At 41.2% G+C, this 57,671-nt stretch carries 50 protein-coding genes and 3 pseudogenes (1 of these 53 running past the window's edge); 24 read left to right on the top strand and 29 right to left on the bottom strand.

Going from position 1 to position 57,671, the window contains the following annotated elements; translation table 11 throughout:
* Positions 1 to 676: 676 nt before the first annotated feature.
* Positions 677 to 1,126: a carboxymuconolactone decarboxylase family protein gene (locus tag PROVALCAL_RS09250; RefSeq protein WP_006658953.1), complete on the top strand. Its 450-nt coding sequence runs from the start codon at positions 677 to 679 to the stop codon at positions 1,124 to 1,126.
* Positions 1,127 to 1,602: 476 nt separating this feature from the next.
* Positions 1,603 to 2,361: a YnfC family lipoprotein gene (locus tag PROVALCAL_RS09245; protein WP_006658951.1), complete on the top strand. Its 759-nt coding sequence runs from the start codon at positions 1,603 to 1,605 to the stop codon at positions 2,359 to 2,361.
* An 86-nt stretch (positions 2,362 to 2,447) separates the two neighbouring features.
* On the opposite strand, the gene PROVALCAL_RS09240 is transcribed toward PROVALCAL_RS09245, so the two are convergent.
* Entirely contained in the window at positions 2,448 to 2,828 is a 381-nt protein-coding gene (locus tag PROVALCAL_RS09240; protein WP_006658950.1) for a DUF805 domain-containing protein, read from the bottom strand.
* A 724-nt stretch (positions 2,829 to 3,552) separates the two neighbouring features.
* On the opposite strand from PROVALCAL_RS09240, the gene PROVALCAL_RS09235 reads away from it, so the two are divergent.
* The gene (locus PROVALCAL_RS09235; RefSeq protein ID WP_006658948.1) at positions 3,553 to 3,942 is read left to right on the top strand and encodes a nuclear transport factor 2 family protein; all 390 of its coding nucleotides are present in this window, start codon (positions 3,553 to 3,555) and stop codon (positions 3,940 to 3,942) included.
* A 64-nt stretch (positions 3,943 to 4,006) separates the two neighbouring features.
* Here PROVALCAL_RS09235 and PROVALCAL_RS09230 read toward each other — a convergent pair whose 3' ends face one another.
* Positions 4,007 to 4,849 carry an MBL fold metallo-hydrolase gene (locus tag PROVALCAL_RS09230; RefSeq protein WP_006658947.1) on the bottom strand — a complete coding sequence of 281 codons (843 nt, stop codon included), beginning with the start codon at positions 4,847 to 4,849 and terminating at the stop codon, positions 4,007 to 4,009.
* Between the two features lie 207 nt (positions 4,850 to 5,056).
* Between PROVALCAL_RS09230 and PROVALCAL_RS09225 the strand changes: the two genes are divergently transcribed.
* The gene (locus PROVALCAL_RS09225; RefSeq protein WP_036961450.1) at positions 5,057 to 5,395 is read left to right on the top strand and encodes a GlpM family protein; all 339 of its coding nucleotides are present in this window, start codon (positions 5,057 to 5,059) and stop codon (positions 5,393 to 5,395) included.
* A 224-nt stretch (positions 5,396 to 5,619) separates the two neighbouring features.
* Positions 5,620 to 5,955 carry a hypothetical protein gene (locus tag PROVALCAL_RS09220; protein WP_226890314.1) on the top strand — a complete coding sequence of 112 codons (336 nt, stop codon included), beginning with the start codon at positions 5,620 to 5,622 and terminating at the stop codon, positions 5,953 to 5,955.
* A gap of 51 nt (positions 5,956 to 6,006) precedes the next feature.
* On the opposite strand, the gene PROVALCAL_RS09215 is transcribed toward PROVALCAL_RS09220, so the two are convergent.
* Positions 6,007 to 6,786, bottom strand: a complete 780-nt coding sequence (locus PROVALCAL_RS09215; RefSeq protein WP_039861818.1) for a class I SAM-dependent methyltransferase — start codon at positions 6,784 to 6,786, stop codon at positions 6,007 to 6,009.
* 230 nt (positions 6,787 to 7,016) lie between these two features.
* Here PROVALCAL_RS09215 and PROVALCAL_RS09210 point away from each other — a divergent pair, with 230 nt between their 5' ends.
* Positions 7,017 to 7,361 (top strand): DMT family protein, encoded by a 345-nt coding sequence (locus tag PROVALCAL_RS09210; RefSeq protein WP_006658943.1) that lies wholly within the window; start codon positions 7,017 to 7,019, stop codon positions 7,359 to 7,361.
* A 53-nt stretch (positions 7,362 to 7,414) separates the two neighbouring features.
* Here the strand turns inward: PROVALCAL_RS09210 and PROVALCAL_RS09205 are convergent, their stop codons facing one another.
* Entirely contained in the window at positions 7,415 to 8,566 is a 1,152-nt protein-coding gene (locus PROVALCAL_RS09205) for a pyridoxal phosphate-dependent aminotransferase (protein WP_006658942.1), read from the bottom strand.
* A 278-nt stretch (positions 8,567 to 8,844) separates the two neighbouring features.
* On the opposite strand from PROVALCAL_RS09205, the gene PROVALCAL_RS09200 reads away from it, so the two are divergent.
* Entirely contained in the window at positions 8,845 to 9,354 is a 510-nt protein-coding gene (locus PROVALCAL_RS09200; protein ID WP_039861817.1) for a DUF1543 domain-containing protein, read from the top strand.
* 58 nt (positions 9,355 to 9,412) lie between these two features.
* Here PROVALCAL_RS09200 and PROVALCAL_RS09195 read toward each other — a convergent pair whose 3' ends face one another.
* Positions 9,413 to 9,766 carry a hypothetical protein gene (locus tag PROVALCAL_RS09195; protein ID WP_006658940.1) on the bottom strand — a complete coding sequence of 118 codons (354 nt, stop codon included), beginning with the start codon at positions 9,764 to 9,766 and terminating at the stop codon, positions 9,413 to 9,415.
* Between the two features lie 346 nt (positions 9,767 to 10,112).
* On the opposite strand from PROVALCAL_RS09195, the gene PROVALCAL_RS09190 reads away from it, so the two are divergent.
* A complete protein-coding gene (locus PROVALCAL_RS09190) occupies positions 10,113 to 10,484 on the top strand; it encodes a hypothetical protein (protein WP_006658939.1) in 372 nt (123 codons plus the stop codon).
* 287 nt (positions 10,485 to 10,771) lie between these two features.
* On the opposite strand, the gene PROVALCAL_RS09185 is transcribed toward PROVALCAL_RS09190, so the two are convergent.
* On the bottom strand, positions 10,772 to 11,020 hold the full coding sequence (locus tag PROVALCAL_RS09185; protein WP_006658938.1) for a DinI-like family protein: 249 nt from the start codon (positions 11,018 to 11,020) through the stop codon (positions 10,772 to 10,774).
* 657 nt (positions 11,021 to 11,677) lie between these two features.
* On the opposite strand from PROVALCAL_RS09185, the gene PROVALCAL_RS09180 reads away from it, so the two are divergent.
* Both PROVALCAL_RS09180 and yddG read left to right on the top strand, forming a co-directional pair.
* Positions 11,678 to 13,135, top strand: a complete 1,458-nt coding sequence (locus PROVALCAL_RS09180) for an alanine/glycine:cation symporter family protein (protein WP_036961359.1) — start codon at positions 11,678 to 11,680, stop codon at positions 13,133 to 13,135.
* A gap of 175 nt (positions 13,136 to 13,310) precedes the next feature.
* Positions 13,311 to 14,195, top strand: coding sequence for an aromatic amino acid DMT transporter YddG (gene yddG / locus PROVALCAL_RS09175; RefSeq protein ID WP_006661580.1), 885 nt, complete (start codon positions 13,311 to 13,313; stop codon positions 14,193 to 14,195).
* A gap of 1 nt (position 14,196) precedes the next feature.
* Here yddG and PROVALCAL_RS09170 read toward each other — a convergent pair whose 3' ends face one another.
* Both PROVALCAL_RS09170 and PROVALCAL_RS09165 read right to left on the bottom strand, forming a co-directional pair.
* Positions 14,197 to 14,658 carry a DMT family transporter gene (locus PROVALCAL_RS09170; RefSeq protein WP_006658935.1) on the bottom strand — a complete coding sequence of 154 codons (462 nt, stop codon included), beginning with the start codon at positions 14,656 to 14,658 and terminating at the stop codon, positions 14,197 to 14,199.
* A gap of 4 nt (positions 14,659 to 14,662) precedes the next feature.
* Complete coding sequence (locus tag PROVALCAL_RS09165) at positions 14,663 to 15,115, bottom strand: DMT family transporter (protein WP_039861816.1); 453 nt, start codon at positions 15,113 to 15,115, stop codon at positions 14,663 to 14,665.
* 98 nt (positions 15,116 to 15,213) lie between these two features.
* Here PROVALCAL_RS09165 and PROVALCAL_RS09160 point away from each other — a divergent pair, with 98 nt between their 5' ends.
* Positions 15,214 to 16,170, top strand: coding sequence for a LysR family transcriptional regulator (locus tag PROVALCAL_RS09160; RefSeq protein WP_006658933.1), 957 nt, complete (start codon positions 15,214 to 15,216; stop codon positions 16,168 to 16,170).
* Between the two features lie 40 nt (positions 16,171 to 16,210).
* Here the strand turns inward: PROVALCAL_RS09160 and brnQ are convergent, their stop codons facing one another.
* The 3 genes from brnQ to PROVALCAL_RS09145 all read right to left on the bottom strand — a co-directional run bounded on the left by brnQ (position 16,211) and on the right by PROVALCAL_RS09145 (position 19,117).
* The gene (gene brnQ / locus PROVALCAL_RS09155) at positions 16,211 to 17,542 is read right to left on the bottom strand and encodes a branched-chain amino acid transport system II carrier protein (RefSeq protein ID WP_006658932.1); all 1,332 of its coding nucleotides are present in this window, start codon (positions 17,540 to 17,542) and stop codon (positions 16,211 to 16,213) included.
* A 221-nt stretch (positions 17,543 to 17,763) separates the two neighbouring features.
* Positions 17,764 to 18,573: a sugar-phosphatase gene (yidA, locus tag PROVALCAL_RS09150; protein ID WP_006658931.1), complete on the bottom strand. Its 810-nt coding sequence runs from the start codon at positions 18,571 to 18,573 to the stop codon at positions 17,764 to 17,766.
* Between the two features lie 160 nt (positions 18,574 to 18,733).
* The gene (locus PROVALCAL_RS09145) at positions 18,734 to 19,117 is read right to left on the bottom strand and encodes a helix-turn-helix domain-containing protein (RefSeq protein ID WP_006658930.1); all 384 of its coding nucleotides are present in this window, start codon (positions 19,115 to 19,117) and stop codon (positions 18,734 to 18,736) included.
* Between the two features lie 249 nt (positions 19,118 to 19,366).
* On the opposite strand from PROVALCAL_RS09145, the gene mgrB reads away from it, so the two are divergent.
* Together mgrB and PROVALCAL_RS09135 are read left to right on the top strand one after the other, a co-directional pair.
* Positions 19,367 to 19,507: a PhoP/PhoQ regulatory lipoprotein MgrB gene (gene mgrB, locus PROVALCAL_RS20160; protein WP_006661584.1), complete on the top strand. Its 141-nt coding sequence runs from the start codon at positions 19,367 to 19,369 to the stop codon at positions 19,505 to 19,507.
* Between the two features lie 186 nt (positions 19,508 to 19,693).
* The gene (locus tag PROVALCAL_RS09135; RefSeq protein ID WP_006658927.1) at positions 19,694 to 21,058 is read left to right on the top strand and encodes an amino acid permease; all 1,365 of its coding nucleotides are present in this window, start codon (positions 19,694 to 19,696) and stop codon (positions 21,056 to 21,058) included.
* Between the two features lie 103 nt (positions 21,059 to 21,161).
* On the opposite strand, the gene pagP is transcribed toward PROVALCAL_RS09135, so the two are convergent.
* The gene (gene pagP, locus PROVALCAL_RS09130; protein WP_006658925.1) at positions 21,162 to 21,737 is read right to left on the bottom strand and encodes a lipid IV(A) palmitoyltransferase PagP; all 576 of its coding nucleotides are present in this window, start codon (positions 21,735 to 21,737) and stop codon (positions 21,162 to 21,164) included.
* 453 nt (positions 21,738 to 22,190) lie between these two features.
* Here pagP and thiD point away from each other — a divergent pair, with 453 nt between their 5' ends.
* On the top strand, positions 22,191 to 22,988 hold the full coding sequence (thiD, locus tag PROVALCAL_RS09125) for a bifunctional hydroxymethylpyrimidine kinase/phosphomethylpyrimidine kinase (RefSeq protein ID WP_006658924.1): 798 nt from the start codon (positions 22,191 to 22,193) through the stop codon (positions 22,986 to 22,988).
* Positions 22,989 to 23,324: 336 nt separating this feature from the next.
* Here thiD and trhP read toward each other — a convergent pair whose 3' ends face one another.
* The 6 genes from trhP to PROVALCAL_RS09095 form a co-directional block, all read right to left on the bottom strand.
* Positions 23,325 to 24,701, bottom strand: a complete 1,377-nt coding sequence (trhP, locus tag PROVALCAL_RS09120) for a prephenate-dependent tRNA uridine(34) hydroxylase TrhP (RefSeq protein WP_006661587.1) — start codon at positions 24,699 to 24,701, stop codon at positions 23,325 to 23,327.
* 150 nt (positions 24,702 to 24,851) lie between these two features.
* Positions 24,852 to 25,565 carry an envelope stress response regulator BaeR gene (baeR, locus tag PROVALCAL_RS09115; RefSeq protein WP_006658921.1) on the bottom strand — a complete coding sequence of 238 codons (714 nt, stop codon included), beginning with the start codon at positions 25,563 to 25,565 and terminating at the stop codon, positions 24,852 to 24,854.
* Positions 25,565 to 26,962, bottom strand: a complete 1,398-nt coding sequence (gene baeS / locus PROVALCAL_RS09110) for an envelope stress sensor histidine kinase BaeS (protein WP_006658920.1) — start codon at positions 26,960 to 26,962, stop codon at positions 25,565 to 25,567. The genes baeR and baeS overlap by 1 nt, the downstream gene beginning before the upstream one ends.
* Positions 26,952 to 30,044 carry a multidrug efflux RND transporter permease subunit MdtC gene (gene mdtC / locus PROVALCAL_RS09105; RefSeq protein WP_006658919.1) on the bottom strand — a complete coding sequence of 1,031 codons (3,093 nt, stop codon included), beginning with the start codon at positions 30,042 to 30,044 and terminating at the stop codon, positions 26,952 to 26,954. Before mdtC ends, baeS begins: the two co-directional genes overlap by 11 nt.
* Entirely contained in the window at positions 30,044 to 33,160 is a 3,117-nt protein-coding gene (locus PROVALCAL_RS09100; RefSeq protein ID WP_006658918.1) for an MdtB/MuxB family multidrug efflux RND transporter permease subunit, read from the bottom strand. The genes mdtC and PROVALCAL_RS09100 overlap by 1 nt, the downstream gene beginning before the upstream one ends.
* Positions 33,160 to 34,410 carry an MdtA/MuxA family multidrug efflux RND transporter periplasmic adaptor subunit gene (locus tag PROVALCAL_RS09095; protein WP_006658917.1) on the bottom strand — a complete coding sequence of 417 codons (1,251 nt, stop codon included), beginning with the start codon at positions 34,408 to 34,410 and terminating at the stop codon, positions 33,160 to 33,162. Before PROVALCAL_RS09095 ends, PROVALCAL_RS09100 begins: the two co-directional genes overlap by 1 nt.
* Positions 34,411 to 34,844: 434 nt before the next feature.
* Between PROVALCAL_RS09095 and PROVALCAL_RS09090 the strand changes: the two genes are divergently transcribed.
* Positions 34,845 to 35,294: a hypothetical protein gene (locus PROVALCAL_RS09090; protein WP_006658916.1), complete on the top strand. Its 450-nt coding sequence runs from the start codon at positions 34,845 to 34,847 to the stop codon at positions 35,292 to 35,294.
* Between the two features lie 87 nt (positions 35,295 to 35,381).
* Here the strand turns inward: PROVALCAL_RS09090 and PROVALCAL_RS09085 are convergent, their stop codons facing one another.
* The 7 genes and pseudogenes from PROVALCAL_RS09085 to PROVALCAL_RS09055 form a co-directional block, all read right to left on the bottom strand.
* Positions 35,382 to 36,737, bottom strand: a complete 1,356-nt coding sequence (locus PROVALCAL_RS09085) for an MFS transporter (RefSeq protein WP_006658915.1) — start codon at positions 36,735 to 36,737, stop codon at positions 35,382 to 35,384.
* 585 nt (positions 36,738 to 37,322) lie between these two features.
* Positions 37,323 to 38,603, bottom strand: a pseudogene (mgtE, locus tag PROVALCAL_RS09080) (magnesium transporter); the annotation flags it as partial.
* Between the two features lie 370 nt (positions 38,604 to 38,973).
* Positions 38,974 to 40,506 carry an exopolyphosphatase gene (ppx, locus tag PROVALCAL_RS09075; RefSeq protein WP_006658913.1) on the bottom strand — a complete coding sequence of 511 codons (1,533 nt, stop codon included), beginning with the start codon at positions 40,504 to 40,506 and terminating at the stop codon, positions 38,974 to 38,976.
* Between the two features lie 4 nt (positions 40,507 to 40,510).
* The gene (gene ppk1 / locus PROVALCAL_RS09070) at positions 40,511 to 42,580 is read right to left on the bottom strand and encodes a polyphosphate kinase 1 (RefSeq protein ID WP_006658912.1); all 2,070 of its coding nucleotides are present in this window, start codon (positions 42,578 to 42,580) and stop codon (positions 40,511 to 40,513) included.
* Positions 42,581 to 42,661: 81 nt separating this feature from the next.
* Positions 42,662 to 43,207, bottom strand: coding sequence for a spermidine N1-acetyltransferase (gene speG, locus PROVALCAL_RS09065; RefSeq protein WP_006658911.1), 546 nt, complete (start codon positions 43,205 to 43,207; stop codon positions 42,662 to 42,664).
* A 720-nt stretch (positions 43,208 to 43,927) separates the two neighbouring features.
* A complete protein-coding gene (locus tag PROVALCAL_RS09060; RefSeq protein WP_039861815.1) occupies positions 43,928 to 44,647 on the bottom strand; it encodes an HNH endonuclease in 720 nt (239 codons plus the stop codon).
* Complete coding sequence (locus tag PROVALCAL_RS09055) at positions 44,640 to 45,830, bottom strand: AAA family ATPase (RefSeq protein WP_006658909.1); 1,191 nt, start codon at positions 45,828 to 45,830, stop codon at positions 44,640 to 44,642. Before PROVALCAL_RS09055 ends, PROVALCAL_RS09060 begins: the two co-directional genes overlap by 8 nt.
* Positions 45,831 to 46,467: 637 nt before the next feature.
* On the opposite strand from PROVALCAL_RS09055, the gene PROVALCAL_RS09050 reads away from it, so the two are divergent.
* From PROVALCAL_RS09050 to PROVALCAL_RS19275, 6 genes and pseudogenes are all read left to right on the top strand, one after another.
* Entirely contained in the window at positions 46,468 to 48,081 is a 1,614-nt protein-coding gene (locus PROVALCAL_RS09050; RefSeq protein ID WP_006658907.1) for a restriction endonuclease, read from the top strand.
* A gap of 477 nt (positions 48,082 to 48,558) precedes the next feature.
* Positions 48,559 to 48,837, top strand: a complete 279-nt coding sequence (locus tag PROVALCAL_RS20030) for a hypothetical protein (RefSeq protein WP_006658906.1) — start codon at positions 48,559 to 48,561, stop codon at positions 48,835 to 48,837.
* Between the two features lie 72 nt (positions 48,838 to 48,909).
* A complete protein-coding gene (locus tag PROVALCAL_RS20025; RefSeq protein WP_006658905.1) occupies positions 48,910 to 49,314 on the top strand; it encodes a hypothetical protein in 405 nt (134 codons plus the stop codon).
* 20 nt (positions 49,315 to 49,334) lie between these two features.
* Positions 49,335 to 49,625 carry an HNH endonuclease signature motif containing protein gene (locus PROVALCAL_RS20020; protein WP_006658904.1) on the top strand — a complete coding sequence of 97 codons (291 nt, stop codon included), beginning with the start codon at positions 49,335 to 49,337 and terminating at the stop codon, positions 49,623 to 49,625.
* A 291-nt stretch (positions 49,626 to 49,916) separates the two neighbouring features.
* Positions 49,917 to 50,882, top strand: coding sequence for a 23S rRNA (adenine(1618)-N(6))-methyltransferase RlmF (gene rlmF / locus PROVALCAL_RS09030; protein WP_192941391.1), 966 nt, complete (start codon positions 49,917 to 49,919; stop codon positions 50,880 to 50,882).
* Positions 50,883 to 50,942: 60 nt separating this feature from the next.
* A pseudogene (locus tag PROVALCAL_RS19275) lies at positions 50,943 to 51,110 on the top strand (SDR family oxidoreductase); the annotation flags it as partial.
* Positions 51,111 to 51,201: 91 nt separating this feature from the next.
* On the opposite strand, the gene purN reads toward PROVALCAL_RS19275, so the two are convergent.
* Complete coding sequence (gene purN, locus PROVALCAL_RS09025) at positions 51,202 to 51,840, bottom strand: phosphoribosylglycinamide formyltransferase (protein WP_006658902.1); 639 nt, start codon at positions 51,838 to 51,840, stop codon at positions 51,202 to 51,204.
* Positions 51,840 to 52,881 (bottom strand): annotated as a pseudogene (purM, locus tag PROVALCAL_RS09020) (phosphoribosylformylglycinamidine cyclo-ligase). The gene purN and the pseudogene purM overlap by 1 nt, the downstream one beginning before the upstream one ends.
* A 317-nt stretch (positions 52,882 to 53,198) precedes the next feature.
* Between purM and upp the strand changes: the two are divergent.
* The 3 genes from upp (at position 53,199) to hda (ending at position 56,028) form a co-directional block, all read left to right on the top strand.
* On the top strand, positions 53,199 to 53,825 hold the full coding sequence (gene upp / locus PROVALCAL_RS09015; protein WP_006658899.1) for a uracil phosphoribosyltransferase: 627 nt from the start codon (positions 53,199 to 53,201) through the stop codon (positions 53,823 to 53,825).
* A 75-nt stretch (positions 53,826 to 53,900) separates the two neighbouring features.
* Positions 53,901 to 55,196, top strand: coding sequence for a uracil permease (gene uraA / locus PROVALCAL_RS09010; RefSeq protein WP_036975617.1), 1,296 nt, complete (start codon positions 53,901 to 53,903; stop codon positions 55,194 to 55,196).
* Positions 55,197 to 55,305: 109 nt separating this feature from the next.
* On the top strand, positions 55,306 to 56,028 hold the full coding sequence (gene hda, locus PROVALCAL_RS09005) for a DnaA inactivator Hda (protein WP_036961411.1): 723 nt from the start codon (positions 55,306 to 55,308) through the stop codon (positions 56,026 to 56,028).
* Between the two features lie 50 nt (positions 56,029 to 56,078).
* On the opposite strand, the gene arsC is transcribed toward hda, so the two are convergent.
* Both arsC and bepA read right to left on the bottom strand, forming a co-directional pair.
* On the bottom strand, positions 56,079 to 56,435 hold the full coding sequence (gene arsC, locus PROVALCAL_RS09000) for an arsenate reductase (glutaredoxin) (protein ID WP_006658896.1): 357 nt from the start codon (positions 56,433 to 56,435) through the stop codon (positions 56,079 to 56,081).
* A gap of 12 nt (positions 56,436 to 56,447) precedes the next feature.
* On the bottom strand, positions 56,448 to 57,671 hold the 3' portion of the coding sequence (gene bepA / locus PROVALCAL_RS08995; protein ID WP_006661604.1) for a beta-barrel assembly-enhancing protease. It continues 243 nt past the right edge of the window; only the last 1,224 of its 1,467 coding nucleotides appear in the window; its start codon lies beyond the right edge, outside the window — the gene reads right to left on this strand; it ends in the stop codon at positions 56,448 to 56,450.

Genomic DNA, 57,671 nt, shown 5'->3' with positions numbered 1-57,671 from the left:
TCTTAATTAGCCCTGATTGATATTTATACATACTAGCGGAAGAAATTTAGAATAATAGCGAATAAAGACAATCAAAGGATCCAAATAAATTGAATGACTTTTCCCTACAGACTAAATAATTAGCCTGAGCTCAATCGAACATCTACCTCAATAAGTTGCTTAGTGTGGCTTTTTAATGGATTAAAATATTCCAAAAAAATAAAAAAAGCCTTAACAGCAACAGTGGTTAAGGCAAAAAGGTTACAAAACCTCACATTTCCATTTGTACACAGCAGTTTCCATCTACACACTGAGTAATCAGTGCGGGATAAATATATTCAAGATTAATTTAGTTGTAAAACTGTTATTAATGGTAATTTAAATCACCAAAACAGGTAAGTGGTGAAAGTTTTCATTCAGACTCAACGTAACTGATTGGATTTATTATATATGCTACCTCATATTCCTCGCGCGTGCTGTAAGTACGGTTGAGGTAAGATAACCACTGGTCGTAGTGACCACTGGCTCTCTCATATGAACACAGGGAAGGAGTCTTACACGCTAGGTAAAAGCCGTCATGGCGTGAGTTTTATCCGTGTTCATATTGTTCCAAATGTATGTACCACACAATGATGATAGATGGGTTTTATAGAAACTGGTTATATGTATTTAATTACAATATAACTCGGAGTGTATAATGACTAGAGTTTCATTATCTAAGAATTCACCTAATGCCTATAATAAGTTGATTGAGATTAGTAATAATATTGATGAGCAAGCAATATCATTAGGATTAGATGTCGGTTTTATTCATTTGCTTAAATTGAGAATATCTCAAATTAACGGATGCGCATTTTGCGTGAGACTTCATACTCAAGATGCGCAAAAGTGTGATGTTAGTATTGATAAAATCGCACTGGTTACAGTGTGGGAAGAAGCTGGTTATTTCTCACAAAAAGAAAAAGCGGCGTTCTTATTGGCTGAATCAGTCAATATGATCCATGCTGGGCATATACCTACCGAAATTTATGAAAAAGCCGCAGAATATTGGAGTGAGGAGCAGCTAGCATTAATCGAATGGTTATCTATTATCATTGGTTCTTTTAATCGTATTGCCATTGCTAGCCGCTATAGTGTGAAGCCATAATAATGTTTAGTTTTTAAACTCGGATGGCTGCCAGTGTGCAGCCTTTTTTAATAATAAAAATACTTAATCTATACACTCTAGCCCTTATTATTTCATTTATTAGGTAGATTTATAAAGGCTAGTCAATTTCCGATGGTTTTGACTTTTTATGTCAAGAATATTAGGAATAAAACTTGTAGCTAAATTATCGCATAGGCTTTCATTTCGGTAGGGCATTCTGCATGGGTGAAATTATTAAGACGTAATTTTCATATTATCTAAAGATTATCCTAATGCGAAATTTTTAAGGAAAAGATATACGTATAAGTACGTATTTTGATTTAGTGTCAGATTGAAAATGACGCTGGAAGTTAGTTTGATAAATGTTAAGATGATAAAGAATATTTATAGTAAAAATAATAATGTAAACAAAAATCAGAAAAACAGCTTTAAACTTCAGAACACAGCAAATGAGCATATTGAGGTATAAGAATTATATGAATAACAAATGCATAGTTTCAATTATTCAATTCGCGCTATTTTCTGCCTCTTTCCAGTCACTGGCATTTCAAAAAGATGAGTATAATCCAATTGTATTTAATTTTGCTCAACTCTATGATTTTAATCCAGTTAAAGGTAATGTTAAAGAGTTAAATACGATGGTTTACAATGATGATGAAACCATTAATTATCAGTCAACTTTAAATATTGGTCGTGATGGTTGTGTTGATAGTTTTTCTTTCAGTCAAAAGAAAGATGAACATTTAAATAGCCTAGATAACTGGCTTTTAGTCAAACGCGAAAAAAACAAATTAGTGGGCTCAGATGCTAATGGTCCAGTCGAAATGGAAGTTGCAGCAAATTGTTTGATTGTTTCAAGAGCTGATAGTAATGGTAAGTTAATATACCAGTATAACAATGATGGAATCATCATAGGTTCGATGAATGCTGAGCCGAGAGTTCAATACAGTAAAAATACATACAATAAGAATAAACTGCCTGAGACTATAAAATATTATAAAGATAATGTTGTATTCTCTGAAACTATTCTTAGCTATGGAAACGATATTACAAAGCCATTTGACCTTCAAATGGAAATAAAAGCATTAGGTTTACCTATTCTATTTGTTGACTCCAAGTGTGATTATGACAAGCAAAACATTGCCCATAGGTGCAATTTTATACTTACGGTAGTATCTAATGGAAAAATGATTAAGTTACCGAAAAGAAGCACAACGGAAGCAGTATTTTACTAGTTGGAATCGACGAGAAAAATGGATAGAACAAAGAAAATCTTAATGTGTGGGGAAATCGCCCCTTAAATTTATAAGGGGCGGTGATATTATGCTTTTGGATCTGGACCAAAACGGTTATCGCCTTTAGTACCGTCTAAGCACATAAAAACGAGTAATACAATTCCACCAAAAGGAATGAAAGCTATCAGATACCACCAGCCTGATTTTTCAGTGTCATGCAAACGGCGTACAGAAACAGCAATAGATGGAACGATAGTGGCTAGCGCATAAATTCCCAGTAAAATTCCTACAATAATTCCTAAACCACCTACTTCACCCGTCGTGTAATCAATAGATGAAAACATTAATGAGTATAACACCATAATAATAATGGTATTGATTAAAGTGAACATCCAATATTCTTGACGTCTAGCGCGTCCTTCGAAATTAGCATAGTTATTTTTGATGACTTCTAAATACCAATTCATGTTTATTCCTTAACGAAGATTTGAGTTGTGAGTATAGGTAGAGTTTAAATTTATGTAAATCAGCATTATCTGTATATTTCAACCTAACAGTAAGAAAACTCTCAATAAATCATTTTTTTATTAACTAGAACTACCTATTGAAAAATGCATATTTTCAAAACTTTACATTAATTTTAGCAGCTAATTCTGTTTTATTAAAAGATTATGCTGATTTTTATTGTGAAAAATTCCCCTGTAAGAAGGAATAAAAATAGTGTAATCCTCGATTTGAGAAACAAACATAAATTAGGATGGTTGCGAGAAATAATAGGCTAAAACCCACAGCAATATGTAACCAAGTAAAATAGAACTCAATTCCTTCCGTTGGGATAACACCATTTTTGCTAACGGACATCCAATTACTAATGATGATCTGTGTAATAACCAGAAACAGGATCAGGCAGTGTGTTAATTGAACAACAGAGGTTAATAAAGACCAAAGAACTGCCAAATAAATTTAAGTAATTTCATATAATTCAATAAAATAATTAAGTTTTCTATGTTCTATCCCTTCTGTTTATGAGCTTCAACAGATTTATTGTAGTAATAGAAATTAGCTGAGTTAGCTTGTGAAAGGTAAGTGAGAAGAATTATTAGTTAATAGTGTTTAGATGGTTGAAAACGGGAGGAACGACCCGAATATAGTGTCAATAAATGAAGAAAAATATCTTACCAAAGGCTAATCATGGACAAAATAGCATTTGTAGAACGAGCATTAAACTCAGTTTTGGGTGAAAAGCTGGGGGATTTAGAGGTCATAAAACAATATTTTTCATCGGATTATGTACAAGTCGTTGATGGGAAGCAAATTGACTTTACTCTGTTTTATGCCCATATGAGAGCGTTAAAGGAAGCGACAGAAAATATCTCTATTGAAATAAAATCTATTGCGGAAGGTAAAAATTGCGTTCATACACAGCATATTGCTAGAGCGGTGAAAAAAGATGGCTCTACGAGTGAATTTGAAGTATTTGCTTGCTTTCAATTAATGAATGGAAAGATTATTCGTTGTGAGGAACTGACAAGAATGCTTGCAGGTTCAAAACATGATAATGATCTAGGCTCAAGAACATAAAAGAATACAGGTTCAATCAAAATAAAAAAATGCCGCTAATTAGCGGCATAGTGTAGAAATTCAATCATGCAGGATAGGTCAATTGCATGCCTGTTCCAACTTCTTGGACAGGTGCATGTCTGGACAAATGAATTTTAGCCGCCAAATCAGTACAATGACATGGGTGAATATGTAATAAATTCTGTTTTTTAAAATATTCGCTAGTCTGGTTTAGCAATTCATCAGAGGCTTTTTGTAAATGAAAACCGCCGATAACAGTCACTATTTTATCTATTTTAGTCACTCGCTTTGCATGTTCGACAATATTACAGATCCCTGAGTGTGAACACCCTGTAATAACGATTAACCCTTCAGAGGTTTTTATCGCTAGGGCGCTGTCATCGAGAACATAATCGTCAACACTATTGTTGTTATCATCAATTGTTTTTCCTACAGGCTCTTTTCCTTCAAAAGTGTTATCTCTCGGAATTTCACCTAAAAAAATGACATTCTCAGAGAGATAATAAGCTTCTTTAGTTTCAATTGTGTCAAAGTAGGCGGTTAGAACATTCTTGGGGGTATTCGCACCAATGACTTTGGAGTGATAACTTTTTGGTTGTAATGCATCTGGATGATAAATTAATTTTTTGGTTTGCTGTGATTCAACATTTCGACGATCTAAATACTGAATAAGGTGGTTAATGCCCCAAGTATGATCATTGTGGCCATGGGAAAGAACAAGATCAGTAATTTGAGCAAGGTCGATATTTAAGATATTGGCATTATCGATGAAGACATCTGAATAGCCAGTATCAAATAGGATTTTCTTACCATCAACTTCAATGTGATAACAAACGGCGGGCTCGCCACAGAAATAGCTATCAATTAATGTGTTGTTATCAACCAGTACAGAAATTTTTATTGTCATTTTTATCTCTTAAGTTAGTTCTTAATCGAGGTAGTTATATCAGAATAAAAGCAAAAAATATTCAATGATGGATAAACATTGGGAACGTGAAAGATTAGGCGTTTAAATATGTGATCGAAGAAGGTATGTTTGCGAAAGTGATCTAGCTAGTGTGAAGGATTTAGAGTGATAATAGGTAAAAATACAATTGATAATGTAGAGTTTGCCATGTTTGCTTTATTAATAAAATGCTTGTTTGGTGCATTAGCCGTGTTAATTATTGCGGTATTATCACGCAGCAAAGTTTACTATATTGCTGGATTAGTGCCATTATTTCCCACTTTTGCTTTGATTGCTCATGTCATTGTGGTCCAAGAACAGGGCGTTGAAGCATTAAGAAAAACTGCACTATTTGGCTTGTGGTCGTTAATTCCATATGCCATGTACTTAGTCACCGTTTATGTATTTGCAACAAAATTAACCCCTTGGATTTGCTTAAGTTTAGCCACTTTAGTTTGGGTGATTACAGCAGCTGTTTTAGTTTATTTTTGGCAGATGACTCAGTAAATAGGGTAAGACTGACGCTTTTCAGGTGTTAATTAAATAAAAAGTGCGATTCTTGACATTTAAATCTAAATACAATGATTATGTGTTTAATTTACACTCGAATTATTTTTTAGACGATTTATAATAATAGTCAGTGTTTCCCAATCAGTCATTTATAGAGAAAAATGTTACTAAGAGTCCTAGTATTATTACTAGTTGCTGGTTGTTCCTACATAGCGGGTGTGATGACAGAAGTTTCTTCAAGTACTGAGATGGACGCCGAGAGTAAAGTTAAAAGCGCCGTTGAAGATTTTCTTATCTATCCTTCTACAGCAACATACAAAAATGTTAAGTATCATGTCCTGAATCAAAATGAGGAGGGGGATGAGACGGGATATTATTGTGGCGAGGTTTTTGGTTTTGAAGATGGTTTACCTTATGGATATAAACGATTTATTGTTCGCTTACATAAAAATGCAGAAGGTAAAACAATAGTATCCATCCCATTAGTTGAAAAAGTTGATGATATTGTACCTGTTGAGCAATTTGATCCTATTTGGGAGCGATATTGTAATCGGTAACAAATCAAAGAGGGCGGGTTAATTTTTTAGTATTTAACCTGCCTCTTCATTTTATGGTTTCATGGCTAGCGTCGCTAGGAATGTAGGCAAAAAATTGTCGATAACAAAGCGAGGATTTGGCTGCCAGTCCTCTTGAAAACCGGTAATAGTAAAGCCTGCTTGTATTTGCCCACCAATTAAATCAGTGAGTGAATGACCAAAAACAAATGCCTCTTGCTTTTCTTGTTTTGACGCTATCTGTTCTGAGGATAGATTATCTAATTCAGAAAATGGCATGGTGTAGCGAGGTTTAATAATGGTGCTTTCTTCTGGACTCTTTTCTCTATCATCAATAAAAACCACTGGATTGAAAAAGCTTGAAAGTAAACGACCTTGCGGTTTAAGCACGCGAAAACATTCCTGCCAGACAGTATTTACATCAGGAATATATAAGTTTGAAATAGGATGAAAAATAATATCAAACATATTATCTGCAAACACAGTGAGATTGCGCATATCTCCTTGTACAACATCCAATTCCAAATTATCCCGTTCAGCAACCATCTTATCTTGTTCTAATTGTTTCACGGATAAATCAAAAACAGTCACAATCGCACCTGCAGCAGCTAGAACTGGCGCTTGCTGACCACCAGCCGAGGCTAAACAAAGAATGTGTTTTCCTTTTACGTCACCAAGCCAAGTTTTATTCAGAGGGGAGGGTGTTAGATGGATTTGCCAGTTTCCCTTTTTTGCTTTTTCAATTGTTTTTGAATCAACAGGAATAGACCATGCTTGTTGCGATATTGCTTGTTTATCCCATGCTTGTTGATTAGCGGTAATATAATCCGTCATAAATTGTACCTTTAAATACATTAATTGGTGTTATTGTAATCATGAAAAGATTAAAGTAAATTAAAATGTACTAATAAATACACTTTCATGTGTGGGAATAAATGCAATCTATGCGTGGCAGTGCTAGAAAATAGGGCGTAAATTTAATTAGATTGATTTAGGAAGGTGATTGAAATCATAGTGGGTTATTCGCATAATATAGGTCTATTCGAACTTTCAATTGGTTCATCATGTTAGCAAAATTTTATCCTGTCATATTATTGGTTATATCCAATGTATTTATGATGTTCGCTTGGTATGGGCATCTAAAATTTACTAATAAGCCTTTGTATATCGTTATTTTTGTCAGTTGGCTAATTGCATTTGTAGAATACTGTTTTGCAGTGCCAGCGAATCGCTTAGGTCATCAGTATTACAGTGCTGCTGAGTTAAAAACGATGCAGGAAGTGATTACATTATGTGTGTTTGTTGGATTCTCTGTGCTTTATTTGGGGGAAAGCCTGACAATTAATCATATTATTGGCTTCATCCTCATTTTTGCAGGGGCATTCTTTATTTTTAAAGGACCTTTTTAATTCAAAGCATCTTCTCAGAGTAGAAGATGCTTTGTCGATAAGTTAAGTGCTCTCTACACCCAGCCTTTTTGGCGAAATTCTTTCAGCACGGCTACGAATTGTTCCATTTCTTGTGGCGTTCCTAGTGTTAAGCGATTCCAGCCAACAACAGGTGGAAATTCTCTACCGACCATGATATTGGCATCTTGCATGTGTTGCTTATAAGCTTTTACATCACCTTTTACTTTATGGAAAATAAAGTTAGCTTGTGATGGTGCATATTCCAAGCCTAATTCATTCAACGCCGTTTCTACGATTTTTCGTGAAAGATTGTTGGATTGCAGGCTGTATTCGAGGAATTTATGATCTTTTAATGAGGCAATTGCAGCTGCTGCCCCTGCTGTATTGGTATTATCAATGGAGATAAATTCATCCACAGAAGCGATAACGTCAGGAGCTGCAATACCATAGCCTACACGCAGACCAGCTAATGCATAAATTTTTGAGAAAGTGCGCGTCACAATCAGATTTTTTTGTCCTGCCTTTACCAACTCAATCGCACTGATAAATTGAGGGTCTTGAACAAACTCTGCATAGGCTTCATCGACAATAAAGAATTGTTTATCTGACTCTTTTTTCATCCAACTATCAAGATGGCTATGAGGTGTGATCATTGCCGTTGGGTTATTTGGGTTACAAATATAGATAATGGAGAGACCATCGAAGCTATTTGCCAGCTGTTCCATTTTTACCAGGTCAAAACTGAGATCCGATTTTAGTGGAACTTTCGTGATTTCAACACCCAATGGTAGCGCATAGAGCTCAGCATAGTTAAAGGTTGGATCCGGCGTGACGAGCTGAATTTTTATGTTCTGTTTTCTTGCTTTATTCGCCAGCATAGCAACCGCCGCTTGAATGGTTTCTGATGAACCATTTCCTAAGGTGACGTTTTTACCTTCTAAACCATGTAGCGTACCGACGTTATTAATAAGTTCGGAACGTGCTGCATCAGGGTAACGGAATGCGCCAGGTAAAGCGTCAATGACAGCTTTTTGAGCGCTCGGTGACATTCCTAACGAATTTTCATTAAAGTTTAATAATAAAGGATGTTGAATACTCGGCGCTGCTAATGTCGCCGTTTTTGCACTTGCTTGATTTAAAACGGAATTTAGTGCTAGTCCACCTGCGATAAGTGAACTTGATCTTAAAAATGAACGACGATCCATAGTGTGTCCCTGAAATATATTTTTAAAGTCTAATTAGATTACTCGAAATAATTCAATTGTAAATAAATATATAGTTGAAGTGATTTTTTATTCACCGTGTTATGGGGGTGTAAAGTTCAATTATGTTGGGTGGATTAATGATATGCATATAATATATTGATATTTATAGTAAATTTAATTTATTGCTAAATTGGCCGTAAAAAAGCAATGATTGCATATTGAATTGATATGGTTGTATATTGATATATATAACGATGGTCAATCATAGAGAGATAATAATGAAATTATTTATGTTTTATGTTGGTGGGAATGCTGGAAAATCAAACATTGAAGTACATGATGTACAGTTTGCCGCAGTCGATAAACCGGAAGAGGCTTGGCAACTATTACGAGATGCTTGGTTTGGTGATAAAGATAAAATTCATGTGGATGGGTATGCAGATGTAAATTGGGTTGATGGATTCGACATCAGTTTGAGCAAAGAGTCATCAGGTAGTGAGTATAAACTCTATTTTATCAATGTCGGAGGGTACACTTTATCAACACTTGCAGAATTGCATGAATTTGATTTGTTTGTGGCGAAAACGGCACAAGAGGCAAAACAAAAAGCCATTAGCCAATTATTAGTGGGGAGTCAGCAGCAACATAAAGACAATTTAAAAGATGTTGATGACTGTCTATTATTACAAAAAGTCGGTGAGTATTATATTCATTTAACTAAGAATGAAAATGGAAAAAAACCTTCGCCATTATGGCAAGGGTATTTACCGATAGGGACAAATAGCTGATTGATATTTAATAGCCAGTATATCGTAGATTTACTGGCTATATTTATTCAATGCCTTTTTATTGATTTTCTTGGGTGTTTACATTAGGCGTAATTTCAATTACCGCGACTTTTACCATATAGGTTTTATTATTTTCTCCTTTAGGGATCTCGGCTGTAATTTTCTTTAAAGCCTCTTCTGGCTGTGCTGTTTGAACGGATGTCGAAAACTGCACCATACCTTGATTACGACCCATATACTGACCCCGATAGTGAGTGTCACAAGGACGGTCATACTGTGTTTGGTTCTGTCCATTACACCATGGTCCGTTAGCGTTGCCGCTACGATGAAATCCATTACCATGATAGGCAAATGTTGAGAAACTAATGGCTAATAAACTTCCAACTAGAATAAGTGATTTTAAATTTTTCATTGTGCTTCTCCTCTATATTTAATTCTAGTTTGTCATCAAGGGTTTTTATTTCAATTCAATTTACTTAAATATAGGGATATTTCATATTTAGGACACAGTTATTCATTATTTCTTCACGGTGATAAAAATTTGTTAAATAGGCAATGAAATATGAATTTATTTTTGCTTTTTAAAGGCTGCTTTTTATAAAATATAAATTTAAAAATGTAAAATCAATTAATTTCAATGACAAAAAACGTATAGAGCTTTTTGTGCGACATTGATCTCAGAGTGCTTATTATCAATAAAACAAAAGTGTTAACATAATGGTGTGTGCTAATCGCTGTAAGATAAGAAGGATTTAAGCGTGAAACGTATAAAAAGTAAGCTACTGATCGTTATTCTACTCGCCCTTGGGGCATTTGCTTATCAATTTTACACAACGATCGGTGATAGCGATGTCACTAAACAAGCTGAAAAGTTGATTGAAAGTAAGCTTGGTTCTACTGAACCATTGGTTTTTGAGAATGTAAACATCGTTCTAAAAAGTGAATTTAAAGAAGGCGAAAGTTATCGTGTTTGTGGTTCTTATCAAATCGCGCATCAAAGTGATAAATTGCCGTTTGTTGCCAGTGTTAATGTTCAGAATGGTAAATTTACAGAACATAACCAATTGATTACGAGTGATACACCAGAATTACGTGCAGCGATTGTAACATTGTGTGAAAAATCACAGTGATGCCTTATTTCACGCATTTCATGATTAAGGCGGCTATGTGTTTACCTGATTTTTCCCATAAAAAAAGCCAGTATAAATACTGGCTGCTATAAATTAGCAAAAGCAATGTAAATGAAAATTCGTTATATACAGTATCATATAACGGTAAAAAGAAAAGGGCTTTTGGGCAAAGTTGGTTAGCATAATCGCTAACTATGATCTTGATCAGTATTTGAAATTAACCAGAAAGGTTTTTGGGGAGTACCAGCCTGATGAAAATGGCAGGCTGGTAAATAATACGACGGAAATTAAGCCTTTAACCAATGACCGTGATGGAAGACATCTTCAACCAATTCATGCAAAACAATGTGTGCTTCTTTATCATCATGGAAACCTTTAGTGTCAAAGGTTGTTGCACCACTGTCATGTGTGATAACAAGGTTGCTACCAGGGTAGACTTCTAAAACCCTAGCGTGCAATTCAGCGGCAAATGCGTCATAGGATTTTTCGGCGAGTGTTGAAACGAGATCGTCAGAAACTTTAATGTGGATTTCCATATATTACCCTTTGATGTAAAAAGCAAATTAGCGATAAGTGTATTGTCATCATAAAATATTAGCAATAATCTTATTATGATGATACCAAAAAGATTATTTTGTGTGGGAATCTATCTAAAATGGCAAATCTAAATAAGTGATTAAGCTAAAATAAAAGTGAATTTATACTTAATTTTTATCTCCCAAGTCTATTCACTAAAATAATAAATATCCGAACTTAATTAACGATTTAATTTAAAAAACGCTTAATTTTATTTTCTTAAATATATTTTCATGTAATTAACATTTATTTTTTTGATTAAAAAAAGATAAAGTTGGTTAAAAAATACCTTAATTTTAATCATATGATTAAAATTAAGTCTGAAATCGTTGTGTTATCATTAATTCATTGATTTTAAATATTAAATTAATCATGCGTTTTGTGTTGGTTAGCTTTTTTTACATCAGTATTAAGTCTTTCATAGAATCTGAACTAGAAAAAAATTTACAGAGAAAGCAAAAAAAATATAATCCATGGGTCTTGTTTAATAACATGGATTATACATGCTGAACCATTCATGGTTTGCGTTTTTATGTGTTTAATTACTTAAATGATATGGAGCTAAATAACTAACCGACTAATTACGTAATTAGTGGATACAATAAAAGGAGCATAATTTGATAGAATATATAAACTCAATCAGTAATTTTATTTGGACCTCAATATTAATTTATTTATTACTTGGCGCTGGATTATATTTTACAATACGATCTAAATTTATTCAGTTTAGACATTTTGGTCACATGTTTGGAGTGCTTAAAAATAGTACCCGTTCAGACAGCTCAGGTATTTCTTCATTTCAAGCATTGTGTACAAGTTTAGCCGCTCGAGTCGGTACTGGAAACTTAACGGGTGTTGCTATCGCTATTACAGCAGGTGGTCCAGGCGCCATATTTTGGATGTGGGTTGTTGCACTCTTAGGTATGGCAACGTCATTCATTGAATGTACATTAGCACAGCTCTATAAAACGAAAGATGATCAAGGCAATTATCGTGGCGGACCCTCTTATTATATGCAGAAGGGCTTAAAACAACGCTGGATGGGGGTCTTATTCTCTATTTTCTTAATCATTGCATTTGGTTTGGTTTTTAATGCAGTACAAGCGAACTCAATCGCACAAGCAACTGCTGTGGCATTTGATTTTAACCCACTCTATGTTGGAATTGCTTTAGTGATTCTCAGTGGCACCATTATTTTTGGTGGATTAAGATCAATTGCCAAAGTCGCTGAATTTGTTGTACCCATTATGGCGATTGCTTACTTACTGCTCGCATTTTGGGTGGTCGGGCAAAATATTGAGCGCTTACCCGATGTCTTTATGTTAATTTTCCGCAGTGCATTTGGCTTGCAAGAGGCCGCTGGTGGTGCACTCGGTTATGGGATTGCCCAAGCCATGACTCAAGGGATCCAACGTGGATTATTTTCGAATGAAGCCGGTATGGGATCTGCACCGAATGCAGCCGCATCTGCCTCACCTTATCCTCCGCATCCAGCTTCACAAGGCTATGTTCAAATGCTAGGCGTATTCCTTGATACCATTGTAATTTGCAGTGCAACCGCGATTATTATTTTAGCGTCGGGGGTATTAGATGGGCCTGTAGATAAAATCAATGGCATTGAGTTGACTCAGATGGCGTTATCTTCCGCGGTCGGCAGTTGGGGAAGCATCTTTATTGCTATCGCAATATTCTTCTTCGCCTTTACCTCAATTATTGCCAATTATGCGTATGCAGAAAGCAATATGATTTTCTTGGAAAATAACCACACCGCAGGACTGTTTCTTTTCCGTTTAGCGACATTAGGAATGGTGATGTTTGGCGCATTAGGTGAGATGCCCCTTATTTGGAAACTTGCCGATGTTTCAATGGGCTTAATGGCGATCACTAACCTGATTGCAATTTTGTTGTTGTCAGGTGTCGCGTTCAAATTGGCAAAAGACTATAACCAACAATTGAGCGCAGGGAAGGTTCCAACATTTGATATTAATGATCATCCTGAACTGAAGAAACAGCTTAACGATGGTATTTGGGAAAAAGAGTCAGTGAAGCAATGGGTTAAGCATCAAGCTCATTAATTGATGATTAAACATAGGTATAAACGTAAAAGTGCCTGGGTGTATTCCTAGGCGCTTTTTTATTGAAATAAAGGGTGGATAAATATAAAAAACTTGCTTTATTGCTCTCAAAGCGTAAGGTTTTGAAGGAAAATTGTCATCGATATAAATGCGAAATAAGGTGTTGATTAGGAAGATGAAACTCGGGCGACATGCAGCAACCTTTTATGGGGTAGTCTCTATTTTATTGTGGAGTACCATGGTAGGGCTTGTGCGTAGTACAAGCGAAAACTTTGGTCCCATTGGCGGTGCCGCATTGATTTATTCCATTGGTAGCCTTGTTTTAGTGGCTGTGATGGGGTTACCGAAAATTCACCTTTTTCCTAAACGCTATTTGTTCTGGGGTGCATTTTTATTTGTGAGTTATGAAATCTGCTTTATTTTAGCATTAGGGCTTGCAAATAACCGTCAACAAGCGATTGAACTCGGGATGGTCAATTATTTGTGGCCGAGCTTTACGATAGCCTTAGCCGTCTTATTTAACCGGCAACGTTTTAGCGTATTGTTGATTATTGGCTTAATTTTGGCATTCGTGGGACTGCTGTGGGTAATCTCTGGGGACCAACCATTATCGTTGAACGCGATTTTATCGAATATTCAAAGTAACCCTCTTAGCTATGCCTTAGCGTTTATTGGCGCTTTGTTATGGGCGTTTTATAGTAACATCACGAAACGCATGTCGAATGGCTGCAATGGAATGGTATTGTTTTTTATTATGACATCCATTGGGCTATGGATGCTGTTTATATTCTCGACGCCTGCGCCATTTAATATCAGTGTGAACAGTGTCAGCTTACTGCTCGTTACGGCGATTGCAACTGGTGGTGCAAATGCGCTTTGGACCGTTGCAATTATCAAAGGTAACGTGGCTTTTCTTGGTACGCTTTCTTACTTTACGCCGGTGATCTCTACAGCTTTTTCGTCGATGTTATTGAGTACGGCGTTAACATTAGGTTTCTGGCAAGGGGTTTTGATGGTGACGATAGGATCAATAACCTGTTTTATCGCCACAAGACGATGATTTAATTTTGGGCACTAACCTTTTTGCAAGCTAGCTTATTGGGTGCATAGCGCACGCCAATAGCGGCAAAAATGAAAATAATACCCAGTAGCTGCACGCTTATTTGTTCTGGCAAGCCATGTTGCACAATGTCAATCACCACACTGGAAAGCACCTGACCACTTATCGCAAAAATAGTGGTGAGTGTTGCGCCCAGTAATGGCAGTATATAGCTGTTAATCATCACAAAACATGCCCCAATGACACCGCCAGCAAATGCCATAAGCGGAATATTCTCGTAACCAATTTTAAATGGTATTTTTGCGAACCACATGATAATACTCAGAAATAAAAAGCCCACAACATGATTAATAAGGGAAGCATAAAAGGCATTACTGACTTGAGATAGGCATCCATTAAGGCTGCGGCTCAGGATAATACACATGCCATTAGACAGTGCAATCATAATAAAAAACAGTAACATATATTTATCTTCCCATAATGATCAATGTTGAGCCAACCAGTAGAAATAACACCGTGAGATAATCCTTCTTGGCTATTTTTCGCTGGGCTAATCCTAAAAGTCCCATATGATCAATCAGTAATCCTGTCACGATTTGCCCTGTTAGCATCAATACAATTGAGCCTGAAAGTGAAAGTGGGCTATTGACAGTGATAGCCGCGAGTAACACCGTAAAGGCACCGGGGATCCCGCCGAGATAACTCCAGTGAGGTATTTTTTTAGCTGGCTTTCCTTTACCAAATCGTTTTTTCACGACCAACCAAATCAATACAGCAACCATACTGCCGATTCCATGGGTTAGCCAAGAGGCTTGTAACGGCGAGGTAAACGTAGACAAATAACTGTTGCTCATGATCATCAATGTCAGTAATACACCTGAAAATACAGCAACTAGAGAAAGCACAATATCTTTTTTCATTTTCATTAATACAGGACGAGTGATTGGCAAAGTATAGGGATTGTCAGCATGAAGAAAAACCGCTATAAAAGAAAAACTCTGTTTCCTAAGGATTGACAATGACTGGCGTGGATTATGCATTACTGCCCATTTTTATCGCGATTGTAGAGCAAGGCAGTTTAACTAAAGCTGCAGATTCCCTGCATATGACAAAGTCGGCAATCAGTAAAAAATTAATGGCGTTAGAGGCAAGTACAGGGATCCGCCTGATTACTCGCTCGACTCGACATTTACAACTGACAGAAGCTGGAGAGCTTTATTATGCTTACTTAAAAAAGGCTCATCGGGCTATTGATGACGGTAACGCAGCACTTTCCCGTTACAGTGGTGCGGTAGATGGAACCTTAAAAATCAGTGCGCCAACCGTTTTTGGTCATCTTCATCTGACGGCTCTGCTACCTGAATTTCTGAAATGTTGGCCGCAATTGAATGCTGAGCTCGTATTTGACGATAAGCTGGTGGATTTAGTCGGAGAGGGGTTTGATATGGCAATCCGAATAGGCGAATTAAAGGATTCCTCATTAGTCTCGCGAACCTTATCCCCCTGTCACAGTGTCTTGTGTGCTTCCCCCATATGGTTAGAAGAACATGGCAGCCCCCAGAACCTTGACGAATTAGCAGGACATAATTGCCTTTTATACAGTTATTATCAGGCGGGGCAAACATGGTTATTTACGCATCAGGGGAAAATGGTTCGATTTACACCCACAGGAAATTTCCGCGCAAATAATAGCTTAGCGTTGCACCAAGCTGCTTTACAAGGATTAGGTGTTTGCCAACTACCTCAATTTATCGCCGCGCCCGACATCTTGGCTGGGCGATTAATAACGGTACTACCGGAATACCATTTACCGCAGCATCATATTTATGCAGTTTATCCAAACCGAGAGTTTTTGCCTAAAAAGGTGTCAGCCTTTCTTGATTTCCTACAAGAAAAGTTGGGAAAAACAAGTGGCTATCAGAGACGGTATGAGCTGAATTTATCGCAAGATAAGAAAGGTGATGAAAACGCCTAATGTCAGCAGCATCCTAACATTAGGCGATTAACAATAAGCGTTAAGCTAAGTTTTGTTCAGCAATAGGCTCATCTTTAGCCATAAATTTACCGATAAACATCGAGAGAATAAACGCAATAATACCTGGAATTAACCAGCCCATACCTTGTTCAAATAGCGGTAAATAGGCAATGAGATGCGCTTTTACCGCACCACTGAGCAGTTCCATATTATTGAGCGTATCAAGCAAACTCATTAGGACCACGACTGCAACAGTGATGCCGTATGTAACGCGTGGTGAAGCCATAAATTTACGCGCAAATTGCAAAAATACGATGGTAATGGATGATGGGTAGATCATCAATAATGCAGGGATAGTGACACGTAATAAGGTATCGAGACCAAACGTCGACACAATGGTGGTTAGCATGGTGAAAAAGACCACCCAAAAACGGTATCCTAAACGGTGATGGAATGTGGCGAAATAATCCGCACATGCGCTGGTTACACCCACTAAAGTGGTCATACTGGCCAGCAAGACAATCCCACACATAATCCAAGTACCAACGGCACCAAATAATACATCAACATAACGAGAGAAAATTTGTCCACCGTTGGTTGCGGTATTGGCGACTTGCTCACTGGTTGCCCCTAAATAGAATAGGCAGATGTATAGAGCGGCGAGTAAGCTTACTGAAATCAATCCCGCTTTAATCGTAATTGTGGCAACTTGACGAGGTTCGGTGATTTGCTTAGAGGCTAGAGCGCGAGCGACAATTCCCCCAAATGCCATCGCAGAAAGCACGTCCATGGTTTGGTAACCATCGATCACACCGCCAAAGAATGCAAATTCTGCATATTGCTTAACTGGTGCATTCATTTCAGAAAGTGGGTCAAGGACGACAGCGATACCCACAACGACTAATAAAACCAGTAGAGCAGGAGTCATAAACTTACCAATCGCGCTGATCATTGTGCCTTGTTTTAGCATAAAGAACATCGAGGTAAAGTTAAAAACCAATGCGAAGGTGAGATGTGAAAACGTATTTTTTTCAGCAAAACCTAATGGTAGGAAGCCCATTTCAAATGCGGTATTGGTGACCCTCGGCATGGCGAAGGTGGAACCCACAATTAAATAAAGTGCAACCCAGAAGATCACGGCGACCCATTTGGGTAAGTCAACGGAGAGTTTTTCCCCTCGACCTTTTACGGCAACGGTAACGAGGGTTAAGAATGGTAACAAAACGCCCGTGATCAGAAACCCTAATGAAGTATTAAACCAGTCTGTCCCCGATTGATACCCTGCCATAGGCGGAAAGATGATGTTTCCCGCGCCTAAAAATAAGGCGAATACCATCATGCCCAGAATTAACATATCTTTAGTTGAAAACATTTAACTACCTGTTAGTGATGTCAGTTTTATTGTATTTGTCTATAGGTGACAATTTTTTTGAAAGACGCAGATAGTATCAAATTTGGAAGAGTAAGTAAGGCAAAGGATAAAATAGTTCTGAAGGGGGGATAGAGAATGGATATGCCAAAAAGCTAATGCAGAGGCATATCCAGCAGAATTGTATTTTTGTTTAGGGATTTGAGCTTTAAATGAGTGATTATCTAGACAATAAATTTATTTAATGCCACAGCAACACCATCACAATCGTTGGTTGATGTGACAAATTTCACTATTTCACGAATATGTGGTGCTGCATTCCCCATTGCTACCGAAACACTCGAATATTGTAGCATCGTGACATCATTATTCTGGTCACCGATGCTCATCACTTTATCTGGGGTTAAGGCGAGTTTGTCACACAGCACCTTCAGCGCAGAACCTTTACTGGCATCTTTATTCGAAATTTCGAGGAAATAGGGACTGGTTTTGATTAACGAATAATTTTCAAAGGTATTCTCAGGAATGTAACTGATACCCACATCGAGTTTTTCTGGGTGATCAATCATCATGATTTTGGTGAAACTGAGTGAGCTTTCCATTTCATTCACGGGACAATACACCAGTGGAGTATTGGTAATGTAAGCGTCATGAATGGTGTAACGACTAATGTGGCGATTGGCGGTAAACATCGTGTTATCTGCAAGTGCATGCATATGGACACCAACGTTACTCGCTAGCTCTGCAAAATATTGATAATCTGCGAAATCCAGCAGGTTTTCATATAAATGGCTGCCATCATTGGCTTGGTGGATCACGCTACCATTGTTACTGATACAGTAGTTATTGGCGGTGTCTAAACCAAGTTCTTGAAGGTAAGGCTGAATACCAGAATAGGGGCGACCCGAGGCGAGGACAATTCGAACACCTTGTTCATGGGCACGCGTAATGGCTTCTTTGACTACAGGGGAAATTTGGTGCTGCGAATTGAGTAATGTGCCATCTAAATCAATGGCGACCAGTTTGATTGACATCAACGCCTCCTAAAATAGAACTTTTACACGTACCTTACTCTGATTATCGAGAATGTAAATTATCGAAGAGGGCAATAAATAGATTGCTCAGTAAATAGGATGAGAATGCTCATGTTTTATCGCATTAAAGCTAAGGGCGGTTAATGCGCGTAAAACAAATTCACTCGTCATCCGTCGTAAGATGCAGCGGCTCTTTGATGTCCAATTGAATTTGGTCATTCTGCCGAAAATCAAACGGAGTAATGCCATACTCTTTGCGGAACATGTAGGTAAAGTGAGATTGGGAACCAAATCCAAAATCTAACGCGATATCAAAAATACTTTGGCTGCTATTTCGTAATAAATTTACTGCGCCAGCGAGTCGGCGTTGGCGAATATATTTACCTAAGGAGATCCCAGTGACTTCCTTAAAGATTTTTTGCATGTGCCAAAGGGAATACCCTGAATAGGCCGCGAGCTCTTCCAAATGGATGACTCTGCCTAAATGCTCTTCGATCCATTTACTTAGAGCATTAACAAGTGCTACGTGGTTATCTTGTGCCATCTCAAATTCATTCTTATTTTACGGTAACCGAAGTATACACAACTTCATTTCACCATGACAAAGGTTGGTTGTGCGGTATAACAGATTTGTGTATGAAAAACAGGCAATCCTAGCAAGTTATTTATCAATAGCTGCAAAAATGAACAATTGTTTTCTTGAAAACGATGAATTGCCCATTTTACACAAACTAATCATCGTAATATTGATTAATATTGGCAGATTAAGTGACTACTAAGAACCCCTATATTTATGCGAAATATGCTATTAATCATTATCATTGTGACCATTTGTGCTTTTTTATACCTACTGGCAATGAATAATCTCTGCGATCAAGGTGGTGATGACTTTCAGCTTGGGATCTGCCGAGTGACAGCTTTGTTACCATTTTGAGTTTGCATTTTAGAACGTCTTACTAGATATTAGTTTGTTATTATTTGGAAACATCGTAAGACAGGCAGAAAGCCAGCTTCACAGTGGTGTAATTGCGGGTGGAGTTCATGCAAAAATTCAAATAAACTTGCGTGATTATCACAACTGTGGACGATAACAAAAGCTAGAGGACGAAAAGGTAAAGATATGGCGCAACAGACGCTCAAGCGCGGATTGAAAAACAGGCATATTCAGTTAATTGCCTTAGGGGGCGCTGTCGGTACAGGGCTATTTTTAGGGATAGCAACCACGATTCAAATGGCAGGGCCGTCAGTTTTACTCGGGTATGCACTGTGTGGTTTTATCGCATTTCTGATCATGCGCCAGTTAGGTGAAATGATTGTTCAAGAGCCTGTTGCAGGGTCGTTTAGCCATTTTGCATTTAAATATTGGGGTGGTTTTGCTGGGTTCCTTTCGGGGTGGAACTACTGGGTCATGTTTATTCTCGTCGGAATGACTGAACTGACCGCCGCAGGTAAATATATGCAGCACTGGTGGCCTGAGTTACCTATTTGGGTTTCAGCGCTGGTATTTTTCATTGCTGTGAATGCCATTAACCTCATTAACGTTCGTTCTTACGGTGAAACTGAATTCTGGTTTGCACTGATAAAAGTGGTTGCCGTCATTGCGATGATTCTATTTGGTTGCTACCTACTCTTTAGTGGTCACGGTGGTCCCCAAGCTAAAGTTAGCAACTTGTGGGAATACGGTGGCTTTTTTGCAAAAGGGTATAATGGACTATTAGTTGCTCTAGCAATTATTATGTTCTCATTTGGTGGATTAGAATTAGTGGGCATCACTGCGGCAGAAGCGGAAGACCCAGACAAGAGTATTCCAAAAGCTATCAACCAAGTGGTTTATCGTATTTTAATTTTCTATATTGGTTCATTGGCGGTGTTGTTGGCACTTTACCCATGGGTACAATTGGATGGTAAAACCAGCCCGTTTGTTTTGATTTTCCATGAGTTGGGCGATTTGCTAGTCGCAAATGCGTTGAACGTGGTTATTTTGATTGCCGCACTGTCTGTGTATAACAGTGGCGCATATTGTACAAGCCGTATGCTGTACGGTTTAGCTCAACAAGGCAATGCCCCTCGATTTATGGCACAAGTGAACAAAGGCGGCGTACCTGTGATGGCGTTGATTGTTTCGGGGATTGCGACGTCTGGTGGTATTCTGATTAACTTTGTGATGGAAGGCAAAGCATTTGAATTGCTAATGTCCTTAGTGGTCACAACGTTAGTGCTCAACTGGATTATGATTTGTGTGTCTAACCTGAAGTTTAGAGCCGCAATGAATAAACAGGGCATTGAAACCAAGTTTAAGAGTATTTGGTACCCATTTGGTAATTACCTGTGCTTAGCATTCTTGTCTCTGATCTTAATTATTATTCTGACAATGGATGGGCTGCGTGTGTCGGTGCTGATTATGCCACTATGGATTGCAGTCCTGTGGGTAGGCTACCAATTCTCCGGCGCTAAAAAGCAAGGCATCGAAAGTAAAGTGTCATAACCTATTTGGTTAATCAAAGAGAATAAAAAAGCCGGTGATATTGAATCTACCGGTTTTTTTTGCGCTGCTTTTGGTGGTTAAATGAATCGTAGAAGCGAGTGGTTTACCACTGCCAGCGTAACCATGCAAATAGCACGTTACCATTATTGTAAGTCCCAGGAATGTAGGTAGCTTGAACAGACAGTTTGTCATATTCAATTGAGACTAACGGCAGCGGTGCAGGAAGCGGAATATAGCTGTACTCTTCACGAGCGGTAATCCCTAACGTGAAACCAGCCCCCATACGGAAGCCATCCATATCACCGGGGATCCACATTTTTTGGAAACCATATCCGACAATCGGTTCGACTTTATTATGAGAATCCATAAATGCCATTGCGTACAGTGCATGCCAATCATTATCTTCATCATAACGATATTTACCAATACCAAAACCCCATGGCTCTTCATTATAGGTATTGGTTTTTTCTTTATCGTACATAAAACGGTTATGCCAAGTGAAGAACGGGATATACAGCTCATACTTGTCAGAATCCCATGTGGTACTGACATTATTGGTGAATTTATCCCATAGACCAACTGACTGTTCTTCAGCCAATGCAGGTGATGACATGCAGATTGAAGCACCCAAAATTGCTGACGCGCTTACAACCAACTGTATGTTTTTATTAACTCTCATTGTAGATCCAATCTAGTTATATCTGATAAATAAGTAATGGTAGCCATTGACAATGATCACATCATTATCGCAATTGTAATAATTCTATTATCAATTATTTTAATAAAGATAAGCTAAATAAGACAGCAATAAATAGTTAAATTAGGATAATGACTATTGGGTGTGTTATTAAGCGTGAGAAATCAATTCACTAAACGGATAAGCTCGACTGAAAGGATTAACGTAATTCAATGATTAATTTAGTAAAATAAAAATTTGCATTTAAATGACAATTAATCGCATTTAATTTTTAAGTTTAATGGATCATTCGCTAGTAATTGGCATGGCATATGAGACAATCCATTTTAAGTGATTATATAATTAACTTAATGATTTTAATTAAGTTAAAAAAATAAAATAAACATAATATTACTAAGGTAAATTATCTTTCTGACGACAAAGGAGAGGGCATTAATGAGAGTGAATGCGTTAACGATTGCAGGAACGGACCCATCAGGCGGAGCGGGTATTCAGGCTGACCTTAAAGCCTTTTCCGCACTCGGTGCATATGGAACCAGTGTGATGACTGCGCTGGTGGCACAAAATACGCGAGGCGTTCAATCTGTTCATAATATCCCTCCTGAGTTTGTTGCTGCTCAATTGGAATCTGTTTTAAGTGATGTGCGTATAGATGCAGCCAAGATTGGTATGCTATCAAATCGCGATAATGTACATGTCGTTGCTGAAGCTTTGAAAAAAACACCTGTTCCCTATGTTGTACTGGACACCGTGATGGTCGCGAAAAGTGGTGACCCACTTTTATTACCGGATGCTGTAGAGACGTTAAGGTTGCAACTATTGCCGTTAGTTTCATTGATTACCCCCAATTTACCGGAAGCGGCAGTGTTACTGGATGAACCCATGGCACAAACCGAGCAACAAATGCGTGACCAAGGGAAACGGTTATTACAGTTAGGCTGCCAAGGTGTATTAATGAAAGGCGGTCACTTGATTGATACTGAAAGCCCTGATTGGCTGATCACGCCTGAAGGAGAATGGCGTTTCACTTCGCCACGTATTAACACTAAAAATACTCATGGCACAGGGTGTACATTATCGGCGGCATTGGCTGCATTACGACCACGTTATGCTGATTGGCAACAAACAGTCATTGAAGCTAAAGCTTATTTACAGGGCGCGCTTGAACAAGCAGACAGCTTAGAGGTTGGGAGTGGTTTCGGACCCGTGCACCATTTTTATCGATGGTGGTAAGGATATTAGGGGCTAGAAAAAAGAAATGGCTAGCTCAAGGGAGATTGAGCCAGCCAAGGAGGTGGTTCCTAGTCTTAATTTATGACTTTCTAGTTCTTCGTTTTCGAGAGTGACTATACGATATAGAATAACCAATTGATGTGATCTGTTGCATAAAATTGGATATTGAGTGCATTTTTTAGTGAGACTGTCAATAACGAGAATGATTCTCAACTAAAATAAAGCACAAAATGAGCGTTTTTTAGACAAAAACATAAGAAAAAGCCCACCGTCATCGACCATGGGCTTTTATTCAGAAAACGTGGTGAGTGGATAGCAAGCTACACTACCCGAAAATTACGCTTTTTCGACTTGAGCTTGATGAGGATCACGGGTTGTCGTTCCCGCCAAATTACGGATTAACAAACCAAAATTAACATCCACATCTTCAGGAATTGGTAGGTAAACCACATGCCCATTACCTGGCGCAACATCCACGGATTCGCCTTTACGGTTGGTCAATGAATCCAGCGTAAAGACAATATTACCCGCGGGTGTCATGAGCTCTAAGCTATCACCGACGCTAAATTTATTTTTAACATCGACTTCCGCTAAGCCATTCACGCGGTTACCCGTAAATTCACCCACAAATTGCTGAGTATCTGAAACAGAATAGCCATACTCATAAGTTTGGTAAGCATCATGGGTATGGCGGCGTAAGAAACCTTCGGTATAGCCACGGTGTGCTAACCCTTCAAGCGTAGAGAGCAGGCTCGGGTCAAATGGTTTGCCTGCAACAGCATCATCAATAGCGCGACGATACACTTGGGCTGTACGTGCACAATAATAGAATGACTTAGTACGACCTTCGATTTTCAGTGAGTGAACACCCATCTTAGTCAGTGTCTCGACGTGCTCAATAGCGCGTAAGTCCTTGGAGTTCATGATATACGTACCATGCTCATCCTCAAAGGCGGTCATGTATTCGCCTGGGCGCATCGCTTCTTCAATCATGTACACTTTATCAGTTGGCGCACCTTCACCCAGTGTAGGTGCAACATTTTTCACTGGGATAGGCTCATGCATATGCACGATGTTGCCCACGTCGTCTTCTTTACCTTCTTGGACTTTATATTCCCAACGGCATGCATTGGTGCAGGTTCCTTGGTTCGGGTCGCGTTTATTAATATAGCCAGAAAGCAGGCAGCGCCCTGAATATGCCATACACAGTGCACCGTGTACAAAGACTTCAAGCTCAATTTCAGGGACTTGCTGGCGGATCTCAGCAATTTCTTCCAAGGAGAGCTCGCGAGATAAAATGACGCGGGTTAATCCCATTTGTTTCCAGAATTTGACGGAAGCCCAGTTGACGGCGTTTGCTTGAACCGATAAGTGAATATCCATATCTGGGAATGCTTCACGCACCATCATGATAAGTCCTGGGTCGGACATAATGAGTGCATCGGGTCCCATTTCGATCACGGGGGTCAGGTCGCGAATAAACGTTTTTAGCTTGGCGTTATGCGGGGCAATGTTGACGACCACATAGAATTTTTTACCAAGTTCGTGGGCTTCGTTGATCCCTTTAGCGAGATTCTCATGGTTAAATTCGTTATTGCGCACACGTAGGCTGTAGCGAGGTTGACCGGCATATACCGCATCGGCACCGTAAGCAAACGCATAACGCATGTTCTTCAAGGAACCTGCTGGGGATAATAATTCTGGTGTAAACATGTTAGTTCTCAGTCTGATGTCAGGTCAGCACCATGCCGGATGGCATGGTGTAAAAATTCGAGGGTGGGGATTTTAACGCTAAATGCGGGGAATGCCAAATTTCCCTTGTAAAAAATATGGTTATAATTTTGTTACAAGGGAATGGCTGAATTAGATATCGTCCCAGCGATAGCCTAAACCGTAGATAGAGCGAATAAATGTTTTTTCGTTATCTAATGATTCCAGCTTACGGCGTAAATTTTTTACATGGCTATCAATCGTTCTGTCTGTCACCACACGGTGGTCGTCATATAAAATATCCAGTAATTGATCCCGAGAAAAGACGGTACCTGCATTATCGGAGAGAAATTTTAGCAGACGAAACTCCGCGGGTGTCAGTTCCAGTAATTTGTCACCGTAACGAACTTGAAAGGCATTTTCATCGATAATTAATTGGGTTCCATGGTGGTTTGCTGAAGTCGATGAGTGTTGACAGCGGCGCAAAATAGTTTTCACGCGAGCGACAACTTCTCGAGGACTAAATGGCTTACAAACATAATCATCAGCACCAATTTCTAATCCTAACAAACGGTCAATTTCTTCCGTTTTTGCTGTCACCATAATCACGGGGACGTCACTGAATTGACGCAGCTCACGGCAAACCGAAATACCATCAAGCCCCGGCAGCATTAAATCTAACAAAATGAGGTCGGGGAAATGTTTTTGGACATAAGGGATCACTTCATCTCCGCGCATCAGTAGCGCAGGGACATAGCCAGAGGCTTGTAAATAATCGAACAAGAGCTGTCCCAGCTTGGGTTCATCTTCAACAATCAAAACATGGGAACTATTTGATTCAGAAAAATTTTTCTCAGGCAAAGTCACTATTCAGTCTCCAAAGTCGCGATGGGAAGTTGAATGGTCACCTTCACGCCACCTAGTGTGGAAGGCGCCGCAGAGATAGTACCGTTATGCGCTTCGACAATATTATAGCAAATGGCAAGCCCTAAACCTGAACCGCCACTCGCACGGTTGCGAGATGCTTCAACACGATAAAATCGCTCAAAGAGGTGCTGACATTGTTCAACGCTAAGCCCTGGGGCACTGTCTTCCCATTCAATAATCAGTTGTTGATTTTGTTGCGTTACGCTAACGGCAATCTTACCGTGTGGATCCGTATAACGCAGACTATTTTCCATCAAATTATAGAATAGTTGGTTTATGCGGTCAGGGTCAGCAAAGAGGGGAGAATGGCTAGAAAACTGAGTGTTTAATGTCAGTTGTCTATCTTCCAAGCGCCATTTAGCTTGCCCTAAATTCATCTCAATAATGGGAATAATATCGATGGATTGCATGCGATATACCAAGGAACCGCGATCGGATAAGGAGAGCTGGTGTAGGTCATTGACAAGCTTGATCAGCGTCTGTGTTTCATTGAGTAATGAGTTTATGGTTTCTGGAGTCGCTTGGCGAACACCATCCTGCACGGCTTCAAGTTCACCACGTAAGACGGATAGTGGGGTGCGTAGTTCATGGGAGATATCGGCCATATAATCACGGCGCATCTGCTCATTTTTTTCGAGTGTGGAAGCTAGGTGATTAAAATCCTTGGCGAGCTGTCCCAATTCATCTTGACCAACCTCTGAAACCCGCGCACTGAAATCGCCTTTTGCTAATTGGTGAGTGCCTTCCAATAACCGCTTGATGGGCTTTAAGAATCCGCGAGCCAAAAAGAGGGTAACTAACAGTGCAACAAATAGCGATAATCCTGCAATTAGCCAGCTAATATGCATCTGTTGAGTATCGAAACGCTGGTCTAACTGATTACTGATGCCACTTTCATAGCTGGCAATCAGCCAGCCTACCGTTGTCCCTTGGCTAGTTTTTACGGGAACTCGGATCACTTGCTCTGGAGGCCGTTCTCGCCCCCAAATAAGGTTATCTTTAGCATCAAAAACCCAAAACATCCCGCGCATACGCTTATGTCCATGCCCTGGACCTGGACCTGGACTCTGATGTTGGTTATCAACATTGCGTAAAATACGGAAAAACATGCGCTCATCACTCGCAAGAAATCGCCAACTTCCCTCTTCCTCATATTGTTCAGCGAGTGCGGAGGAAAGTAGCTCAGCACGTTGTTGGTCGTTCTCTTTGATATAGTCAATAAAGCCGTGCTGAAACCCCATACGCACCCCTTGGTGCATTATTACAACCAGCAGCAAACAGGTGGCAAAAATCGCGATGAACAAACGGGTACTAAGGCTGGTAAGTTTAAGCTTCATGGGTTTTCTCCTGCACAGAATGCGCTGAACGTGAGAAACGCTGTCTTAGGCTATCGAAACTGAGATACACCACGGGGGTTGTAAATAGGGTCAACAGCTGGCTCATGATTAACCCGCCCACGATGGCGATCCCCAAGGGCTGACGTAGTTCTGCGCCGTCACCGGTGCCTAACATCAAGGGGAGTGCACCAAAAATCGCTGCAAGCGTGGTCATGACGATAGGGCGAAAACGCAATAGGCTAGCGCGTAAGATGGCTTCGCGAGCGGATAAGTGGGCGTTACGTTGTGCTTGGAGCGCGAAGTCCACCATGATAATGGCATTTTTCATGACAATCCCAATGAGTAACATAATCCCAATTAAAGCAATCAAGCTAAATGGCGTATCAAACAATTCAAGGGCTAATAATGCCCCCACGCCTGCGGAAGGCAGGGTGGAAAGAATCGTAAGCGGGTGAATATAGCTTTCATACAAAATACCTAATACCAAATAGACGGTGACAATTGCTGCTAAAATTAAAAATAACTGTGATTTTAACGTTTCTTGGAATACCTGAGCGGTTCCGGCAAAAGTGCCTCGTACGGTAGAGGGGACACCCAGTGATGTCATGGTTTTTTCTACGGCATCAATTGCATCATTTAAGGTATAGCCATCCGCTACGTTAAACGAGATGGTGGACGCGGCAGATAATCCTTGGTGATTCACACTCAGCGGCGCATTGGCGGGTTGCCAGCGTGCAAAATAGGAAAGGGGAATGGCGTCTCCCTGTTTGTTGACCACAAACATTTTATCCAGTGAGCTCACGTCTTGTGTATATTCGGGTGCCACTTCCATCACCACTTTATATTGGTTCATCGCTTCATAGATAGTGGAGATCTGTCGCTGACCAAAGGCATTGTTGAGCAGATTGTTCGCATCACGCACATCGATCCCCAGTTGCGCCATCAAATCGCGGTCATAGGTTAATGCCATCTCCGCGCCTTTATCTTCTTTATCGGAGTTCACATCGGTTAACTGAGGTAAATCCCCTAGAGCTCGGCGAATAGCGGGCTCCCATGAACGTAATGCATCCAGCTCATCGGCTAACAGGGTAAATTGATAGCTAGCTTCGGATTGACGTCCTCCCACGCGGATATCTTGCACGGGCATCATAAATAAGTTGGCACCGGGTTCTTTCGCCAGTTTCATGCGCAAGCGGTTAATCACGCTGTTAGCACTCTCTTTGCGCTCATCCAGTGGCTTTAAGGAGATAAACATAGAGCCACTGTTGACGCGGCTGCCGCCCGTAAATCCAGTGACGCTATCCACGGCAGGATCCGCTTTTACTTGCTGCATAAAGCTCGTCATTTTTTGCTTCATTGACTGGAATGAGATGCTTTGGTCTGCACGGACAAAACCCAGTAACCGCCCAGTATCTTGTTCTGGGAAAAAGGCTTTAGGAATTGAAATATACAGATAAACATTTAAACCAATAGCTGCAATTAATACGGCTAATACACTGCGTCGATGAGAAAGCACCCAATTTAACGTGACGCCGTAACTTTCTTGTAGCCGAATAAGCACTCGACCAAAGCCTTGGCGCTTAGCATTAACTTTATCACCTCTCTTTTTCAGTAAATGTGCACACATCATCGGGGTTAATGTGAGGGAAATGACCAATGAAATCCCAATAGCGGTCGAGAGTGTGATGGCGAATTCCCGGAATAAGCGCCCGACTAGCCCGTCCATCAGAAGTAAAGGAATAAACACGGCGACTAAAGAAATACTCATGGAGACAACGGTAAAACCCACTTCAGAAACCCCTTTAATGGCGGCAATAAAGGGCTTGCGACCATTTTCGATATGCCGTGAAATGTTCTCCAAGACCACAATGGCATCGTCCACCACAAAGCCGGTTGCAACGGTCAGCGCCATGAGTGATAGGTTATTGAGGCTAAATCCGCATAAATACATTGCAGTAAATGTGCCTATTAGCGAAACAGGCACGGCAATAGCCGGAATAAGCGTGGCACGACCAGAGCGTAAAAAGAGCAGCACGACGAGAATAACAAGCGCGATCGCAATCATTAATGCCCGTTCTACTTCCGCAAGGGAGGCTTTAATGGTCGGTGTTCTATCTTGTGCGACTTGAAGATCGATGGCGGCAGGGATCATGTCCTTAAATTCAGGTATTTCTTCACGAATGCGTTTTACAGTCTCAATGATATTGGCACCCGCTTCTCGACGAATAATAATGAGGATCGCAGGTTCACCACTGGACATTCCCGCAGCTCGTACGTTCTGTACCGAATCTTTTACCGTTGCCACATCACTGAGTTTAACGGCATTACCGTTACTGTAATGGACAATAATCGGGCGATAATCTGCTGCTTTTTTCAGTTCATCATTGGTCTGAACTTGGTATCGGTTATCTGGGTTATTGATATAACCTTGGGGTTGACGCACATTGGCGCTACTGATTGCAGAGCGGACTGCATCCAGAGAAACCCCTTGATTGAATAATGCCGTGGGGTTGAGTTCCACTCGTACTGCGGGCAGGGAGCCACCACCCACAGTCACTTCACTGACACCTTCAATTTGTGCAATACGTTGTGCTAAGCGTGTCGATGCCACATCGTACATTTCCCCAGTGCTTAGGGTATTTGATGTGAGCGTTAAAATCATAATGGGGGCATCAGACGGGTTCGATTTATAGTAACGCGGGCGGCTTGGCATGCCGCTAGGTAATAGGTTTTGCGCTGCATTCAATGCAGCTTGTACTTCACGGGCGGCATTATTGATATCTTTTGTGAGATCGAACTCTAAGGTTATAGTGGTACTCCCTAACGAGCTGCTGGATGTCATCTCATTTAAGCCTGCGATACTGCCGAGTGAACGCTCAAGTGGGGTCGCAATCGAGGATGCCATTGTTTCTGGTGATGCACCGGGAAGTGACGCTGACACTCTTATTACTGGGTAGTCGACCTGTGGCAGGGGCGCCACAGGTAAAAATAGAAAGCTCAATGCACCGCATAAGGTAATGGCAACACTGATTAAGGTGGTTGCCACCGGACGGCTGATGAATAAAGCAAAGAAGCGTTTCATTAAGACTCCTGTGCCTTGCGCTCACGACGATTAAAGCGATGGGCTAAGCGGTCAAACATCAGGTAGATCACTGGGGTGGTGAAGAGCGTCAAAATTTGGCTCATGATCAGTCCACCGACCATACAGACTCCCAACGGTTGGCGTAATTCCGCACCCACACCCGTGCTTAACATTAACGGTAATGCACCTAATAAGGCAGCCATCGTGGTCATCAAGATTGGACGAAAACGCAGTAAACAGGCCTGATAAATCGCATCATATGGGGATAAACCTTGTTCACGCTCAGCAGCAAGCGCAAAGTCAATCATCATAATGGCGTTCTTTTTCACAATTCCGATCAGCAAAATAATACCGATGATGGCTATTACATCTAGCTCATTTCCTGCCATCATTAAGGCAAGTAGCGCCCCGACCCCAGCGGTTGGCAGAGTGGATAATATAGTGATTGGATGAATAAAGCTTTCATACAGAATGCCCAACACGATATACATGGCGATGATCGCGGCAAAAATAAGCCAAACTGTGCTACTCAATGCCGCTTCAAAGGCGAGTGTTGCCCCTTGGAATTGCGTGGTGATGGATTTTGGCATGGCAATGTTTTTTTCTGCCAGCTTAACCGCGTTAACTGCGGACTCTAATGAAGAGCCCTCTGCGACATCGAAAGAAAACGTGACGGAAGGGAACTGATCAAGGTGATTGATGGCGAGAGGACCATAACCTTCTTGAATATTCACTAAGGTGTTGAGCGGCACCATGGCGCCATCCGTCCCTTTCAGGCGAATATCATTAAGTGCATCCATTCCATCACGGGTTTGGGTGTTATGCTCTAAAATAACGCGATACTGATTCGCTTGGGTATAGATAGTCGAGATCATGCGCTGGCCAAAGGCGTTATACAGGGCATTATCGATATTTGACATCGTAATGCCAAAACGACTTGCGGTATCCCGATCCACATTCACATAGGCGACTAACCCTTTGTCTTGCCAGTCACTACTGACATCCACAAGTTCGGGTTGTTGGTTAAGGGCGTCAATTAACTTTGGTACCCAAGTACTGAGCTCATCGAGGGAGCCGGCTTGCAGTGTAAACTGATACGGAGTACGAGAAACTTGTGTATCAATGGTTAAATCTTGTGAAGGTTGCAGATAGAGGTTTACTCCTGCAACATTGCTAGTGGCTTGCTGTAGGCGGGGAATAATGGTGGGTACTCGGTCATCACGTTGATCAAGGGGCTTCAATGTGATTTGAATACGGGCATTATTTAGCGTGGCATTATTGCCATCGATTCCCACATAGGTGGTGACGTTTTCAACGGCAGGGTCGGACAGAATAATTCCCGCCACTTCTTGCTGTTTTTTCGACATAGCCGCAAATGAAATGGATTGGCGACTCTCAATAGTGCCCTGAATAATACCGCTATCTTGCAGTGGGAAGAAACCTTTCGGGATCCACATATACAGCAGCACAGTCAGCACTAAGGTTCCTAGTGCGACACACAGTGTTAGCCATTGGTGGTTAAGAACGCGTTTTAACCATACTCCATAGCCCGCAATCATCCATTCAAAAAAGTGCTCGCAGGCGATTTCAAAACGGTTATGTTTATGTTGGGATTCGGGCTTGAGTAAGCGAGCACACATCATTGGGGTGAGTGTGAGGGATACCACGGCAGAGATCAAAATCGCCACCGCCAAGGTGATCGCAAATTCACGGAATAGACGCCCGACAATGTCTCCCATAAACAGCAGTGGGATCAGCACGGCAACCAATGAAAACGTCAGCGAAATAATGGTGAAGCCGATTTCTCCGGCGCCTTTTAATGCCGCAACGACAGGCTTATCACCTTGTTCAAGATAACGGGAGATATTTTCAATCACCACAATGGCATCATCGACGACGAATCCCGTTGCGATGGTGAGTGCCATTAACGTCAGGTTATTGACAGAGAAACCACAGAAATACATCACCGCAAAGGTGCCGACGAGGGACAGCGGCACGGCAATACCAGGGATCAATGTCGCGATACCATTGCGCAGGAACAGGTAAATCACCATGACTACAAGGGCGATGGCAAGCATCAATTCAAATTGAACATCATTCACTGAAGCGCGAATCGTACTGGTGCGGTCCGTTAAAATATCCACGTTGACGGAGGCTGGCAGACTTTCAATGAGCTCAGGCAGTAAGGCACGAATGGTGTCTGTGGTGCTAATGACGTTAGCGCCGGGCTGGCGCTGAACATTGATGACAATCGCTTGCTGGCTATTTGCCCATGCACCGAGGTAAGCGTTTTCTGCTCCTTGTTCGATAGTTGCAATATCACCAAGACGTACCGGCGCGCCATTTTGGAATGCCACAATCAGCTTGCGGTAATCATCAAGCGACTTCATTTGGTCATTCGCAGATAGAGTTACCGCACGAGTTGGACCATCAAAGCTCCCTTTTGCGGAGTTGACGTTAGCGTTATTAATCGCGGTACGAATCGTTTCACTATCTAGCCCTTTAGCCGCCATGGCTTGGGGATTAAGATTTACGCGGACAGCAGGGCGCTGCCCACCGGCTAAGGTAACCAAACCGACACCCGTTACTTGAGATATTTTCTGCGCAACGCGAGTTTCAATAATATCTTGTACTTGAGTCAGCGGCATGGCATCGGAGGTGACGGCTAACGTTAAGACAGGGGGATCCGCAGGATTCACTTTATTGTAAATCGGTGGATATGGTAAATCAGAGGGTAATAAGCTGGTGGCAGAGTTAATTGCCGCTTGGACTTCTTGCTCTGCAACATCTAAAGGGAGCGAGAGCTGGAACATGAGCGTGATCACCGACGCGCCACCAGAGCTGCGTGATGACATTTGCTGTAAGCCAGACATTTGACCAAATTGTGTTTCCAACGGAGCGGTGATCGCCGATGTCATGACGTCAGGGCTGGCCCCCGGATACAGAGTGACGACTTGGATTGTTGGATAGTCAACTTCGGGCAATGCAGAAACAGGTAAAAAACGGTAGCCGATGATCCCTGCCAGTAAGATTGCCACCATAAATAATGTGGTCGCCACTGGACGCAGAATAAAGAGGCGAGACGGACCTCCGCCTTTAAGGGATTCAGGCTGCATTAGGCTTTCTCCGCACTATTGCGAGGTTTTCTCTCTGCGGAAGCGGACTTTTTCTCGATGGATGACGCATTAACAACCTCCACCTTCGCGCCATCCGTGAGCTTATCAACCCCATCGGTGATGACTTTGGTATTGGCGGATAACCCACTTTCAATGACCACTTGCTGACTGTCTTGAATACCTACGGTGACAAGATGCTTCGCGACGGTACCTTCATCATTCAGAACCCAAACGTAGTGCCCTTCATTCCCCATTTGCAGGGCGGCGGTTGGGATAACGACTGCATTTTGTAACGTTTCTACTTGCATTTTGACGTTGACAAATTGGTTCGGAAACAGCTTTTGCTCTTCGTTGGTAAAGCGTGCTTTAATTTTGAGTGTGCCTGTTGCGGGGTCAATTTGGTTGTCGGTACTCAGTAATTCCCCTTGGGCAATCATGGCAATATTGTTGCGATCCCACGCTTCAATCAGCACTTTTTTACCCGCAGCTTGTGCTTGCTGTATGGCGGGAATATCGCCTTCAGGTAAGGCGAATAGAACGTCGGCAGGTTGTGTTTGGGTGATCACGACAATAGGGGTGGAAGTACCCGAAGAGATAAAGTTACCAACATCAACCTGTTTTAAACCCACCCGTCCAGCAATAGGGGCAGTGATTTTGCTGTAAGTCAGCTGCAGTTTGGCATTGTCGACGGCAGCTTGGTCAACTTTAACACTGCCTTCTGCCTGTAAAACCGTGGCACGTTGATTATCCAGCTCTTGTTGCGAAATGACTTTAGTACCTGCGAGTTTTTGGTAGCGAGTGAGATCTAAACGGGCATTGGCTAAGGCGGCTTTATCTTTTGCCAACTGACCTTCTGCTTGAGCGAGTTGAACCTCGAAAGGGCGAGGGTCAATTTGTGCTAATAAATCACCGGCTTTAACGGATTGGCCTTCAGTGAAGTAGATGTGCATTAACTGACCTTCAACGCGGCTGGTCACCGTCACCATGTTGGCGGCTTGCACGGTTCCTAAACCGGATAAGAAACGCGGAACGACTTTTTCTTGTGCCGTAGCAAACTGCACTGGGGCTAAGGGACGAGACGGTCTTCCACCTGCTTTTTTCGCTTGTCCACCCGGTGTTGCACTCGCTGTTGTTGGTACTTCATTTTGATTATTTTTATGGTAGACATACCACGTTGTAACAGCTACTGCGATTATCGCAATAAACAGGGCAGATCGAGTCCAAATTGTACGGCGTTTCTGTGTCGTCATGGTGGGTCATTCGCTTAACTCAAAAGAGTGGGTAAAATCCGTCAGGCTATAGGCTAAAAAACTAACGAAAAAGAGTTAGTTAGACATAATAATAGTTTAACTTGATAGGTACAAAGAAAAATGGAGGAATTATGAATAAGTGTCAATTTATGTACGTCCTGAGTATACGTATATCTACTTGCCGTGACGTACCTATTTAATCAGCGTTAGCGCTAATTAAGTTTAGGATATAATACAATATAAACAAAAATCATTCTTCACCTAATAATTCAATGAATTACCTGAGCTAAATTTGATTAAGAAATGAGTTGATCAAGCGTATATAAATAAAAAATTAGCGCAGTTAGCGTCGGGATTATAAAGTGAATTGGCTCACAGCAGAAAGAGTCAATAATCGTAGCTAATAAGTAATTACATTAAAAGGAATTTAATAGATGAACTTATCGAATACCACTGATTTATTTGAGCGGGTCTCTGAATCTGAGTTTGCATTGTCTGAGCCTTGTCTTAGCCCAAAATTTGAACAAGAAATAACGCTCGAGATGAAGATCAAAAAATTGGTTGATGGGGTACAACCTTTTGACCCGCTAGTTAAAGGTTATTTCGGAGCTCCACAATCTAAGTTTGAATTGTCTGAGCCTTGTCTTGGCCCAGACATTGAACAAGAAATAACGCTCGAGATGAAGGTGAAACAATTGGTTGATGAGGCACAATCTTTTGATCCGCTAGTCACAGATTGTTTCGGGTCATCACAAGCTGAAATGGTCGCTTCTGCTTTAAGCAGTTTTCCTCAGGCAGATATTATGACCTCAAATACTGTTGGGGATATTAATATCAAATATGGCTATGGCATGCCAATTGTGGGACACCATCCAATTATTTAGATAAAAACTGTACTCAGTACACTATGTGATTATTAATAATAAAAGCCACCATTAAGGTGGCTTTTATTGGTTTAGACTAATCGATAACTATTGAATTGTACTGGTATTTAAAACCGGTGCTTTCTCATTTTGCTGTGTTTCATTTGCACTCCAACCTTTCCATGACAGTGGAATAAAGGCTACCGCTACGGCTAATAATGAAACGCCTGCTACATAGTATGCTGGTGCCATGTGAGATTGTTGTAACCATGCACCCGTTAAGATTGGGGTTAATCCACCAAATACGGCATAAGCCAAGTTATAGGCGAATGATAAGCCGGAGAAACGAATTTCTGGTGGGAACGCACGAGTACTGATAATTGGCGTTGTTGCAATTGCACCCACAAAGAAGCCCATTAATGCATAGTTAAACGTTAAGGTACTCGCAGAAATATCGGATGATAAAGTCGAGTAGAAATAGATAGCTGTGACCGCTAATCCACCCCAAGATAACGTCATTGAAGTACGCGTTCCTGCTTTATCCCCTAACCAACCCCAGAAAATGCAGCCTAAAGTTAACGTTAATGTTGCCGCACAGTTGGCTTGCAAAGCCATGTTACGGTCAATGCCATAAATACCTTTTAACACCACGTCAGGCGTCATCAAGATGGTGACAACGATAGCGGTAGACAGTGACCACGTCAGTGCAGCGGTGATCATGCAAGCTTGTTTATGGGATTTAACCACGGTTTTTACTGGTAATTCTTTGGTTAACGCTTTTTTAGCCGCCATCTCTTTGAAAATAGGCGTTTCTTGTAAGAAACGACGCAGATACACAGAGATAAAACCAAAAATACCGCCTAAAATAAATGGAATACGCCAAGCAAAATCATGCACTTCTTGAGTGGTATAAGAGCGTTCAATGATAATGGCAACGATAGATCCCAGTAAAATCCCACCGGTGATCCCGGAAGTTAACGTGCCAACACCTAATCCATAACGTTGTTTTGGGGTATGTTCGGCAATGAACACCCACGCACCCGGCATTTCACCACCGATAGCCGCACCTTGCATGATGCGCATTAATAACAGCAACAGTGGTGCAGCGGCACCAATGGTTTCAAATGTAGGCAAGAAGCCAATAATAAATGTTGGGAAGGCCATTAAGAAAATACTTAAAGTAAACATTTTCTTACGACCGATTTTGTCGCCAAAGTGAGCCATGATAATACCGCCCAATGGGCGAGCAAGGTAACCCGCAGCAAACAGACCCAGTGTCGCCATTAGTGCGAGAAATTCATTATCACCCGGGAAAAAGAGTTGGGAAATAATCTTCGCGTAAAAGACGAAAATAACGAAATCATAAAATTCTAATGTGCCACCTAATGAGGATAAGCCCAATGTTTTATAATCTTCTTTGCCCAACGGTCTAGCCGCGGGCTGGCTGGTTGTTTGCGATGTCATAATTCTGTCCTTCTAAATACACAACATTTCAATATTAGCGCGATGGGGTTATTTGTAATAATAGGTACGTTAAATAGCGAAGTAATTAATATTATTTAGCAAAGGATAAGAGAGATAAAACGAGGGAAAATAAACCTAGGTAATACTCTGTATCTCTAACGTGCCTTCATTTATAGCAGAAAGTTTCATATTCTGTAAACTGTCACCCTTAAAACAAGCATAAGATTCTGTTTAGTTTCCAAAGGTTGAATATGTATTCCGAGTGATAATCAAATGTCACGATATGATATTAATAAAATAATAATTACAGACGATTGTATATTTGAAGCGAAAAAATAAGGACAAAAAAAGCAATAAATAAAAGAACAGGGATCTATTTGGTAAGAAATTAATTAATATTAATAAATCTTATCAGTAAAAGAATATAATTATTTAACAGGGGATAAGGCTATTTATATAAATAATACACGTCTGTTTGAGTTGTTTTAGATTCGTGTTTTGGTGTATCTGAGAGGTTTTTAGAAAAAAAATGGATTTTTATAAACCCGCATACTTTTCATAAGGGGAAGTATGCGGGCTAGGTTATCAGACTAAGAACAGGGTGGCTAAACCTAAGAAAATAAAGAAACCACCAGTATCAGTAATTGCAGTGATCATGACGCTAGAGCCGATAGCAGGGTCTTTACCCATCTTAATCATAATCAACGGGATAAGAACGCCCATGATAGCAGCCATGAGTAGGTTCAGTATCATCGCAAGCGTCATGACGGCACCCATGGCGAGATCGCCGTAGAGTAAGTAGGTGACAACGCCCATGATCCCCCCCCAGACAATACCGTTAATCAAGGCAACGCCAAGCTCTCTAAGCATTAGGAAAGAGAAGCTACCGTTTTGGATTTGGTGTAAGGCAATTGCCCGCACAATCATGGTAATAGTCTGGTTCCCGGTGTTACCACCGATACCTGCCACGATTGGCATCAAAGTGGCTAGGGCAACGAGCTGTGAAATAGTATCTTCAAATACGCCGATCACACGAGAAGCGACGAAAGCGGTACAGAGGTTAATGGCTAACCAAGTCCAACGTGTTTTAACCGCTTGACCCACAGGGGCGAATACGTCTTCTTCAGGACTCAACCCCCCCATACGGCGAATGCTATTGTCATTTTCTTCGCTAATATTATCAACGATATCTTCAACCGTGAGTCGCCCCATAAGTAACCCATTACTGTCGACGACGGCAGCGGAAATTAAGTCGTAACGTTCGAACGCGCTTGCGGCGTCTTCACCTTTTTCATCGGGCAAAAAGGTGACGGTATCCGTTTTCATGACATCAGCAACAATACGTTCTGGTGCTTGAATCAAAATGGTGGTTAGCGGCAATTCACCTTGTAGGTAATTGTCTTTGTCGACAACGAAAATTTTATCTGTCGCTTCAGGTATTTTTCCACGTTGACGGAGATAGCGTTGTACTGTTTTTAGTGTGACATTGGAACGGACGGTGACGAATTCGAAATCCATCATCTGCCCAACGCTGTCTTTAGCATATTGCAGAACTTCGCGAATACGGCTTCGTAAGCTTGGATCTAAATAGGTCAGTAGGCGGCGCATGGTATCGCGTGGCAAATGTTCGGCGATATAAGCTTGTTCATCGACATGTAAACCCGCTACTGCTCGCAGCAGCTCTCGGTCTGACATATCTTTAATTAGGCTATCCCAGACTGACACCGACGCTTCAACTAACACTTCACCACGTTCGTTATTGTCAACTAAGCGCCATAGAGCGAGACGCTCATCGTAAGGCAGCATCTCAAGAATATCGGCGATATCAGCGGTGTGGAGATCAATGAGCAGTTCTTTGACAGCACTAATTTTTTCACTAAATGCTTTATCATCCATACTGACGTGTTGGTCTTTCTCGATAAGAGCATGGACAAACTCTTCGTCTTCCATGAATAACGTCAGTATTTGCTGGCGGATATACGCCAGTCTTTGTGAATGCGGATTGATTATTGTTGCCGCATCAGTTGAAAAAGCAGTTTGTGACATGTTAATCCTTAAACCATTCGGCGCCGAAGCGCTTTAAATTAATTCGCCTGCGAGGTGACGAAACATCTACCCAGTATTGTCGCTGATCCCGAAAAAATATCAAATCGGTTCATATTTCGAATAAGAAGAACAAAACAATACTGACCGCAAATCGCTATTCTTTGTGTCTATTTTTCTTCGTAATAAAACATTATGGCTCATCTTCTGCGCAAATAGTGAGTTTCCAACCTGGAACCTCATCCCAATAGCCACTCTCTTTTTCAAGGTCAAGCAACATTAATGCATTGTGAGTGAGATATTGAGCGGGTAAAAAAAGTGTCCAATACCCACCGTCGGTTTCAATGCGTATAGATGATGGGGTTGTCGTTGATTGGCGCTGATTATTCAATAGGATGGATAAGCGCAAAATCTGAATCAACGGCATGAATTGTTCGCGTTTAAACAGGTTAAACTTTGGAATTTCATCGTACTTGATAGCGCGGCGATGGTTGCGCACTAATGTGGATAAGAGCAATTGTTGTTCTTGGTTAAATCCAGGTAAGTTGGTGTTTTGTAATATATAAGCGGAGTGGCGGTGCATTCCACTATGGTTAATGCTTAAACCCACCTCATGTAACGTAACGGCCCAAACTAAAATGGATTCTAGTTGAGGATTAGCTTGTACTGGATTTTGCTGACGCCACTGATAATACAGTTCTTCTAAGGTTTTCAAAACCCGGTTGCTTTGTTCTTGATCGATATTATAGTGTTCAGCAAGGCTTCGTGCGGTACGCTGTCTAATGTCTTGATGGCGAAAGCGACCTTCCATTTCATAGAGTACACCTTCACGTAAGGCGCCATCAGAAAGCCGTAATTCTTTAATTTCTAATGAGTCGAAAACGGCAATCAAAATGGCTAAGCCGGGTACAAACACCTGTTTTCGCGCAGAAGAAAGACCGGGGATCTCGAGTGCGCGGAACGTTTTGTACTTCAGCGCTATTTGTTTAATTTTTTCGAGGCGTTCGCGGGTAATCATACCATCACGTCCACCCATTTCCATAATGACCGCATGGGCGGCTTTGATGGTACCGGATGCTCCCATGACAACATCCCAAACCTGTTTTTTAAATAACATCGCAGTACTTTCAAGCTTTAAGCAAGCTGCTAAATAAGCGCGATTGAAATTTTCGGGTGAAATGGTTTCGTTAGGAAAATACTGGCGCGCAAAACTAACGCAGCCCATGCGACGGCTTTCAATTAAAATCGGTTCAAACTTTTCGCCGATCACTAGCTCCGTTGAACCACCGCCAATATCGATGACTAATTTGCGACCTTTTTCTGGTTGAGTGTGCTCAACGCCCATGAAAATTAGCCGAGCTTCTTCTTGTCCTGAAATGATCTCAATAGGATAGGGCATGATAGCTTTGGCGCGGCGTAAAAATTCTTCAACGTTGGTGGCGACCCGCAGTGAATGGGTGCCGACAATGCAGACGTTCTCTGGGGTAAAACCTTGTAAACGCTCGGCAAATAACGATAGGCACGCCAGCCCTCGCTCCATGGCTTCTTCACTGAGTTCATTAGTATCACTCAGACCATCCGCGAGGTGCACACGTTTTTTTAAGCGGGTTAAAACTTGTAATGCCCCATTGACGATACGCGCAATAACCATGTGAAAGCTGTTTGAACCCAAGTCAATCGCCGCAATTTCTTGCGGTCTTGGCGTAGATGAATTGGCAATTGGCATAGTATCAAGCTCTTGTTTCAGGCATTTCGAGTGCTTTTAAAAATTCGTAGACAGCTAATTGAGCGCGAATTTTGCGCTTATTGCCGCGAGGAACATAATGATTACTGAGTTCTTTGTCAACAAAACGGGCTTTGACGGTATCGCTGAACTGTAATTCGAGGATGTCTAAGACTAACTGTTTCAGGCGCGGGTCCACTAAACGGACGGCGACCTCGATACGGTAGTCAATGTTGCGTGTCATCCAATCTGCTGAGGAGATAAACACTTTTTCATCTCCTGCGTTGGTAAAGACATAGACGCGGTCGTGCTCTAAGAAACGATCGACCACACTGGTGACTTGGATGTTTTCGCTATAGCCTTGTTGCCCTGAAACGAGGGAGCACATACCCCGAACTAGCAAGCGAATTTTCACGCCGGCATTAGAGGCATCGTACAGTTTGTCGGTCAGTTCTTTATCCACCAGATTGTTGATTTTTAGTGTAATGCCGCTAGGTAAACCCGCGTGTGCATTGGCAATCTCTTGGTCGATTAATTCGGTAATCTTGGTTCGAGTATTCTGTGGAGAGACCATCAAATTATCGAAAGTCACCGGACGATACGGGTTTTCAATAAAACTAAACACGCGGCGCACTTCATTGGTGATTTGCTCATTGCAGGTGAGTAATGAGTAGTCGGTGTAGAGGCGAGCTGTTTTTTCGTTAAAGTTACCAGTACCGATATGGGCATAACGAACAATTTGCCCTTCTTCCATGCGGGAGATAATAAATAGCTTAGCGTGAATTTTCAGTCCCGGCGCGGAGAAAATAACATGGACACCCGCTTCAGTGAGGCGTTTTGCCCAGTGAATATTGGCAGCTTCATCAAAACGTGCTTGCAGCTCCACGACCACGGTCACTTTTTTACCATTGTGGGCTGCGTGGATCACGGAGTCGATAATGCGAGAGTCTTTTGCGACACGGTAAATATTGATTTTGATGGATAACACATTCGGGTCAAACGATGCTTGGCGCAACAGTTCTAATGTATGCTCGAACGTGTAATACGGGTAGTAGAGCAACACATCGCGCTCGCGAATGGCATCAAATCCGTTACGGAAATTATCAAACCAGCGATGGCGAAGGCGGGGTAATGGTTTGTTGAGAAGGTTTTTATTTCCTTCATTTGGGAAGTTAATAAAATCCTTAAAATTATGGTAACGACCACCAGCAATCACCGAGTCATCACTCGATAATCCCAATTTTTCTCGTAACAAAGCGACCATTTCATCGGGCATATCACGTTGATACACAAAGCGAACCGGTTCTGCAGTTAAGCGCTGCTTCAAGGTCGATGACATGATTTCCAGCAGACTGGATTCCATTTCCGTAGCGATATCATATTCTGCATCGCGGGTCATTTTCATGGAATAGGCGTTGAGTTTATCGTAATCAAAAAAGCCTTTGAAAATTTCATCAAGGGTATAACGCAGGATATTATCAATGAGGATCATTGATTTACGGCGCTTCGGCATTTCTGGTGGAAGATTCACAAAGCGCGGAACTTTATCAGAAGGAATTTCTAATAAGGCATATTGCACTTCAGTCCCATTAATAATTTCAACGGCGAGGTACGTGTAATCGTCTTTGAGAAACTCGACCAAGTTAGTATCACGATTGATTAAAATTGGTGTGATATGTTGACGTAGATTCTGCCGAAAGTATTGGCGTAACCAGATTTGCTGACGAGGCGAAATTTGACGTTCGTTAATTAAGAAAATTTGGTTACGCGCCATTTCAAGCAGTAGCTCATTATAAAGTACGTCAAACTCTTGCTCTTGCTTAGCAACTTTGGACTGAATACGTTTGAGAAGATGGCGTGCGCCACTGGCTGAGCCGCGTTCTTCATTGATCAAAATACGGCGCTTAACATCTGCAAAACGAACTTTATAGAATTCATCTAAGTTATTGGAGTAAATGCCCAAAAAACGCATTCGTTCAATCAAAGGGTTACGCTTATCTGCGGCCTCTTGGAGAACTCGTTCGTTAAAAGAGAGCCAGCTGAGCTCTTTTTCATGATAGAGACGTTCTTGGGACATTGTTGCTCCGTATTCGACTGGTTAATGCTGATAAAAACTAATTATCACCGTTGACTTCTATCGCAGCGCTGTGATGGCAGCTTACGCGTTTTCAGACTGCTGTTTCATGGCGAAATATTGGTGCTGGAACACACACATACGGATTGCGGTGTGGTAGCGACCATTCACGAAAAACTCATCAATAAGCTCGCCTTCTGTGTGGAAACCAAGTTTATTATAAATATGGATAGCTTTGACATTTTCTTTATCTACAATCAGATAAAGTTTGTATAAATTTAGCACTGAAAAGGCGTAGTCCATTGCCAGTTTTGCCGCGCGACTTGCATACCCTTTGCCTTGGTGGCGGGGTGCAATGATAATCTGGAATTCAGAACGACGGTGAACATAATCAATTTCAACCAACTCGACTAAACCCACTTTTTCACTGTCATATTCGACAATAAAGCGGCGCTCGGATTGGTCATGAATATGTTTATCGTAAAGATCACTGAGTTCAACGAATGCCTCATAAGGCTCTTCGAACCAATAACGCATAATGTTGGCATTATTGTCCAGCTGGTGGATGAACGCTAAGTCTTCACGCTCAAGTGGGCGCAACTTAAACAGATGAGCTTGCCCGGTCGTCATAAAACACCTCGATTGTTGTTAATTATAAAACTATTTATGGCGAAAGTATCAATTAGAAAATTAATTACTTAGCGCTGTTATAAGGATACCACTTATTTGCAATAAAATAATGACAGAAAGCAGGGGGCGGGAGAGTTTGTCGAAGATTAGTTCGTTTAAGTGAAAATGGTTAGTAGTAGGTTGGTGATCGGGTGAAGACACAATACAGGGCAGAGATTATCGCCACCCAAAAATTGTACTCGCTTGGATTTGAATCTGGATGGCGGTGATGAACATCTAGTTTGGTGGGCTGCTTTGTGCCAAGAGCAGAAGTTGTCTACAACAATCTGTCTTTATCACTAAAAGGCAGATAAAATGACAGTACTGACCCATGGTGCAAAATAATCTTATGAAGTTCTTCGTAATATAAGTTCTCTGCTTGCTTCAGGTAGTGGATTGAATACGGAAGAAGGCGGCATGGTAGCTGTCGCGACAAAAATCGTCGGGTTCACGCTTCGATTGGCAGGATAAATCGATTGAGATGAAAGAGTGTTCAGGCTTAAGATATCATAGTAAACGACTGGTCTGCGAATTAGGTCAGTCGTGCATCGAAACAGCAATGGAAAAAACTGAGCATGGATTATGAAGGTATCGTGAAGAAAAAAGAAAAGCAACGTAAGAAGTCTACAATGCAAAGCTTCCTGTTTTGCATTGTATTAGGATTTAATTTTGTATCTTCAATTATCTGGCATCTAATTGAAGATAAGATGAATTATCATGCAACTCGATAAGATCTGCATCCCACATGTTATTCTTTAAAAGTAAATCCTTTAACTTTCCATAATCTTTATTTGAATGCAAAGTATACGCAGTAAAAGCTGAGTAGGGTTTATCAGATTGGCAGGCTTGTAATAATTTAGTCATGCTATTTCTTAACTGGTCTAAATTAGAAGATATTTTTGTCAATTCAGATAATTGCCTGCTTATTTCATTTGATGCCAAAAATCTTGAATATACAACACGATCATCATCATTAAGATAAAGTTTTTCTATGGTATTCTCTCCCTTAAGATCTTTACCATATAGTCTAAATGCTTGCTGCTTTAAATGGATTCTAGGATCATCATCATAAGGATTTACTATTGGATTTAAATTGACATCTAAAGTCCATTTTTTACGGTTGCATCGAGCACAGGAAGGAAGCAAATTTTCCCATTTCACTACATCATCAGGATATTTATCTTTATCTTTGAAATGTTCAACTTGCATATATGAATCTTCTTTTTGTAATTCACATTCACAATATGCACATTTATATGAACTGCTCTTTAATAGAGCATCTCCAATTGATTTTGTTTTCCAGACAGCTTTTGATTTATCTTTTTTAAACTCTTCAGTTAATTCTTTAACTTTAGCATCGGTGAGATATATAGGCTTCAACACCCGTTTCAGCTTAATCATTTTCATCATCCGAAATTTTATCTAATTGCATTTTGAAAACGGGACGAAGTGGATATTGAGGATGTAGCATTTTGTCTAGTTCTTGGAAAGCCGACAGCGCCTCTTTTTTATCTTCTTCATTAAGTGCAATATCAAACCTTCTCTTAACCTGATTATATTTTATAGTCCTTAAATCTGGCATACCCATGATATCTTCAAGTATCTCTTCAATCGTCCACCCTTGATAACCATATTTTGAGCTTGGAAGAGATCTTTGACTAACAATTCCATCAATACTTCTTTCAAGAGCGATAACCTCACCATACGCAGCAGTCTGAACTACATGAGGGCTATGTGTTGTAATAAAAAATTGAGCTTTAGGAAAGACAGATTTCAAAATACCACAGATTTTTCCTTGCCATTCAGGGTGAAGATGAAGTTCAATTTCGTCAATTAAAATTATCCCTTCATAACATTCAGCTGATATTTTATCTTTCTCAAAACGATAATCAATTTCCTTAATTAACCCTAAAAGAATAAAGATTATTGACTTAAATCCTGATGAGAGATATTCAAGATATATCTCTCCAGTGGGAGTCATCAGAAAAATCTCATTTCTTGTATCAAGGCGATTAAATGAGTAAGTTGAATTTAATATACTAAAACATTTTTTTGAAAGTTCGAGGTTTTCTAATTGAGTTTCTGATAAGTGATTTTCATGCTTGCTATGTAATACCCTGTTCAAAAACCAGTCTTTGATATCTTCATTGTCAATACCTGAGCTGCTATAACGAGAACGATGCTGAATTTCAGGATCAGATTTTATTGAGCTAATTTTTTTGTAATTAATGTTTCTATTGGTTCTAAGGTATAAAAGATTATTCTTATTTTTTTCGTATGAATTATTAACAATGTATTGATCATTTGCACTTGGTTCGAATTTTTGTATTTGAATATTGAGGGCGAAAGCCTTAGGGGCTACATTTTGAGTGACATCCATTTCAATAAAACCGTTTTCACTCCCAGATTTCTTGCTAATGATATTTTTGTCAAACTCACTAAAGCAAGATGCTATAGAGTCCAATACATTTGTCTTTCCAACACCATTCTCTCCACAAATTATATTTATTTGTTGATTTAAGTTTTGCAATACAAGATTTGAAATCCCACCAACATCTATTATTTTTATACTTTCTATTTTCATTTGGTTATCCTAATTATCAATTAAAACTTATGATATCTTTATGAACTCGTGTTTAATTATACTGAAAATAATAAAATTGTTGACATTTTATTATTTCAAAACTGTGAACTGCTAATATCACTACAGTATGAAGTTCGTTGATTTTTATCTGTATTGGTCGCCATTTTTGAATCTGCAATGTCAGCTTCTCGCTCTATTTTGGATTTAACGCCGCGTAATTTTACTAACCCAGTTATCATAAAAAGAAAACCATGAGCACCTATCAAATATGCAAAATATCTTAAGGAAAGTGGTCAAGGCAACTAATCAGCAACGAATGTTAATTCAAACTGAATTTGAATGGTCCGCTCTTCGCTCACAGCAGAACACCCGACGCTCCAGATGTACAGTTTTGTGCTAGGGACTAAAGTTGCTAAAATGGTTTACCGTGACCAATAGAGTCAGAAGGCAACAAATCTGCATGTTTTGAGATATAGACTGATTCGTTTTCTTAAATGCTATAGATTGCTTTTCTTAAATATTATAGATTGGCTTGACGCTAACATAAATTAAGTGCAGCTTAATTAAATGGACGGTTGCTTGAAGCAATTTCGCTTGTTAAAAATTGAACTTTCGGTTGGAGACTGTGGGAGTTAGAATGGGACGGAGATCAGGATTTGAAGGTTTTATACGAGCTACAGGCAGAGCCGTTGCAGCAGCAGAGCGTGAGCGTAAGAGAGCAGAACGTCATTATTTAGCCGAAACTCGCCGTATAGAACGCGAAATAAAACGTGATAATGCTCAGAGACTTCGCGAGCAAAAAGAAGCTGATAAGTTATCAAAAATCATGTATTTGGAAGAACGTCAAGATGAAGTTTCCGATCTAAACGCTGAGCTGAGCGAGAATATCACCGCGCTTTCTACACTTCTGGAACATACCCTCGAATTTGACGATTCAATTGATTTTTCGGTATTAAAAAAACGCCCAAAATTCGAAGACTTCAAAACCCCCAAACATCTCTTACCAGACCCTGAACCTGAGATGAAGGTCGTGAACGCTCCAGCCCTATGGATGACTATTTTCCCATGGATAAAGAACAAATATTATCGAGAATTGCAGAGTGCAGAAGAATCTTTCAATAAAAATAAGGAAGATTATTCAGTTAAACTCTTAAATCAGAAAGTTGAGCTTGACGCTTTAGTTGATGAGTATCAGACCCGAAAAACTGCTTATCTTGAAGAAATAAAAAGTCAACACGACGAAATTGACCAATTTGAGCAAGACTATCTCAACTGCGATCCTGACAGCGTGTTGACTTATTGTGAAATGGTATTAACACGGTCGGAATATCCTGAGAAGGGCTTTCCCCAAACCTTTCGGTTGGCCTATTTACCTGATAGCAAAGAGTTGGTAGTTGAATACAACTTACCTGAAATTGCAGTAGTTCCACGCGAGTTAGAATACCGATATATCAAATCAAGAGATGCTATTGATGCTAAGGCGCGAAAGATTAGCGAGATCAAAGAACTCTATCAGAACATAATCGCCGCGATCACACTCCGTACAATGCATGAGCTTTTCGAAGCTGACAAAGCATCTGCTTTAACGTCAGTTTTGTTTAACGGTGTAATCGAAACTATAGATCCTACAAGCGGACATGACACCAAAATCACATTAGTATCAGCCCGTGCTCACAAGGACGATTTCATGCAAATAAAACTGGAAAGGGTCGAAAAGAGTGCATGCCTTAAAAGTTTAGGCGCACAAGTTTCAGGACGGCCAGATGAGCTTCAAGCAGTAAAACCTATTATCGAGTTCAACATGGTTGATAAACGCTTTATTGAACAAGGCGACGCTTTATCTACCCTCGAAACACGACCAAACCTTATGGAACTTTCACCATCAGAATTTGAGGTATTAGTATCAAATCTTTTCACTCAAATGGGACTGGACACCAAACTCACTAGAGGTACAAAAGATGGGGGCGTTGATGCAGTAGCATTTGACACTCGTCCGATCCTCGGAGGCAAAGTAGTGATTCAGGCTAAAAGATATAAAGACACCGTTGGCGTCAGCTCTGTTAGAGATCTTTATGGGACAATGATGAATGAAGGGGCTAACAAAGGAATTTTGGTGTGTACAAGTCAATACGGTAAAGATGCATATCGTTTCTGCGAAGACAAACCAATCGAACTGATTGATGGCGGCGGGCTTCTTTACCTCCTAAAAGAGCATGCTGGAGTATCAGCACGTATCAATCCTAACTTTTAATTACCGTTCCAGACTTGGACTAATGCTTGTAGCGAATGTTCACGAATAGAAATTCAGCACGAGCTTTTTAGTCGAGTAATTCAAGTATTTTAGCTTAGGGTAGAAATTTCTACCCTACTTTGTATATATAATATCCTATTAAGCCTGCTACAGAACTTGCTTTAAAGTGATTATACCGTCAACATATTAATACTTTTATACCTAGAAAAAACTGTGACTGAATTTTGTTTAGCCTTTTCTCTGTGTAACAAGTAATCGCAGTGTGCTTAAGACTATAAAACACATGCCTGGCAATTTTATACGCTTTGCCGTTCTCCTGAATGCCTGTGAAACAGTGTAATCTACGTATGGAAACAGAATCTATTTGTGTAAGCATCCGCTTCTTGCATATATCTGCTTGATGAATTGTTGTGTACTTTATGTCAATGCGTCAATATTTGATGTGACTTATCTCAATATACACATCGCTGATGGAGCATGCTTTTGAATCTGAGCAAAGATGGATATCCACTGGGGCTGTTGGTTCGAGCAGTATGGGACTGTTGTGATGATCTCTATGAAAAACTCGGTCGGGCTCCATCCCGACATGAATTTAATGATGAAATTGGCAAACGAGAGCCACATCGCATAGGTATTAGCACTCATTCACGTCAGTGGGGAGAATGGGGCCGGCATCATAATTTTTCAACAGATGTTACCGATATTCCAGACATCATCCCTGAAGAAATGCTCTGTCCACAATATCTCCGAGTATAGTATGCCATAACACAACTTGGCCCTGCATCCGCTTCAAATATTGTTAAATGGCTCCGTAATAGTAATGTCCCATTGAAAGAAACAGAAATTCGCATTCAATTAGATGCATTAACTGCCAATAGCAATTCTCGGTATCGGTATCTTGGTAGTCGTAAAAATGCCCGTACAGACCAAGGTAGCCCATACGACCTGTTATTCCGTACGGGAAGATTACGCAGTACGCTATATGAACAATATGTCCAAGAACTTCATGGTATATGGGATATTGACGATGATGGCGAAACTCCAATTCGGATTATTACCCCGAAGCCATATGATCGGCTTATAGCTCAAACCAGAGATGAATTATTCACTGAATTAACTGAAATTGAAGATGATTTTCGTCAAAAGGCTTTTCGTGAGGTTATTATTCGAGAAAGACAACCAGTATTTAGACGAAAGCTCTTGGAAGCTTATGAGGGCAGATATGTGCAGTAACGGAGTGTTCGATTCAAGTATTGCTTGAAGCTGCTCATATTGTCCCTTATGCAGGAGCTTGGCATACACAAGCTCAGCATGGGCTATTACTGAAATCAGATATTCATACTCTGTTTGATCGTGGTTTACTCTGGATTGATACCAAATTGAAAATAAGAGTATCAGAACAATTAAACGGGACAGAATATGCAAAATTAGACGGTCAATTCCTTAGGTTACCAAAAGATAAAAAGAATTGCCCGTTAACAACTCATTTAATAAATCATCGGCAATATTGGATTAAAAAATTCAACGACTTTGAAAATAATTAGCTCTTGTAATGTCCGCTCCTCGCTCAAAACGGACGGTATATCTCCTTATTCATTCAAACTGCAGGTTCGTCGGCAGCATTCAGCTCTCCGGGTTACATACTGATGTATGTTCCTTGTCTATCTTTCCTTGCCACCTTTCTGCATATTGAATGACATTGGGTATAAAGAGCAGGACATTCCGGCATAAACTCTGAAGGCAGGCTTAATACGGTTTCATCCCGAGCTGTTTTGAAAGCTATAGGGTATATGGTATCGTACGCGTCAGAAATACCTTTAAAAGAGCCCTTCACGGTGGAAAAAAAGAAAACCTTCCTGCAGCAGAAAAGCGGCTTGCACCCGCGTAATCGTCATCGCTCACGCTATGATTTTCCGGCGCTGATCGCCAGTTGCCCTGCATTGGAGCCGTTCGTCAAGCCGAACGCCTGGGGCGATATCTCGGTAAATTTTGCCGATCCTGCGGCAGTTAAAATGCTCAACCGTGCGTTACTGCAACATTTTTATGGCATCGAATATTGGGACATTCCCGCCGATTATCTGTGCCCGCCAATCCCCGGGCGTGCCGACTATTTACACCATCTGGCCGACCTGCTGGCGACCAGCAACGGCGGTGAGATCCCTCGCGGTAAAGGCGTGGCGATTCTTGATGTAGGTGTTGGCGCCAACTGTATTTATCCGATTATTGGTCTGCGTGAATACGGCTGGCGTTTTACTGGTTCGGAGATTAATCCGGTATCGTTCAATACAGCCAAAATGATCGTGGAGATGAATCCGATACTGAGAAACGGCGTGCGCCTGCGTTTGCAAAAACAACCCGAATTTATTTTGAACGGGATCATCGGCGTGGCGGAGAAATTTGATGCCACCCTGTGTAATCCACCGTTCCACAGCTCTCAACAGGAAGCGCAAGCCAGCACTCGCCGCAAACTGCACAAGCTGGGTAAAGGCGAGGTAGCCGACACGCCGGTACAGAACTTTGGCGGCAAAAATAACGAGCTATGGTGTGAAGGCGGTGAAGAAGCCTTTGTGCGTAAAATGGTAGAGGAGAGCGTTAGCCTTGCGCAAAACTGCCTGTGGTTCACCTCGTTGATTTCTAAAAACACGACCTTGCCTTCGATTTATCACGCGTTGAATCTGGTGGGTGCGGTCGAAGTCCGTACCATTGAAATGGCGCAGGGGCAAAAAATCAGTCGCTTCGTGGCCTGGACTTTCCACGACGCGCAACAGCAGGCCGCCTGGGCGGAAAAACGCTGGCGTTAATTTCCCTGGTGCCGATTATTTAACCGGCACCGATAAAACTTCGCATTTCCCTTTCAATTTCTGCATGCTGATGGTGATGAGGCAGCTCGGGTTGATCGAGTTAAAGATAGCTTACCGATGAAACGTGAAGGTCAGCCAGAAGAGATTGCTCAGGTTATCGCGTGGTTGCTGTCTGATGAGGCATCTTACGTCACGGGAAGTTTTATCGATTTGGCAGGTGGGAAATAAAACGTTTATTGTGGATAGTTGGGTTTGAGTTATTCGCACAGACCTGCCAACCAAGTCTGCGCGAGTGTATTTAAATCTACCTAACAGCGTATTAATTTGCGCGATAACCCGTTGCTGGTAATGGTTGCCCATCTAATACAGCTTTGCCCTCTTGCATCATCAGCCGTTCGGAAACAAACCATTCAATGACTTGAGGATAAATCAGGTGCTCTTGCAGTTTAACGCGTTCAACCAAATCGTCTTCCGTATCTTGTGCGAAGACCGGAATATGACCTTGTAGAATAATCGGTCCGCCATCGAGCTCTTCGGTGACAAAATGCACGGAAGTACCGTGTTCTTTGTCGCCGTTTTCAAGCGCGCGTCGATGGGTATGTAGCCCTGGGTATTTAGGCAGTAAAGAAGGGTGGATATTCAGCATTTTCCCTGTGAAATGTTTCACAAAATCAGGGGTTAAAATACGCATAAACCCAGCTAAGACGACTAAATCAGGTTGGTATTGTTCGATAGTATCCAAGAGTGCTGCATCGTAGGCTTGACGGTCTGTGATTGTTTTTGAGCTCACACAAAGGGCTGGAATCCCAGCCTCTTGTGCACGAATCAGACCGTATGCATCACTTTTATTACTGATAACAGCGGCAATTTGACCATCAATTTGATGGTGTTGGCAGGCGTCAATAATCGACTGCAAATTGCTGCCACTACCTGAAATCAAAACGACGATTTTCTTCATTAGCGAATAACAACCTGCTCTTCACCCGCAGGTAATGCGCCAATTGTTCCTATCTGCCAAGCATTTTCACCTAATGCTGTTAGCAATTTTAATGCGGACTCTACTTCAGTCTGTGGCAGAGCGATGATGATGCCGACGCCGCAGTTAAATGTACGATACATTTCGTGAATGGTGACATCACCCGCTTGTTGCAGCCATTCGAATACTGCAGGCCATTCCCAGCTGTTGCCATCAATGATAGCTTGGGTGTTATCCGGTAAAACGCGAGGGATATTTTCCCAGAAGCCGCCACCTGTAATATGCGCAATGGCATGAATGTCGTTTTTAGCAATTAATTCTAAAACGTTTTTAACGTAAATGCGGGTAGGCTCTAACAAGTGGTCGGCGAGAGATTTGCCTGCTAATTGCGTGTTCTCTGGATTGGTTTTGCTGACTTCTAGAATTTTACGAACTAACGAGTAACCGTTAGAGTGAGGACCGCTTGAAGCTAAAGCGATAAGCGCATCGCCAGCACTGACTTTAGAACCATCAATAATTTCAGAGCGTTCTACTACCCCGACGCAGAAACCTGCAACATCGTAATCTTCGCCATGATACATGCCCGGCATTTCAGCAGTTTCACCACCGACTAATGCACAGCCAGACTGCTTACAACCTTCGGCAATACCAGTAATGACGCTAGCGGCAGTATCAACATCTAATTTACCAGTCGCATAGTAGTCTAAGAAAAACAGTGGCTCAGCACCTTGGACAATCAGGTCATTGACGCACATAGCGACTAAATCGATACCGATGGATTCATGACGTTTTAAATCCATCGCGAGGCGTAGTTTGGTTCCCACACCGTCAGTGCCGGATACTAAGACAGGCTCACGGTATTTTTGTGGCAGGGCACACAGTGCGCCGAACCCTCCCCAATCCTCCCATTACTTCTGGACGGCGAGTCTCTTTCACCACACCTTTGATACGTTCAACCAATGCGTTACCTGCATCAATATCAACACCGGCATCTTTATAGCTGAGAGAGGTTTTATCAGTCACTACGGCCCCCAAGGCAATTGCATTTTGGAAAAGATAACTTCATTTGCCGATATTCTATCAGGCTCCGCAAACGTTTGCGATAGCTTTCTGACTGAAATATTTGAGGCAATAAATTGTGATATCGTGATGCAAAGCGCATGAATTTATTCACGGTCTACATGCTAAAAAATATTATGTGTATACTAATTCAACAAAGAGTAAGTGATTGATGTTTATTTGACCTGAATCAAGATGATTCTAGTGGCATTGAGGGAAAAAAGCGGTATAATCCCGCGATTTTTTTGTCCGGTGACGTTTTAAAAAAGTAGGAGAAACCCATGAAGATCGTTGAGGTAAAACACCCTCTCGTTAAACATAAACTCGGCCTGATGCGAGATCATGATATAAGCACTAAGCGCTTTCGTGAACTGGCCTCAGAGGTTGGTAGCCTACTGACTTATGAAGCGACCGCTGACCTAGAAACTGAAAAAGTAACAATTGATGGTTGGTGTGGTCCTGTAGAAATTGAACAAATTAAAGGTAAAAAAATCACTGTAGTACCAATCCTGCGTGCAGGTATTGGTATGATGAACGGTGTATTGGAAAGCATCCCAAGCGCACGTATCAGTGTAGTGGGCATTTACCGTGATGAAGAAACGTTACAACCTGTCCCATATTTCCAAAAATTAGTTTCTAACATTGATGAGCGTATGGCGCTGATTGTTGACCCAATGTTAGCAACCGGTGGTTCTATGATTGCAACCATCGATCTTCTGAAAAAATCCGGTTGTAACTCAATTAAAGTTTTAGTTTTAGTTGCTGCACCAGAAGGTATTGCTGCATTAGAAGCGGCGCACCCAGATGTCGAATTGTACACGGCTTCAATTGACCAACATTTAAATGATGAAGGTTACATTGTTCCGGGTCTCGGAGATGCGGGCGATAAGATATTTGGTACTAAATAATAATGAAGCCGACTGAAGAGTCGGCTTTTTTTTGATAAAAAAAATAATATTGATGACGCAAAGAGGATGAAGAACATGACACGCCGCACGATAAGTGTTGAAGAAAGACCACCATTACTACAAACCATTCCATTAAGTTTTCAACATTTGTTTGCCATGTTTGGGGCAACGGTTATTGTTCCTATTTTATTTGGTGTGAACCCAGCGACGATTTTATTATTCAACGGGATTGGGACGCTGCTGTATTTATTTATCTGTAAAGGTAAAATTCCTGCATATTTAGGGTCGAGCTTTGCTTTTATTTCTCCTGTTTTAATCTTATTACCACTCGGTTATGAGCTAGCACTTGGCGGATTCATTATCTGCGGGGTGCTATTTTGTATTGTGGCACTGATTGTTAAGGTTGCAGGGCGTGGTTGGATCAATGTGATGTTCCCGCCTGCCGCAATGGGGGCAATTGTTGCGGTTATTGGTTTAGAATTAGCGCAAACAGCCGCTAGCATGGCAGGTTTATTGCCAAAAGATGGTGCTGTGGTTGATTCAAACACATTAATCATTTCGATTACGACATTATCAATCACTATCTTATGTGCCGTGGTTTTCCGTGGATTCTTATCCATTATCCCAATCCTAATTGGTTTCTTAGCGGGTTATGCACTCTCTTACTTTATGGGGATTGTTGACTTTACACCGGTTATCGAAGCGCCATGGTTTGCTATTCCTACATTCTATACACCGCGCTTTGAGTGGTTTGCGATTTTAACCATTTTACCAGCGGCTTTAGTGGTGATTGCAGAACATGTTGGGCACTTAGTGGTGACCGCGAATATCGTTGAGCGCGACTTAATGAAAAACCCTGGCTTACATCGTTCCATGTTCGCAAACGGTTTCTCTACCGTGTTGTCTGGTTTCTTTGGTTCAACGCCAAATACCACTTACGGCGAAAATATCGGGGTAATGGCGATCACTAAGGTATACAGTACGTGGGTCATCGGTGGCGCGGCAATTATCGCTATCTTACTCTCTTGCGTGGGCAAATTAGCCGCAGCGATTCAATTAGTGCCAGTACCTGTTATGGGTGGTGTTTCACTGTTACTGTATGGAGTGATCGGTGCATCGGGTATTCGCGTTCTGATCGACTCTAAAGTGGATTATAACAAACCACAAAACCTGATTTTAACCTCAGTGATTTTAATCATCGGTGTGAGTGGTGCGGTGATCCATATTGGACAAGCTGAACTGAAAGGTATGGCGTTGGCGACTATCGTGGGTATTTTTATGGCACTATTATTCCGCTTTATTACGTTTGTTCGCCCAGAAAAACAATTTGTGACTTCAGAAGTCAAAGTATTAGATGAAAATAAAAAATAAGTCAGAACTAAGATAAATAGATTGCCGGAGTGGCTAAAGCTCCGGCAATTAACCGTCAGGCTGTTCATCTCTTCTTGTTATTTATGATAAACTCAATGGCGTTAATTGAATTGCACAATCAGAGGCGCTTCTGAACACACCATCTCAACTCTCACTGCCACTTTATCTTCCTGATGATGAAACTTTCGCGAGTTTTTATGCAGGAGAAAATGAGGGATTACTTTCCGCGTTAAAAACGGCGATTAACCAGCCTCATGGTAGTTATATCTATTACTGGTCAAGAGAAGGGGGCGGTAAGAGTCACTTACTGCACGCTGCGTGTGCTGAATTATCCGAACAAGGAGTAGCAGTCGGCTATGTCCCTTTGGATAAACGAGCGTATTTTGTCCCTGATGTACTTGAAGGTATGGAACACCTTTCGCTTGTGTGTATTGATAATATTCAATGCATTGCGGGTGATGAAGAGTGGGAAATGGCCATATTCAATTTGTATAACCGAATATTAGAAATTGGTCGAACTTGCCTGCTGATCACCGGGGACCGCCCACCACGTCAAATCGATTTAAAACTACCTGACTTAGCTTCCCGTCTTGATTGGGGGCAAATTTATAAACTGCATCCTTTAAGTGATGAAGATAAAATCTGTGCGCTTCAATTACGTGCGAGTATTCGTGGGTTTGAATTGCCTGAGGATGTCTGTCGGTTTGTATTAAAACGGTTAGATAGAAAGATGGGCACCTTGTTTGATATCTTAAATAAGCTGGATCATGCCTCTATTGTTGCTCAGCGTAAAATGACCATTCCTTTCGTTAAAGATATTCTCAAATTATAGAAAGTTGGCAGCCAATCGACTGCCAACTTATTGTCTGCCAAATAGCCTACTTATAAAATGTCTAACACTTGTTCAGGTGGACGACCCAACTTTGCTTTTTTACCTTTGATGACAATAGGGCGCTCAATGAGTTTTGGGTTGTCATGCATAGCCTGAATTAGTTGTGCTTGCGTTAAGTTATCATCCGATAATTTTAACGCTTTGTAGATATCTTCTTTGGTGCGCATTAACTGGCGAGCATCACTGAATCCGAGCATCTTCAGGAGCTTTTCAATGTCGGCAACGGAAGGTGGAGTGGTTAAATACTCCACAACGATTGGCGTGATACCTTTTTCTTGCAATAAACTCAGTGTTTCACGGCTCTTAGAGCAGCGTGGGTTATGATAAATTTTAACTGAATCCGTCATTATTTTAGCTCCTTACGGTTTTGCGTTGCTGTCGCGCTCTTTTAATCGAGTGAGTTCATCGATTCGCGCATCAAAACGTTGTTGCTCATAGCTGCCTAAGCGGCTTCTACGGCTTGCTTCACTTAAATAGTTGATGGCGGTGTCATAATTCCCGCGTAGTGCCATGCCTTCCGCATAGGCTGCCAATTCAGCATTACGATCGCCGAGTTTCGCTGACGCTTCCGCGAGAAGATCCCAGCCAATCGGGTCATCTGGATAATCGAACGTGTATTTATTCAATAACTTCGTTGCATCTTGATACTGCCCGTTATTGACGTACGCATTTGCTAGGTTGACAATAAATACGGTATTTTTCGGTGATTTTTTCAGCGCATCTTGTAGGCGTGAAATCGCTTTGCCCTTTTGACCTTGTTCAATGTCGATATCCGTCATGGAATCGATAAACCACGGATTATCTGGTTGTTTGGCGAGTAATTCTGAAATAATCACACCAGCGTCGCTGTATTTTTTATCTTGGGATAACAGCAAGGCTTTACCATACTTAGCGGCTAATTGCTCTTGGGCATTACCCTTACTGTAATTTTCTATGATTTGGTCTAGCGCATTTCGTTGATCTGCGGGGCTGTACATAGACAAAATACGTACGCGCGCTAGCATAAAGTCTAATGAAGATGGCGCGTGTACTTTCGGATATTGGTTAGAACGGTTACGGGCATCAGCTAAACGGCTATCCGGTAGGGGGTGAGTCAGCAAAATTTCAGGTGGTTTAGACATATAGCGAGTTTGGTCTGACATGATCTGCATGAAATCAGCCATTGCATGTGGATCAAACCCTGCGCGACGTAGCGTTTGCAAACCAATACGGTCAGCTTCTTGTTCATTGGCTTGTGTAAAGCTGATCATGCCTTGCTGCATCCCTGCGAATGTGCCCGTTAATGCCGCAAAGCCCGCTTGAGGGTTAGCCATGACTAGCAGCAGGGAGCCAATGGTGCCTGCGATTGCCAGCGGTGTTGTGGCTTTTTGGTCTTCCATCATTCGCGCAAGATGGCGCTGAGTGACGTGAGAAATTTCATGCGCCATGACGGAGGCTAGTTGGCTCTCATTTTGGCTATAACGAAATAGGGCGGAGTGGAGAACAACGTTACCACCAAAATAGGCGTAAGCATTAATATTCGGGTTATTCACCAGATAAAAATGAAATGGGGTTTTGACAGAGTCAGCATGAGTGACTAAACG

Origin of the sequence: Providencia alcalifaciens DSM 30120 (genome assembly GCF_000173415.1) — a bacterium.
Lineage (GTDB): Bacteria > Pseudomonadota > Gammaproteobacteria > Enterobacterales > Enterobacteriaceae > Providencia > Providencia alcalifaciens.
Note: the sequence above shows the minus strand (reverse complement) of the source record. Positions and strands in the feature narration are given on the sequence as shown.

What these genes read in the sequence shown, in the direction of transcription:
- PROVALCAL_RS09250 (WP_006658953.1), top strand. Translation starts at nt 677, where the DNA reads ATGACTAGAGTTTCATTATCTAAGAATTCACCTAATGCCTATAATAAG.
- PROVALCAL_RS09245 (WP_006658951.1), top strand. Translation starts at nt 1,603, where the DNA reads ATGAATAACAAATGCATAGTTTCAATTATTCAATTCGCGCTATTTTCT.
- PROVALCAL_RS09240 (WP_006658950.1), bottom strand. Translation starts at nt 2,828, where the DNA reads ATGAATTGGTATTTAGAAGTCATCAAAAATAACTATGCTAATTTCGAA.
- PROVALCAL_RS09235 (WP_006658948.1), top strand. Translation starts at nt 3,553, where the DNA reads ATGGACAAAATAGCATTTGTAGAACGAGCATTAAACTCAGTTTTGGGT.
- PROVALCAL_RS09230 (WP_006658947.1), bottom strand. Translation starts at nt 4,849, where the DNA reads ATGACAATAAAAATTTCTGTACTGGTTGATAACAACACATTAATTGAT.
- PROVALCAL_RS09225 (WP_036961450.1), top strand. Translation starts at nt 5,057, where the DNA reads ATGTTTGCTTTATTAATAAAATGCTTGTTTGGTGCATTAGCCGTGTTA.
- PROVALCAL_RS09220 (WP_226890314.1), top strand. Translation starts at nt 5,620, where the DNA reads ATGACAGAAGTTTCTTCAAGTACTGAGATGGACGCCGAGAGTAAAGTT.
- PROVALCAL_RS09215 (WP_039861818.1), bottom strand. Translation starts at nt 6,786, where the DNA reads ATGACGGATTATATTACCGCTAATCAACAAGCATGGGATAAACAAGCA.
- PROVALCAL_RS09210 (WP_006658943.1), top strand. Translation starts at nt 7,017, where the DNA reads ATGTTAGCAAAATTTTATCCTGTCATATTATTGGTTATATCCAATGTA.
- PROVALCAL_RS09205 (WP_006658942.1), bottom strand. Translation starts at nt 8,566, where the DNA reads ATGGATCGTCGTTCATTTTTAAGATCAAGTTCACTTATCGCAGGTGGA.
- PROVALCAL_RS09200 (WP_039861817.1), top strand. Translation starts at nt 8,845, where the DNA reads ATGAAATTATTTATGTTTTATGTTGGTGGGAATGCTGGAAAATCAAAC.
- PROVALCAL_RS09195 (WP_006658940.1), bottom strand. Translation starts at nt 9,766, where the DNA reads ATGAAAAATTTAAAATCACTTATTCTAGTTGGAAGTTTATTAGCCATT.
- PROVALCAL_RS09185 (WP_006658938.1), bottom strand. Translation starts at nt 11,020, where the DNA reads ATGGAAATCCACATTAAAGTTTCTGACGATCTCGTTTCAACACTCGCC.
- yddG (WP_006661580.1), top strand. Translation starts at nt 13,311, where the DNA reads ATGAAACTCGGGCGACATGCAGCAACCTTTTATGGGGTAGTCTCTATT.
- PROVALCAL_RS09170 (WP_006658935.1), bottom strand. Translation starts at nt 14,658, where the DNA reads ATGTTACTGTTTTTTATTATGATTGCACTGTCTAATGGCATGTGTATT.
- PROVALCAL_RS09165 (WP_039861816.1), bottom strand. Translation starts at nt 15,115, where the DNA reads ATGAAAAAAGATATTGTGCTTTCTCTAGTTGCTGTATTTTCAGGTGTA.
- PROVALCAL_RS09160 (WP_006658933.1), top strand. Translation starts at nt 15,214, where the DNA reads ATGACTGGCGTGGATTATGCATTACTGCCCATTTTTATCGCGATTGTA.
- brnQ (WP_006658932.1), bottom strand. Translation starts at nt 17,542, where the DNA reads ATGTTTTCAACTAAAGATATGTTAATTCTGGGCATGATGGTATTCGCC.
- yidA (WP_006658931.1), bottom strand. Translation starts at nt 18,573, where the DNA reads ATGTCAATCAAACTGGTCGCCATTGATTTAGATGGCACATTACTCAAT.
- PROVALCAL_RS09145 (WP_006658930.1), bottom strand. Translation starts at nt 19,117, where the DNA reads ATGGCACAAGATAACCACGTAGCACTTGTTAATGCTCTAAGTAAATGG.
- mgrB (WP_006661584.1), top strand. Translation starts at nt 19,367, where the DNA reads ATGCGAAATATGCTATTAATCATTATCATTGTGACCATTTGTGCTTTT.
- PROVALCAL_RS09135 (WP_006658927.1), top strand. Translation starts at nt 19,694, where the DNA reads ATGGCGCAACAGACGCTCAAGCGCGGATTGAAAAACAGGCATATTCAG.
- pagP (WP_006658925.1), bottom strand. Translation starts at nt 21,737, where the DNA reads ATGAGAGTTAATAAAAACATACAGTTGGTTGTAAGCGCGTCAGCAATT.
- thiD (WP_006658924.1), top strand. Translation starts at nt 22,191, where the DNA reads ATGAGAGTGAATGCGTTAACGATTGCAGGAACGGACCCATCAGGCGGA.
- trhP (WP_006661587.1), bottom strand. Translation starts at nt 24,701, where the DNA reads ATGTTTACACCAGAATTATTATCCCCAGCAGGTTCCTTGAAGAACATG.
- baeS (WP_006658920.1), bottom strand. Translation starts at nt 26,962, where the DNA reads ATGAAGCTTAAACTTACCAGCCTTAGTACCCGTTTGTTCATCGCGATT.
- mdtC (WP_006658919.1), bottom strand. Translation starts at nt 30,044, where the DNA reads ATGAAACGCTTCTTTGCTTTATTCATCAGCCGTCCGGTGGCAACCACC.
- PROVALCAL_RS09100 (WP_006658918.1), bottom strand. Translation starts at nt 33,160, where the DNA reads ATGCAGCCTGAATCCCTTAAAGGCGGAGGTCCGTCTCGCCTCTTTATT.
- PROVALCAL_RS09095 (WP_006658917.1), bottom strand. Translation starts at nt 34,410, where the DNA reads ATGACGACACAGAAACGCCGTACAATTTGGACTCGATCTGCCCTGTTT.
- PROVALCAL_RS09090 (WP_006658916.1), top strand. Translation starts at nt 34,845, where the DNA reads ATGAACTTATCGAATACCACTGATTTATTTGAGCGGGTCTCTGAATCT.
- PROVALCAL_RS09085 (WP_006658915.1), bottom strand. Translation starts at nt 36,737, where the DNA reads ATGACATCGCAAACAACCAGCCAGCCCGCGGCTAGACCGTTGGGCAAA.
- ppx (WP_006658913.1), bottom strand. Translation starts at nt 40,506, where the DNA reads ATGCCAATTGCCAATTCATCTACGCCAAGACCGCAAGAAATTGCGGCG.
- ppk1 (WP_006658912.1), bottom strand. Translation starts at nt 42,580, where the DNA reads ATGTCCCAAGAACGTCTCTATCATGAAAAAGAGCTCAGCTGGCTCTCT.
- speG (WP_006658911.1), bottom strand. Translation starts at nt 43,207, where the DNA reads ATGACGACCGGGCAAGCTCATCTGTTTAAGTTGCGCCCACTTGAGCGT.
- PROVALCAL_RS09060 (WP_039861815.1), bottom strand. Translation starts at nt 44,647, where the DNA reads ATGATTAAGCTGAAACGGGTGTTGAAGCCTATATATCTCACCGATGCT.
- PROVALCAL_RS09055 (WP_006658909.1), bottom strand. Translation starts at nt 45,830, where the DNA reads ATGAAAATAGAAAGTATAAAAATAATAGATGTTGGTGGGATTTCAAAT.
- PROVALCAL_RS09050 (WP_006658907.1), top strand. Translation starts at nt 46,468, where the DNA reads ATGGGACGGAGATCAGGATTTGAAGGTTTTATACGAGCTACAGGCAGA.
- PROVALCAL_RS20030 (WP_006658906.1), top strand. Translation starts at nt 48,559, where the DNA reads ATGCTTTTGAATCTGAGCAAAGATGGATATCCACTGGGGCTGTTGGTT.
- purN (WP_006658902.1), bottom strand. Translation starts at nt 51,840, where the DNA reads ATGAAGAAAATCGTCGTTTTGATTTCAGGTAGTGGCAGCAATTTGCAG.
- upp (WP_006658899.1), top strand. Translation starts at nt 53,199, where the DNA reads ATGAAGATCGTTGAGGTAAAACACCCTCTCGTTAAACATAAACTCGGC.
- uraA (WP_036975617.1), top strand. Translation starts at nt 53,901, where the DNA reads ATGACACGCCGCACGATAAGTGTTGAAGAAAGACCACCATTACTACAA.
- arsC (WP_006658896.1), bottom strand. Translation starts at nt 56,435, where the DNA reads ATGACGGATTCAGTTAAAATTTATCATAACCCACGCTGCTCTAAGAGC.